Here is a 57,671-nt window from a genome sequence, read left to right as displayed (position 1 = left end):
GCTATTTTGGCACTTGCACACTTCAAAGAAGAAGCTGCGGTCCCAGATTTAGTAGCACTTCTTGAAAAGGATGTACGACCTGTCATTCGAGGAACAGCCGCATGGGCTTTAGGTAAGATAGGCGGGGAGCAGGCTCAATCCGCATTACTTAAGGCAGAAATAAAAGAACAAGACGAGGAAGTACTCGTTGAAATTAATAAAGGTTTACAATTTTTTAGTTAAGGAAGTGTACCGTTATGCCATTGCATATCGTTTTATATCAACCAGAAATTCCAGCAAATACAGGAAATATTGCACGCACATGTGCTGGCACAAATACCTCACTACATTTAATTCGTCCTCTTGGCTTTTCCACAGACGATAAAATGCTAAAACGGGCCGGCTTAGATTATTGGCATAGTGTCAATGTCGTGTATCACGATTCGCTAGAGGATTTTTTAGAGGCATCCAAAAATGGCGACGTTTATTTAATTGAGACCTATAGCGAAGAACCATTTACGACACATGATTTTAGTGATAAAGATCGAGATATTTACTTTATGTTTGGCAAAGAAACGACTGGTCTGCCAAAGGATTTTGCTTATGAGCGTCGAGATATGTGCTTACGAATTCCACAGAGTGAACATGTTCGTTCACTCAATTTATCGAATACAGCAGCAATTGTTATTTATGAGGCATTACGTCAACAAGGATATCCAGGTTTACATTAAAAAAGAAGTTCTCTCATACCGGAGAACTTCTTTTGTTTTTTCGTTTGGGGTAAAAGGATTTTGCAAAAGAAGGGAAGCACCGTCAAGGGTGGATACAACCCTCACCCCGACGCCTTTAAAATTTCAATAAAACAACGATACCTGATGGATCCTCAGTTTGGAAACCACCATCTATATCAATAACAGGAGCACCAATGGAACGGAGATTTTCTTTCATTGTTGCTGCTTGCTCTTCATTATCTAGACGCAGTGAAAATGTTTGTAAGCCAACCTGATTTTTACCAAGCTTTGGAGCGTTTTCAGAGTGCCAAGTATTTAAACCGATATGATGGTGATAGCGGCCAGTTGAGATGAATAAAGCTTGTGCTCCATAGCGAGTGACAATTTCAAATCCTAATCCTTTTGTATAAAATTCTTCTGCGGCAGCTAAATTAGATACTGATAAATGAATATGCCCCATAACCGTATCAGCTGGTAGGCCATCCCATCTACCATCGCCTTCCTCTAATATAGAATGGATTTTAAGAGGTTCAGTCACCATATGCACTTGGTCGAAATGCCAAGTCCATTCATTTTCAGGGCGATCTGCATAAACCTCAATACCATTATTATCAGGATCATTTAAATAAAGTGCTTCACTTACATCATGGTCAGATGCTCCGAAGTACACACCTTTGTTATGGAAATGAGTAATAATATTTGCTAAATCACGACGAGTAGGCAATAAAATGGCAAAGTGATAAAGGCCGGTTGTTAAGCTCGTTTTTTCTTCTACTGTTTCAGGTTGGACGATTGTTAGTAAGGCTGTTTTGCCATCAGCAGTTAGTGTTGCTCTATGAGATTCCTGCTGTAAAACTTTAAAGCCAATGATCTCCTGATAATAAGTTAATGAACGTTGTAAATCGCTCACTTTAATTTCAACATTTGTGACATATGTGTTAGGTTTTTCATGAAAATGCATAGTAAATTACCTCCGAATTTAAGTTATCATTAATTATCAACTTACTTTATGTAAGTAAGTGTATTTTATAAAGTGCATATTGTCAAGTAATTATATTGTTCCAAAAAATAAGAGAAGTAACCGAAGTAGCTCATCGGACGCCCTCAGGAAAAAAGAGCAAACTTTATTTAAGAGGGCAACTTATTTTATGCAACAATTAAAAAATCACTAAGCATATATTCATGCTTAGTGATTTTCTTGAGGTATTATTTGTCTGCTCTGTAGTCGCCTTCATAGCCAGCAGTGAAAATTGCAGTTAAGAACGCAACAGTTACACCAATAATTAATAGTAAACCCATGGAATAACCCTCCTCAGTTTATAAAGACATCTCTTTTTAGTATAGACTATCTACTATAAAAATGAAACGACATAGCGGAATAAAATATGTCAGAAATGGTTCAGAAATAACTATTTCGGGAAAACTATAAGAGAGGTGATAATAATGGAAAAAAAGGTTCCAAATATTGAAAACGGTACAATGGCTAGAAATTTTAAAGATTTACAGGATTTAGGAAAGCAAATGGAGCATTTACGTGATGGTCTAGAGCTTGTAGAAGACAATCGAATTCCAGATCCTATTCAAGTAGATGATTATAAAGAGGAAGCGAAGGATCAATAAGATATTACCCCGAAAATTTTCCTTATATTTCTTAAAACCAATTTTTTGTATAATGGAACTAGGAAAAGAAAGGGGTTGTTATTCTTGAATTTACAATCAACAAAAACATTAGCAAACGGTGTGGAAATGCCTCGCTTTGGCTTAGGTGTTTATAAAATGACAGAGCGCGATGAGACTTTGCAGGCTATTGATAAAGCTCTTAAATTTGGCTACCGAGCTATTGATACTGCTTCTCTTTATGGTAACGAGGTCGAGGTGGGCGAAGCTATTCGTCATTCAGGCGTTAAACGTGAGGATATTTTTGTGACGACAAAGGTTTGGAATAATGACCAAGGCTATGATGAAACATTACGAGCTTTTGAAGTTTCATTGAAAAAGTTAAATATGGATTATTTAGATTTATATTTAACGCATTGGGCAGTTTCAGAAACATTTGAAGAAACGTATCGAGCAATTGAACGTTTATATGATGAAAAATTAATTCGTGCAACAGGTGTCTCAAATCACCATGAGCATCATCTACAAAAGCTATTAGCTAAAGCAAATATAGCACCAATGGTCAATCAAGTAGAGGTGCATCCATATTTACAGCAAGACGCATTACGAGCATTTTGTAGGGAGCATGGAATCGCTGTTACCGCATGGTCTCCATTAGGCCGTGGTGGAGTACTTGATAATCCAACGATTATGGAAATTGGTCGTGAAATAGGGAAGACGGCTGCTCAAGTAGTGCTGCGTTGGCATTTACAAAATGATACACTTATTATTCCTAAGTCTGTAACACCTAGTCGTATTGAGGAAAACGCCCAGATTTTTGATTTTGAATTAACACTAGCTCAAATGGATAAAATAGCGACGTTAAATCGTAATGAACGATTTGGGCAAGACCCGGATAACTTTAAATTTAATTTTTAGTGCAATAGAAATCCCGCTCTCTAATTTGAGAAGCGGGATTTTGTAGTGTTGAAAAACAAAATAATCAGGTAAATCTTTGTGGACATTCTGGCGAGTGATTTCCGTTCCAGGCTACTCGCTTTCCTGCGGGCGAGCGTCGAGCCGCTTCCTTCGCTCCGCTTCGTGCAGGGTCTCGTCTGTCTCGCTTTCCCGCGGGAGTCGAGTAGCCTTCCACTTCAATCAATGGTAGCGTAGACTTTTATAAATTAAATGCATGTCAAAAGTGAACACTATGATTACTCACCATAATTGAGGAAAATAGTCCTAAACAGTGACGCGATTGTATAGATGTTGTTACTATTGCGATGTTTTAGCAATTTATCGCTGGCGCTACGTTAACATTGCGCTTTCACACTATAATATCTGGTGCTGCCGCGTTGCTTTTGCACAGAAAATAATTGTTGCTAAAACTTCAGTTTTTCACTATAGATTAGAGCTATATGCAGAAGATACACACAAAGTGAAATGGTTGATTGGAGTGGAGGTTGGGCGACTCCTCGGGGATCAGCGTCACAGATGAGACCCTGGAGCGAGCAAAGCGAGTGAAGCGGCTCATCGGACGCCCCCAGGAAAGCGCCCAGCTGGAACGGAAATCAACCTCTCGTTTTGCCGAGGACCATACTTTATTTAATTTGGTCTTAATTTCTTTGACACGATAGTTTTTCGATAACAGGAAATCCCGCTCTCTACCTAGAGAAGCGGGATTTTAAAATTATTTAGATTCTTTTACAAAAGGAATGTAGTTAGAAAGCATTTTTGCCATATGCGCACGTGTCGCGTTGTTACCAGGCATAAATTTGCCATTTACACCGCTAACAATCTTTAAGTCTTTCATCAGTGCAATAGCATTTTGAGTTTCAGCGTTATATTGAGAAATATCACTAAAATCAGCTTTCAAACCAGCTTTTGCATCGTGTTGTAGGTCGTATGCACGAGCAAACATTAAGGCAAGTTGAGCACGAGTTACATTTGTATTAGGATTGAATTTACCATTCACACCTTGTACAATTCCTGCTTCAGCAAGTGCTGTAATTTCTTTTTGTGTTGCAGGATTTACATTCGCAAGATCAGAGAATGTTGCTTGACCTTTTGCTTCAAGCTTTAAGGCACGTGCGATAAATGATGCAGCTTGTGCACGGGTTAAGTTTGCGTTTGGTGAATATGTTGTTGCAGAAGTACCTTTTGTTAAATTACGGTAATAAAGATCACGAACAAAACCTTCTGTTTCTGAGCCTTTTGCGATATCTTTAAATGGAATTGTTGCGATAATACGTCCTTCTACTTTTGAATCAACTTTTTTCAGTGTATCTAAGTGTTCGATAAACATTTCATAGTCAATCGTACCAGGTTCACTTACACGGCCATCCTCATAAACTTTCTTCAGTGTATCGTAGCCGTCGCCACCTTTAGCAGTAAATGTATTTGTTGCTGCTTTATAATAGGCTGCTTTATCTAGCTCTTTACCATTTAATTTAATAGATTTTACACGTTTACCAGCTGGTGCTTTACCGTCAAATTCTACTTGTAAACCAGAAAAGTGTAAGAAGCCACCGAATTCTTGTGGGAATTCTTTCACACTATGTTCAGCAATTTCGTAGATTTCAGCACCTTTTAATTTTACGATGCCAAGAGCATTACCGAATGGCATAACTGTCATAACTTCGCCTACAGTGATATCTCCTGCATCAATGCTTGCGCGGATACCACCACCATTTTGGAATGCAAATTGAACTTCTGGGTCAATTTTCTTTGCGCCAGCAAGCATACCATCAGTAATTAAGTTACCAAGGTTTGTTTCTCCAGCACGTACACCCCAAAGACCACGACCACCATTTAGAGGTGACACAGCCGTATTACCTGTTGATTGATTTAATATTTTAGAAATTTTTTCTTTATATGGAGCTAAAAGTGCTGTAGCTTCAGGATCTGCTGCTACAGGCTTTTCTTTATCATTTAAAGCATGTAACTGACCGAAGTAGTCAACAACGGCACCGTTATCGTCGAACGTTAAATCTAATTCACCTAAATTTTCGCTATATTGGCCTGTTTGAACGATAATTGTAGGGTTCTTAAATGGTGTTTCAGCTTTCACAGGCTTGTCTAATTTTGTATGTGTATGACCACCTACGATTACATCAATGCCTTCTACAGCTTTCGCTAGTAATTGGTCATTATCCCAATCAGCAGAGTCATCGAAGCCTATATGAGTAACTGCGATAATCTTGTTAACACCTTGCTTTTCAAGTTCAGTTACTGCTTTTTTTGCGGAGTCGATATAGTTTGCAAATTGAACGTTAGCAACGCTTGAAATCGTAGGTGTTTCTTCTGTTGTTAAGCTGAAAATACCTACTTTTTCTCCAGCGATTTCTTTAATGATACCGTCGTAAATTTTACCATTTTCAAAGTCTTTTGTGACTGTTTTAAATTGTAAGCCATTGAATAAAGAATCTTTCGAAAAATCTAGGTTTGTCCCTAGTAATGGGAACTCTGCGCCCTTAACGAATTTAGCAAGTGCAGCATGACCTTCTGGGCTTGATCCTAAATCGAACTCATGGTTACCAAAAGTCATGGCATCATAACCCATTAAGTTCATTAACTTCATATCAGTTTCCCCAGCGAATTCGTTAAAGTATAAAGTACCAGAGAAAACATCACCAGCATCTAAAAGAAGTGAGTTTGCATTTGCAGCACGAAGTTCTTTTACTTTTGTTGCACGCTTTGGAGCATCCTCAACGTGTGCATGCGTGTCATTTGAGTGTAGAATTGTTAATTTGAAATCATCTTTCTTAGCTGTTGGTGTTGCTTCCGCTGCATGTGCGGCAAAACCAGGTGTAGCTAGTAAACTAGCAGCTAGAGTTGTTGCTGCAATACTTTTAACCCATTTCATCAATAAATTCCTCCTCATAGTAAGTCAGGTGACTAGACAATTTAATCTAATTCTATCATGAAAGAATTCCACCGTCATTACCAATAATGGAAATGTATAATAAATTTCTGTAAAAAATAGATGAAAGAAATGTTAAATAGTATATTTATACTTTTTTAAAAGAGTAAATGGGTTGAAGTAATCGCTCATCACCATAACGTGCTGTTTTCAACAAGTATTATCCGACAACTTTTATGAGTTAAAGTAATGGATGATTACCGGTTTACCTCTATTTAGGACTATGGGTGATGATGAGCGTATACAAAAACTGCACCTCGAATTGTTAGCGCATGTGCAACAATTCGAAGTGCAGTACGATAATTACTGCTGATCCTTTACAACGATCGCCTTATTTAAAAATGGATGCTCGAATTCTAATTGAATTGCATGGAGCTCATAATCGCCACTTGCCGTTTCTCTTGCTCCATACATTGTATCTCCAATAATCGGATGACCGATATGTGCTAAATGTACGCGAATTTGATGTGTTCTTCCTGTTTCAAGAATTAGATGGACAACACAAGAGCTTTTATAACGTGCTACAACTTCATAATGTGTAACGGCATGCTGTCCTGTTTTTGAAACGACACGTCTTGTTGCGTGATGTCGGTCTTTTCCGATTCCTTCAGAAATCGTACCAGATGTAGAGCGCAAATTCCCTTGCACTTCTGCCGCGTATGTTCGAATAATGGTTTTTTCCTCAATCATACGGTCAAAAATTGATTTTGCTAAAGGATGCTTGGCTACAAGTAACAAACCTTGTGTCCCTTTATCTAAACGATGGACATGCTCCGCATAAATGCCACCTTGCTCTTTAATATGAGCCATGACATGATTCATACAAGTGTGGGTATCACGTGCATCATTTGGATGTGTCGACATGCCTTTTGGCTTAGAAACGATCAAACAATGGTCATCCTCATAGACGACATCAATTGCACAAACTGGCGTTGGTTGATAGCTGGATGTCGGAATAGGGAATGTAAATTTTATGATTGTGCCTACCGGTAGTGGGTCATTCCACTGAATAGGCTCTCCGTCCATTGTTGTGATAGCCTTCGCCATTCGTAATTCATGGACTAGCTTTTTACCGAGTCGCCAATGATTGCGTAATAGCTCCTCGACTGTCAAATTATTCGTAGTTATTTCATAGTGAAACATAAATCTTCCTCCGTAGAAAAGACCGTATTCCAAATGTAGAACACGGTCTCATAATTATTTTGCTGTTTTCGCAGCCTTCATTACATAAAAGCTTGCCCCTGCAATTAAAATAAATGCAGTTAGCGCTAAAAATGGGATTGTGATAAAACCTAACCAGTTAATATATTGACCGGTACATGAAACAAGACCACAAGATGGTGCAGTATCAGCTAAAAAACTTAGCTTTTGAATACCATAATGGTAAAGTGATATACTGCCACCCATAATGGCAAAAACAGCCGTTGTTACAGCAATACGTGCATTTTTTTGAATAAAGGCAATCGTTGTCATAATGACAATTGGATACATGAAAATTCGTTGGAACCAACACATTTTACAAGGTTCATAATGACGAATTTCAGAAAAGTATAAGGAACCCAGTGTTGCAACGACAGAGACAATCCAAATAAATAATAAGCCATTTTCCACTTTTTTAGACATATTAATTCTCTCCTTAGTATAACCATGTACTTGTTCGATTATAGTTGTTCTAGTTTTATATGTAAATCAACTTACGTAAAATAAGGGGCCATCACCAAAATATGTGGTTGATATCCGTTCTGTAACATAGCGTCAGCAACAAATGTTTTATGTGCGAAAGCGTAGTGAAACGTAGCGTCAGCAACAAGATGTGGGCACAAAGGCGTTATCACTGGTCATGATGGTTTTAGCCTTCGTTCCCCTATATACTCCTTCACTACAATCTCTTATTTACATAGTAAACCTTTTAACAAAAGTCATCCACAACTTTTGGTGATGAACCAAAATAAGGTATACTTTATGAAAAATTTCAGACTAAAGTATGAACGGCTAAGGCAGACGTTCCAGACTTTGAAATGTTATCATTAAAATTAGTAATGCCAAAGAAGAGGTGTATTTTGTGAGGGACAATGATCATTCCAATATTGGTATTTTAAAAGAGATTGCAGAGTTATTAAACGAAGAAACTGAAATTGTGTCGATGTTAAAGGGAGCACTTGTAAAATTTTTAAATGGCACAAATTTTGAAACGGGCTGGATTTTTTTTATCGATGAAAAAGGGCGCTCAGAGCTTATTGTCCATGTCAATTTACCAGAGGCACTGGAGTATAAAGGTTGCCATTATTTAGAAAAGGGAGGCTGTTGGTGTGTTTCTCGCTATCGTAATGAGGAATTAAAGAAAGCTTCTAATATTATTGAATGTCAACGTATTGAAAGTGCAATTGCTGCAAATGTTGGCGATCACGAAGGCATTACACATCATGCAACTGTGCCGCTTCAATCTGGACAAGAGCGTTTTGGTGTCTTAAATGTTGCATCGAAGGATACCGTGCGTTTCTCAGAGGAAGAGCTAGCATTACTTGAATCGGTTGCATTTCAAATGGGGTCGGCCATCAAGCGTATTTTACTGACAAAGCAGGAGCAGGAAATGGCACTTGTGAAGGAGCGCAATCGTCTAGCTCGAGACTTACATGATTCTGTCAATCAACTACTTTTTTCGGTTACATTAACGGCGAGAGCTGGTATTGAAATGACAAATGATAGTGATGTGAAGGAAACGTTTAAGGAGATTCAGCATTTAACACAGGATGCTTTAACAGAAATGCGTGCTCTTATTTGGCAGCTTCGTCCAAAAGGATTAGAGAATGGTTTGCTTGAAGCGATAAAAGTGTATGCTGAAATGCTTGGCTTGAAGCTTCATGTAACGGTTTCAGGTGTACTGCAATTCCCATCACGTATCGAAGAAACATTATTTCGGGTAGCCCAAGAAGCACTAAATAATGTTCGTCGTCATGCCGGTGTTCTGGAGGCTGCATTATATATTACTGTTACTTCTACAGATATTTTACTTGTTATTCGTGATGAGGGACGAGGCTTCGTCATCGATCATAACACGAAGCTACTGTCGATAGGCTTGCAATCCATAAAGGATCGTGCAAAATCAGTTGGTGGCAAAGCTGATTGGGTTAGTGAAATTGGCAAAGGAACAGAGCTGTTAATCCGCTTGCCATATTAGGAGGGAAGAGTATGATACGTGTTTTAATCGCAGATGACCATCATGTAGTGCGTCGTGGATTATTATTTTTCTTAAAAACTCAGAAAGATATTGAAGTTGTAGGAGAAGCGAAAAATGGTCTTGAGGCAGTAGCTTTAGCGGAAAGTATACAGCCAGATATTATACTTATGGACTTGGTCATGCCTGAGATGGATGGGATTCAAGCGACGAAGCGCATTAAAGCTAAGTTTCCACAAATAGAAATTCTAATGCTAACAAGCTTTTCAGACCGTGATCATGTAGTGCCAGCAATGGAGGCAGGAGCTGCAGGCTATCAGTTGAAAGATATTGAACCTGATGAGTTGGTATTGTCCATTCGTCGTATTATGCGAGGCGAAAATACATTACACCCAGAAGCAACAACAACTCTTGAAATGGACCGTCAAGAATCAAAAAATGCACCGCATGTTTTAAACCCACTAACACCTCGTGAACAGGATGTACTTGCAGAGCTTACAAAAGGGAAAAGTAATCGAGAGATTGCGTCCTCTTTATTCGTTACAGAAAAAACAGTGAAAACTCATATTTCTAATATTTTCACGAAGCTACAGGTGCAGGATCGTACGCAGGCGGCTCTTTATGCTGTGAAGCACGGACTGACAGAGGGTAGTGGTGTATAAAATGAAAAAAAGTAAAACGGCGAACTCCTACAAATTGTAGTAGCTCGTCGTTTTTATTGTATGAATCCTGTATTTATTTTTGAAGAAAAAAATTGTTAGAAATATCAATTAATGTAGAGCTTGGCGAAATTGATAGGTCATCTTTTAGCTTCTGTTCATAAGATAGGAATACTTTGTATGCCTGCTCGTGAAACCCCGCATTTATTAAAATGTGTAAATAGTGCTCAAGTTTTTGTTCATTATATGGATCAAACTCTAATAGTCTATTTAAAAAATTTAATGCTTTATCAATATCCGTTAGTAACGTTGCTTGAAAACCTTTTTCTAATAAATCTATGTATGATTTCGTCAGCTTATCTTTATAGGCAGTAGCCCACTCATAATCATCATAAATGAGTAGTCCATTTTTATAAATTGAGAGACATTGATTAATCAATGAAATTGGTGGGAAATCTAACTTCGTGAAATCCTCATAATATCTATGAAAGTCATATAAATCACAAAGGATGTTCGGTTTCTCGAAGATATAGTATTTGTTTGAAAAGATAATACAGTTTGTATAACCTATATTATTTAAGGTTTTTCTTAAATAAGAAAGAGCAGTATGAAGATTCGATTTTGCTCGTACATAGTCTAAATCCGGCCATAGAATTTCAATTAAATAATCCCGATGAATAGGAATGTTTGGATGTAAGATGAAATATACAAATAACTCCTTTGTTTTCTCGGTTTTGAAGGCAATTAAGCTGTTGTTGCTATATGCGGCAAATTGATTAAAGCATTGTACGTTTAACATAGTTTTCGAAGCTTTTTTAAGCATTTGCTGAATGGAATATTCATGCTCAATACGAGAAATAGTTTTTTCTAAGCGTGCATGACTAATTGGTTTAAGTACATAGTCAAGACCTCCGATTTCATACGCTTGTAAAGCAAATTCTTTATAAGAAGTTATAAAAATAACACTAACATGTGGACGATCAGTTTTGATAATATCAGCCAATTCAAGCCCAGTTAGTTCATTCAGCCTTGCCTCTAAAAAAATGACGTCAAATTCTATTATTGGAAGCTCATTTAAGAATACTTCTACACTTGTAAAGGTTTGAATTACCTGTATTTGCTGAAATGCTTGTAGTTTATTTTGAAAATAGTGTAATGCTAAGGGTTCATTGTCTATTAAAACGGCTCGAATCACATCAAAATCTCCTTTTTACAATTAAATTGAAAACCATTAAACTCTAGTTTGTTGTCTTTGAAAATGCTTTTCGAATAGGGTGGGCACTAAAAAGTAAATTCCACATAAAATTAAAATTTGGCACCAAAGTTTATCTCTTTGTATTCCTTTTTCCATAAGTTAGTGTCGGGTCTCCTCATTTTATCTGTTTAGCTATTCCCGATGATGGTTCGTTTTTACTTAGAAATTTGGACTTCTACAAATAGTTACTATAAAGTTTTCTACTTCAGAGTTTTCAGCGTCCTTATTTAGGATAGAAATTTTATATGTTGTGTTAAGAGCATTGAAATAATTAAGCGTTTATTGTTAAAAACAACGGAGTTATAGTAGAGATTATATGTTCCTTAGTCGTTTTTTTCTTAAAATGTAAAAATAGTATAATGAATGCAATAATTTATTAGGCGTTATTATAGTACATTTGACTTAAATAAAACTCAAAAAGTACTTAAAAAAAACTTAAAGTAGATAGGTAATTAGTAAGTTAATTTGCATATAAAAAATAGAGTTTAGAGTAAAGGAGTACAAATATGAAGTTAGAGCGACTTTTAACGATGACAATGATTTTAATAAATCGTAAAAAGGTGACAGCCCAGGAACTGGCCGATTTATTTAATGTGTCCGTTCGTACTATTTATCGGGATATTGAAACATTGAGCTGTGCCGGGGTTCCTGTTATAAGCCAGCAGGGGGTTCATGGTGGGATTAGTTTGATTGATGGCTATCGTGTTGATAAGCAGGTGTTGACGAAGGAGGAGCTTACGTCACTTTCTATTGCCATTAAAAGTGCATTAACGACATATGAGGATTCACATGCTGAAGCAGTTCTTGAAAAATTAACAGGTGTTGTGGATGAGGAAGTAAAACAATCGATTGATCAACTATTTATTGACCTTAGTCCTTGGGGGCCAAATGCTATTTTCAAGGAACAAATTACTTTATTAAAGAAGGCAATTGAACGCGAGCATTGTGTAAGCTTTACATATTCTACTACACATGGTCATATAACAAGGCGATTATTAGAGCCACATACTTTAGTACAAAAGGGAAAAGTTTGGTATGTTTATGGCTATTGCAAATTGAGAGAAGAATTTCGCTTATTTAAAATTTCAAGAATGAAGGATATACAAGAAGAGATAACAACTTTTCAACGCAGGGAAGTCAACTTATCTGAACTCCCATGGGATAAAGAGTGGCATAACCCTCAAAATGTAGTAAACCTTATGCTATCTTTCGATTGTGCAATAACGACATTAGTAGAAGAGTCATTTGGTGCTGAGCATGTAGATAATGAGAATTCAACTATTAACATTTCATTACCTGAGGATGAATGGCTATACGGCTTTCTTCTTAGCTTTGGCCATCGCTTAAAAGTTTTAGAACCACCTCATATTCGTGAGATTGTATTAAATCGAGCCCAGGAAATTGTGGAGTTGTATAAAGAAATTTAACTCTTTTCAATTGATGACATACAGTTGTCAGGTTTCCTTTGTTATAGTCGTAACAAATAGGATGAAGGGTGGATTTAATCATGCAAAGTTATTGTCAAAGTTGTGGAATGCCATTAATGGATGAGGCATTACTTGGTACAGAAAAAGAAGGACAAAAAAGTCAGGATTATTGCACATATTGTTATGAAGTAGGAGAGTTCAAACAGCCAAATTTAACAGTTGGAGAAATGATCGAAATTTGTGTACCACATTTAAAGGAAGACGGTATGGCGGAAGAGGAAGCACGCCAAATGTTGACATCTTTTTTACCAGGCCTAAAGAGATGGAGAAAGCATGATATACAAGAACCAGTTATGATGAATAAAGAGTCATTTCAAATTGTAGGAATTTCAGCGCGAACAAGCAATGCAAATGAAATTACCGCTCAAGCAAAGATTCCGCAATTATGGTCGAATTTTTATCAGCAAAATGTTGTAGGACAAATAGCTAATGCAGTAAATCAAGTAACGTATGGCTTGTATTCTGATTATGAAACGGATGTTAACGGAGAGTATGCCATTACACTTGGAGTGGAAGTATTAGCTACCGACGATATTCCTCAAGGTATGGTTGTAAAAACAGTGCCAGCTGCTAAATACTTAGTTTTTACTTCTGACAAAGGTCCATTTGAAGAAGTTGTTGTAAAAGCTTGGCAGGATGTTTGGGCTTGGCTTGCAAGTTCAGGTGTAGAGCGAACATACACAGGTGACTTTGAAATGTACGATGAACGATGTGCGAATCCACAAGAAGCACAGGTCGATATTTATATTGCAATTAAATAATTTAACTTCTTGAGCAAGTTTGTATGTAACGTAAGTCTAGTGTTTTAGTAGCAAAGCGAAGCGTCAGTAAAATGCTCCCGCCTCTATAGGTGGTGTGATGATTGCGTTTTTAGGCCACTTTTCAGGGAGTGTCAAATATTTGTACCTGTCGCTACGCTTTCGGTACAAAAGACATCTGTAGGCCTCAGCACAAAGCCGATTTCGGACGCAATCGAGTCATAATTGATACAAATAGCCCCTTATCTATGATGGATAGGGGGCTTGTTTGGGTCAACTTAGACGTTATGGTGAGAATCCCTTATTTGTTTAAGTTAGTGGATTCTAGAAATGTGTTTTGTATAATAAAGGAAAAATAATTTGATAACCGTTAAGTTAGTTGTCGTAAAGGGAATTAAGCCGAATGATGGTGACGAGTTGGTTATTACTGTAAGGAGGGGAGAGTTTTATGGCTAAGAAAAAAGTAGGAGACATTTTAAGTGTTTCATCGTTAGTACCTGTGATAATAAATGTTGTTTTTTTCTATATGAAAAGAGGGCCAGATTTTGATATTTATTTCGGTATCGCCCTGTTTAGTATTTTATCAATCATCGGTATTATATTTGCAGTAGTCTCTTTGGTGTTGTCGAAAAAACATATTTTCGGTTGGATCGGTCTAATCACAAACGTATTAGTTTTAGTTTTTGCTTTTTTATTACAGTTAGCAATGGGAATTGGTGAACCATAAACCTTATTAGTCTTGAAGTTCAAATTTAAACATTAAAAAACAAGTCTCTTACCGATAATTGGTAGGAGACTTGTCGTCATTTACTGGAGCAATTACTGAGATTTCTATCTTCTTTCAGCGCTTGTCCAAACGCAATTATGCCGAGGCATAATAGATTTTTTTTAGTTACTCATCGTTGTCATTTGATAAATCACGTTCAGGTAATTTCAGAACTTCTAAGTATAAAATATGGTGACCATCTAATTCTTTTGCGATAAATTCATAGCCTTGTTCTTTAATACTGTCTCCTTCGACTGCGTCAAAGCGCATTGTCATGAACCAACCACCGATTGTATCAATATCATCATCTTCTATGTCAGTACCTAGCATATCATTAACGTTTTCTACTAGCATCTTCGCATCTAAAATAAAGTGATCTTCTGCAATTTCTTGAACCTCTGGAATCTCATCTTCATCGAATTCATCTTGAATGTCACCGACAATTTCCTCAATAATATCCTCAATCGTAACTAGACCAGATGTTCCACCATATTCATCCATTAAAATGGCCATATGAATGCGTTCACGCTGTATTTTGAGCAACAGATCGTTAATTTGCGTTGTTTCCATTACGCGAATAATTGGCTGCATATAGTCAATCACTGGCTTATCACCATTTGCAGGATCTTTAATGTAAGCCGTTAATAAGTGCTTCATATTGACTAAGCCTATAATATGGTCTTTGTCACCATCGATAATTGGGTAACGGGTATATTGCTCAACGCCCATTAAATCAAAAACCTCTTTAATCGTTAGTTCTTTTTCAATACCAACGATTTCAGTACGGGGGACCATGATTTCTTTTGCAAGACGATCAGAGAACTCGAAAATACTATTCACATATTCATATTCTGAAGTATTAATTTCTCCACCTTTTAAACTCTCTGATAAAATCATTCGTAACTCTTCTTCAGTATGGGCTACTTCTGATTCTGACATCATTTTCAAGCCGAAAAGGCCTGTTAAGCCACGTGCTGATCCGTTTAACAGCTTAATGATTGGATACGTAATGTTGTGGAATAAAATTAATGGGCCAGAAAGGTTTAATGTTACAAATTCTGCTTTTTGGATGGCAAGTGTTTTTGGCGCCAATTCCCCCATAACAACATGCATAAACGTTACTATTGAGAATGCAAGTATAAATGAAAGGACAGTAGTAAAGTTTTCACTCAAATTTAGAAATTCAAACACTGGATTCAAGATAATCTTAAATGTAGGTTCACCGAGCCAACCTAGACCTAAAGCAGTGATCGTAATACCTAATTGACATGCAGATAAGTATTCATCTAAATCTGAAATTACACGTTTTGCATTTTTTGCTTTTTTATTCCCTTCGGCAAGCAATTGATCAATACGTGTAGATCTTACTTTAACGATTGCAAATTCGGTTGCAACGAAAAATCCTGTCATTATTATTAGTAGGGCAAATGCCGCCAACCTTATGGTTATTTCCATTATGTCTCCGTCCAAATAATTCCTTTGTCCCCGCCCGAATGAGGGAGGTAAACAAAGTGTACACCTCCTATGATATTAAAAAATTGTTGAATGATTTAATCATAAAATATTTATAGGCAAAACACAAATATTGACAACAATTTTTTTATCTTCTTTCAGCGGGTGGCTAAACATCTGATTGCTGCACAAAGTTAGCACTGCGCTTTCGCACAAAAACTATTTGTAGGCAAAAGCATTAAGAGACATTTCGGATGCATTGAGTATCTGCGACAGCCATAATTAATTTGATTTTTACACCCGTAAATCGTAAAAATTAAATAATTTCAAACACCAAAAGATTGAAAATAGAAATTTGTTATGCTAACTTTAAATATAGCAAAGAAGATAGTTTGTTTAGAGAATGAAGCATTTAATCTCATATAAAACGACACGTCAAAAATCTCAAGAGAGCTATACTTGTGGATTTTTTTAAATGAATTATTTTTAATAGCAACAAAAAGGAGCCATCTCATTCATATGGGGTGGCTCTTTTGTTATGTTGAAATATAAAATGAACGGTGTCATCGTATCGCTCTTCAGCAAAATAAGGGAGTTGATTTCTGTTTCGACTTGGCGCTTCCTAGAGGGCATCGGGGCAACATTTATGTGCGAAAGCGAAGCGGCAGCACATTTGGTCTTTGTAACGAAGGCTAACTTCAATATATTTTTTTAACAAAAAAGGAGCCAATTTCATTCAATGAGATGGCTCCTTCTGCTTTAATTATTTATTGTTGTTGAAACGTAATTTTAAGCACGCTTTTTCTACATCGTGAAGCGTTTCTTTAAATGGTATTTCACCTGAGTAAAGTGCAATTGTAACAGGTGCTTTTTCTGTTATACCTTGCTGTGTAAAAATATAATTTTTGTCTTTATACGTTAAATATATATTTTTTACAGGCCTTTTTCCGAAAGTATTCGTAGATGAATTGAAAAATCCTTTTAGTTGACTGCAGTATTCATTGTAAAAATCACTTTTAAAGCCAGAAAGAGCCTCAAATTTTTTACTATCAATAGCTTTAGCCTCACTCGCTAACTCGAAGATTTTAGCGGAAAATTCGGGAAAAACTTCTTTTACTTTTGCACGAATTAATGCTTTTGAATTATAACTGTTTAAGTCATCAGAAAGAGTGACTTTACTCATTGAAATAGCCTCCTGCATAAAAAACCTTTAATTCTTAATACCATAAATGTATAAGAAAAATAAGGGGATTTCAATATACTTAACCATTTTTAAGATAATAGCAGTGTATAAATTAGTAAAAAATAGGTGTTTTTATGCAATTTAGGGCAGGAAAATACTACTTGTATCTTCATACAGCAATTTTCTATAGCCAAAGCAAAGCGACAGCTACAATTACGCCAAATTGATCAGTCATAAACATGGTACAACATAAGTTCATGAATCATTTTTTTTACATCTTCTTCGTTTGGAGGGATCATTCCATGCCATTGTATAACGCCATCTTTTAAGTACTCCGCTGTGTAACGTTCACGTTTATAGAAGAACGAAATAGACCAGCCTGGAAGCTGAGAATTTTCAAATAAAGGCTTAAAGCTAAAATGCTGAATCATAACCAAACCCCATTTCTTATTTATGTAGTTAATATTATTCAAGGATAGTGGCTATTTTGCAACTGTAATGAGCTCGATAAAAGATATTTTGCTTACGTACACACGTTTTTCACTGATTCCCACTACGGGCTACTCGACTCCCGTGGGAAAGCAAGTGCTCGTTGCGGGAATCAGTATTAAAGGTGGATAAAAATAGTTAAGCTAATAGAGGGTATTTCTTTCGTAGAAAATCATTGCTCTGCTATAATTAGTGCAGCAGGCGACAAAATACGCCAATAGTGAATACAATTGAAATGAGAGGATACGAATGGATAATTTTATAGTGACATTACTATTTATGGCAATTATAGGTGCTGCAATCGGTGGTGTAACGAATCACCTAGCTATTAAAATGCTTTTCCGACCACATAAAGCTATATATATTAAAAATTGGCGAGTGCCCTTTACACCAGGTCTTATTCCGAAGCGACGTGACGAATTAGCAAAGCAACTGGGGTTAACGGTTGTCAATTATTTGTTAACACCTGAAACTTTTAGAAAGAAATTTTTCTCAAAGGATATTCAAAATAAGGTAGAACAGTTTGTACAAGCAAAGGTAGAAGAAACGATTTTTACTAATGATAAAACAATTCAGGATTGGCTATCATTAGCTGGGTTTTCCAATATGTCAGCAACAATTGAACAAAAGGTAGAAGCAATTATTGAGGGACAATTTGAAGCGGTTAAGAATACACTATCAACGAAATCAATTCGTACGCTATTATCAGCAGATATTCAAAAAACTATTGATGCAAAGATACCAGTAGCGGTTGATCATATTTTAGAAAAGGGTGAGGATTATTTTTTATCACCTGAGGGCGAACTGACAATTAAGGCGATGATTGATGACTTTTTATCGTCAAAAGGATCATTTGGTGGAATGATTAATATGTTTTTAGGTGATTCTTCTTCGCTCGTAGCAAAGGTTCAACGTGAACTCGTGAAACTTTTACAGGCACCAGGAACAACAACATTACTAACGAAAATTTTTACGCAGGAATTGGAAAAATTAAAAGATCGCCCAGCAATGGATTTCTTAAAGGATATTCGTTTTGAACAAATATTAACGAAATTGCAAACTTACGTAAAAGAACAATTAGCAGTTGAAGAGCGCTTGAATTATCCTATTGCGCATTACTGGCCAGAAGGTAATTCATGGATGAAGGAAACAGTAATCCCACAAGCAATTGAAAAAGCTTTTGTAAAAGCTGAAGATAAATTAGAAGATGTGTTGAAACGCTTAAATTTACAAGAAGTAGTACGTGAGCAGGTTGATTCTTTCCCTGTATCAAAATTAGAGGAGCTTGTACTAGGTATTTCTAAGCGTGAGTTTAAAATGATTACAGTACTTGGTGCAGTTCTTGGTGGATTGATTGGGATTGTGCAAGGGTTAATTGTTTACTTTATTTGAAAAGGAGAATTATGTTTATGATTAATATTTACAATGAAATTAATGCGTTAGAGGCAACTTTACGTAAAACACCTGAATTTGAAGCGTTAAAAGAAGCAGTGGCAGCTGTTAAGGAAGATCAAGAGGCATTAAATTTATTCAAAAATTTCCGTAAGGTTCAAATTGACCTACAGCAAAAGCAGTTAACTGGCCAAGATATTTTGGAAGATGAACTTGTATACGCGCAAAAAGCAGCACAGCTTGCACAGCAAAATGCAAAAATTTCTACAATGCTTGAGGCGGAAATGAAGCTAAGTAAAATCATTGAAGAAGTAAACCGCATTTTAATAAAACCTATTCAAGCATTGTATGAGGAATTATAACAGCGAAGAAAAACAACTAAGCAGCGGAAAAGCCTGATTTAGCGGCGATGTTGAGTATCAAAGCAGCGGAACAGCATGATTTAGCGGCGATGTTGAGTATCAAAGCAGCGGAACAACATGATTTAGCGGCGATGTTCAACATCCAAGCAGCAGAGCAACAGGTTTTAGCGTCACAAACGAGTGTCTTGGACAAAACAGATGCTATCAATCTGATCAAATAGCTTTCTTAGGCATAAAAATACTAATAGTTGCACATATAACAAGTAAGAAGAAAAACGTGTTTCCGCAAGCCGGAGCACGTTTTCAATTTATGGCTCAATATCTATTGGAGGTTATATTTATTATGCATGTAATCATTGAATGGACCTATAAAGCAAAAAAAGGTGCTGAAACTGTTTTACGTTCAGAAGAAATGCCAGCAGCTCAAGCCTTACTACTTGCAGAGGACATGGAGCGGACTGGGAGAGTAAAATCACTGCATTGTGTCGATCGACAGGATACAAACTGGTCTTTAAAGGAACTCAAGGCATATTTAAAGGAAATTGACACTGAGCCACACAATATTACAGTCTATTTTGATGGGGGCTTTGATCGTGCAACGAATCAATCGGGGCTAGGCTGCGTGATTTATTATGAGCAAAACGGCAAGCCATATCGATTACGACAAAATTCTTTTTCGTCAGAGCTTAAATCCAATAATGAGGCAGAATATGCAGCGCTTTATTTGGGGGTAGTCGAGCTTGAGCTATTGAATGTTCATCATTTGCCCGTTTGTTTCACTGGTGATTCTCAAGTTGTTATTAATCAATTGAGCGGAGAATGGCCGGCGCTTGAAAAGAATTTATCTAGCTGGGCAGATAAAATTGATGCAAAGCTAGAGGAGCTAAGTATCCAGCCAGAGTACAAGCTTATATCACGCAAAGAAAACTCTGAAGCTGATCGCCTGGCAACTCAAGCATTAAACGGTATCGATATTACGGGCTTAAGGGAAATGGTTAAGGAATGAGTATTAGACACTCTGAATGAGAAAGAGACTGGACATAATCCCTCTCCAAACTAAAAAGCCGGTGACATTTTACGATCAGTAAAATGTCACCGGCTTTAAATTTTTTCATAAAAAATAAGGACCACTTCTGATGAAATTAAGTCACCACAACAAAATTATACAGAAAGAAGGGTCCTTATGTTTAAAGATTATAACATGAAATAATTAGTTTTGTCTTTAGAAGCCAAGTACAAAAAGGAACAGAAATCAACCCTACGTTATTGGCAATAGGCTAATTATTCAAATTTGTTATTGCTAATTATAATAGATATTGACTAAAAAAACGGTTATTATCATAAATTCTCCATTTTTAATGAAACTTTTACCATTCTTAAACTACTACTACTATGAACCTAATAATAAGGAGAGATTTTATGAACATGAAAAAATTTGCACCCGCAGCAATGACAGCATTATTATTTGGAAGTGTAGTAATACCGGTCGCTTCAGCAAAAGAAAATCCGACAGAGACAGAACAACACCTACCACAAATTCAAATTGATCCTGTTCACATTTTCACTACTACCTATGGAACAATTGAAAAATCCAATGCTAGTGGAAAAATTACATATTTCACAGTAAAAGATGCTGATCAAACAAATATTTTAGAAATAACAAAAGATACACTTGTTTTCGATAATACAGGTAAAAAAGTGGAGCTTAAAGAAGGGGATAAAATAGTAGCTTATACATTTGCGAATAAGCCACAAAAATTAATTTATCCACCACAATTCGATCCCGATGTTGTTATTGTTGAAACTAAGGAAGCTGGATTTGTTGAAGTTGATTACTTCTTTGAAAACCTAACAAATACTTATAATATGTTAAAATTAAACATTGGTGAAAACACAGATCTTTTAAATACGAAGGGCGAGAAAGTTACAGCTAAAGATTTAGTAGAGAAGAACTTAGTTGTTTTTTATACAGCTTCAACAAAAAGTATCCCCGCTCAAACTACCCCTTCGAAAGTAATTGTTCTTGATGACGAACCAGGAAATACATCAGAAAATACTGTAGATGCAGAAATAGCAGAAATAATCGCGACAGATTATTATGAAGTTGATGGAACAAAGATGGTTCCGTTACGTTTGATTGCCGAAAAGCTTGGTTATACAGTGGAGTCAACAGGTAAAGGTGCAATTGTATCTAAAGGTAATTTATCCTACACAATTACTCGTGGAGAAAAAATGTTTGGTTATAATAAAGCATTACGCTCACTTAATGTAGCCCCTGCTTTGTTAGGAAGTAATAAAACATATGTACCAGTTGAATTTGTAGAGGAATACTTAAAATAATTTTAAAATCTCTGTAAAGGTAGATTACCTTTATAGGGATTTTTTTTGAAATTCCTTTTTCCAAATATATTCATTTGAGGAAACTCGAAAGAACAAATAGCGTCTTTATTAACGGAGAGAATGACTTTACTTCAGGAATTTGAATAGAAGAGAGGATTTAATTTGGAAAGAAAAACTAGAAGCTCTAAAAAAGCGAAACCTAAAAATAAAGTTATAAAAATTACCCTATTAGTAATTGTAATTTTACTATTAACTGTCACTAGTTATGGAGCTTATGCCTTTGTTAAATTTAAAAATGCTTATGATAGTTCAAAGGTCGATTTAAATAGAGCAGGAAATAAATCAGAGCTTAGGGAAGAGGATGTATCATTTAAAAAAGATCCAATCGCAATTCTATTATTAGGTGTTGAAAATTATTCTAGTAAGGAGAAGGACGGTCGAGCAGATACTCAAATGGTCATTACTTTGGATCCGGATACATCTGAAATAAACTTAATTACAGTACCTCGGGATGCAAGAGTTAAAATAGAAAATGCCGGGGAATATACAGGGATACATAAAATCAATGCCGCTTATAATTATGGATCAATTACAGGCTATGGGGCAATTAAGTTACAATTAGAGACAGTTGAAAAATTCCTGAATATACCGATCGAGAACTTTATAGCAGTAAACTTTGATGGCTTTAGAGATATTGTCGATGCTTTAGGTGGAGTAACAATAGATGTAAAAGAGGATTTCTGGGAAGATAATATTTACGATAGAAAACAAAGGATAGAATTTCATAAAGGAGAGGCACATTTAAATGGGGAAGAGGCACTTGCATTTGTAAGAATGAGATACAGACCTGTTAATGCTTCATATTCACGCGAAGAGAGACAAAGACAATTTTTGACGGCAACAATTAATCAAGCAAAATCTACGAATACCATATTTAAAATTGGTAAAATTGCCGATATTTTAGGGAAAAACGTAGAAACAGATTTAGACCTTAATGAAATCTATGCACTCCAAAAGCGATATATGAATTCCAAAAACATATCTACGAAAACGTTAGAAATAAAAGGAGAAGATCAGTATATCGGTAAAACTTCGTATTTTATACCCGATATGGAAAGCTTGGAGGAAGTAAGCGTGGAATTAAGAAAAATTCTTAAACTAAAAGAAAAAAAATTCAAAACAAATGCGGCTATAGAAAATTAAAAGATAAAAATCCATTTTGATAAATTTTGTCAAAATGGATTTTTTGATCATTAGACGGAATGTTCTGTTATTAATTGTGGCTTTGCTTATCGTTATGAAAATTTGTTAAACTATTGGTGCTGTAATTTTTGAGAGAAAAGAGCGAAGAAAATGAAATTTATTCACATAGATCAAAAATATCCTGAGGATTGGATTCGCGTATTAAATCATATTGCGAATTTATTTTTTGAGGATTCCAAGTTAACAGTAGAGTCTGAAGGAACCGATATGGCAGTATCATTCGAACATAATGTTGGGAATGATTTCTCAATTTCTACAAAAGCTGTTCTAGAAGTAGACGGTAAGCGTTATACGAATGATTACCGTATTCAATATGAAACGGAGGCTGAAGGACGTGAGCTAAATATTCGTATGAAGCGTGCTTTATCTCACGTATTTTTAGATGTGCTAGAGCAACATACGGGAATGCATCAGCAATGGGGAATTTTAACAGGTGTGCGTCCAACTAAGCTTTACCATAAATTCCGACAAGCTGGGAAGAGTGAGGATGAAATAGCAAATATTCTTATTCGTGATTTCCGTCTGTCAGAAGAAAAGGTAGCACTACTTAAAGAAATAGTGGCTCGTCAGTTAGTGACGATTCCTGATATAGATGAAATCGGTAAAGAAATAAGTATTTATATCGGTATTCCTTTCTGCCCGACTAAATGTGCCTATTGCACGTTCCCAGCCTATGCGATTGGCAGCAATCGAAAACAAGGGCGTGTTGCTACATTTTTAGATGGGCTGCATATTGAACTACGTGAAATGGGGAAATGGCTGAAAGAAAATAATATGAAAATCACATCCATTTATTGGGGTGGTGGTACACCGACATCTATCGAGGCACATGAAATGGATGCACTCTATCAGACAATGCATGAATCCTTCCCACACCCTGAGACAATCCGTGAAGTAACTGTCGAAGCGGGTAGACCTGATACGATTACGCCTGAAAAACTAGACGTGTTAAAAAAATGGGGCATTGACCGAATAAGTGTTAATCCACAATCGTATACAGATGAAACACTTAAAGCAATTGGGCGTCATCATACGGTACAGGAAACAATTGATAAGTTTTGGTTAGCACGTGAATCAGGCATGAATAACATTAATATGGATTTAATTATTGGTTTACCGAATGAAGGAATTGATGAGTTCCAGCATTCATTAGATGAATCTGCAAAAATGCAGCCAGAATCGCTAACGGTACACACATTATCATTTAAGCGTGCATCGGAAATGACGCGTAATAAGGATAAGTACAAGGTAGCAGACCGTGATACTGTTGCAAAAATGATGCACATGGCACAAGTATGGACGAAGGAAAATGATTATGTACCATACTATTTATATCGTCAAAAAAACATTTTAGGTAATTTAGAAAATGTCGGCTACAGTAAAGCTGGTGAAGAAAGTATCTATAATATTGTCATAATGGAAGAAGTACAGACAATTTTAGGGATTGGCTGTGGTGCATCCTCTAAATTTGTACATCCTGAAACAGGGAAGATTACGCAGTTCCATAATCCAAAAGATCCTGCTGCTTACATCATGACATTTGAAGAGGCAATCGGTAAAAAAATTGAGTTTTTAGATGAGTTATATAAGGCATAAAAAATGATGGCAATCTGATGTAGTGTTCAGATTGCCTCTTTTATTCCGATAAATCGCGATAATGGTCCGATAAACCAGTAAAAGATTCCGATAAAACCACAAAATGTTCCGATAAAATTAAAAAACATTCCGATAAAATCTCGTTATAATTTTCTTAAATCACACGCCATTTTTAATATAACAGCATCTTCAAAATATTGAGGATCGTAGCCTGTTAGCTCTCTAATTTTATTTAGTCTATAGGTGAGCGTATGACGATGAATATTTAACTGTTGGGAACAGAGTTTAAGCTGTAAATTACAATTAAAAAAAGCTTGTAATGTTTCAAGTTGCTTTGCATTCATGCTTTTGAGAACACGTTGATGGAATGCTCGAACCTTCTCCGAATCTTGATTTTTAAAAAGAGAGAATAACTCTATATCTTCAAAATAAGTGATTTCTTTATTAATCAGGGCAAACTTTAGTGCCGTTTTAGCACCATGGTGGCTATGAGGTAACTGAGATAAATGTTGGACGGTTGGACCAACTCCAATCTGTAAGGAATGAAGTTTTTGTTGCTTTTTCCGCAATGCCCTCATTATTTGCTGCTGTGTATTGTCCTCACAACTTGTTAACAGAATATAGTATTCATGTAGTTGACTATATCCTGAAAGTATAGGCTGCTTATAAAATAGATCTTCTAGGAAGAAAGGGATGCTATTCTCTGTGTATAAGGGTTCATCTAAGCTTACTAGTAGGATTTGAAAAGGTGCTACTAGTGGAAATGGCAGCTTATGGATCCGTTCCTGTAATGCCGCATCTAGCATGCTACCATGAACTAGTGCTTCAAATATGTAGTCATTATTTTTTCTATGCCATTCACTTTTTGATTCGATAATGGCTTGATGTGCCATGATTTCTGTTGTTAATTGGACAAGGTTGGCGATTTCTAGTATGTCCTCAGAATCCCCTGTAATCCCAATAACACCAATGACATCATCCTGATACATGATAGGCATATTAATGCCAGGCCTAGTGTTTGGATACTGGTCTATATTTTCCTCATTAATAATAAGCGTCTCCTTGTTTTTGGCAACATAGAGTGCGCCTTCATGAATATTCTCAACTCTCATTTTATCGCCAGAAGCTAAAATGACACCGGTTGGACTAATGACATTAATGTTGCGACGTAATCGTAACATTGTTTGATATACGATATCTTCTGCTAATTTTTTCGTTAATATGTTTATACACCTCGCATAAAAAACATCTGTTATATTACAGTTAATTTATACATTCATTATAATGTTTTCTGAATTTATTGTCATTATAATAAATGTAAGCGCTTAACTTAATTGTGTTATAGAAAGAATTATGGAGGTATAAAATGAAAGTCGTTATTAGTCCAGATTCCTATAAGGGCACTTTATCGGCCATCGAGGTGGCTAATGCAATGCAGGCAGGAATCATGGATGTTAATCAATCGATTGAAACAATTATTCTTCCCGTTGCAGACGGTGGAGAAGGTACACTAGTATCACTTATCGCCTCAACAGATGGTCGATATATTTCACAATATGTACTTGACCCATTGGGGAGAGAGATTGAAGCAAAATATGGTGTTCTCGGTGATAATGAAACATGTGTAATTGAAATGGCTCAAGCATCCGGTATTATGCTGTTACGGGAGAAAGAAAAAAATCCTGAGCTTGCATCAACGTATGGAACGGGACAGCTTATAAAGGCTGCTCTTGATGCAGGATTTAGGAAGTTTATTATCGGAATTGGCGGCAGTGCTACAAATGATGCTGGTGTAGGTATGTTAAAGGCACTTGGACTTCAATTTAAAAAAGAAGACGGCACTTTAATTTCCGAGGGGGTGTCATCACTATTAGATTTAGCTTTAATTGATGCTAGTCAGCTAGACGCTCGATTGAATGAAACGCAATTTATTATTGCATGTGATGTAGACAATCCACTAATTGGAGATTGTGGGGCAACAGCTATTTTTGGACCTCAAAAAGGTGTGAAGGAGCATCAAATAGCTTATTTTGATAGCTGCCTAAAGCGGTTTGCAGATATTATTGAAAAACAATTTAGCATTCGACTACATGACTTCAAAGGGGCGGGTGCGGCAGGGGGAATGGGAGGTGCATTAGTAGCCTTTTTAAACGGTAGTTTTCATGCGGGCATTGATATTGTAATTGATGCAGTGCAGCTAAAAAAACATTTAGAAGGTGCTGGTTTTGTTATTACAGGTGAAGGTAAATCGGATTGTCAAACATTGCATGGAAAGGCGCCTTTAGGGGTAGCGAAGGTAGCAAAATTAGCAAATGCACAGGCTATTTTGTTGTCAGGGGCTATTGATGAAATTGATAAACCTGCGCTACTAAACTACTTTAATGTTGTTGAGTCATTAGTAGATGAGAAGATTAGTGTTCAGCAGGCAATGCAAAAGCCTTATGAATTTATTCGTCTAAAAACAAAAAGGATATTTGAGTATTACGTACAAATGGGGGATGAGTAAATGTTGTTCATCATTATTTTAATAGGGGTATTGTTTGTTGTATTTGGAACAGCAAAGTTAAAGCTTCATCCATTTTTGGCCTTATTAATAAGCGCATTCTTTGTTGGAATTGTTTCGGGAATGCCTTTATTAACAGTGATTGAAAGCATTAACACCGGCTTTGGTGGGTTGATGACAAGCATCGGTTTAGTTATTATAGCAGGTACAATAATTGGTTTAATATTAGAAAAATCAGGGGCAGCTTATCGAATGGCAGAAGTGGTATTACGAGTTGTTGGTCCAAAGCGTCCTCAATTAGCAATGTCATTAATCGGTTATATCGTCTCTATCCCAGTCTTTTGTGATTCAGGCTTTATTATTTTATCGAGCTTACAGAAATCTTTAGCTAAGCGTGCTAATGTAACAATTGCTTCGATGGCTGTAGCTTTAGCGACAGGGCTTTTCGCTACACATGTATTAGTACCGCCAACACCAGGGCCAATTGCTGCAGCTGGAAATATCGGTGCATCAGATTATTTAGGAACAGTTATTGTTATCGGGTTGATAGTAGCGATTCCAGCAACATTTGTAGGGTATTTATGGTCGGTGAAAGTAGCGACAAAAATTCGCGTACCAGAAGATGAAGTAGAAGCATTAGATTATGAGGAAGTCATAAAATCTTTTGGTAAAATGCCATCAACGTTTAAAGCATTTTTACCTATTGTACTACCTATCGTATTAATTGGTATTGGTTCGATTGCTGCATTAGTTGGTGATCCAGAATCGACATTAAATGTGATTTTCAGATTTCTAGGATCTCCAACAGTTGCTTTATTTTTAGGTGTCTTAGCAGCATTTTTGTTATTACCAGAAATTAGTGAAAATACGTTAACTGGTTGGATTGGTGAAAGTTTAAAAGAAGCAGCTCCTATTTTATTAATTACTGGAGCAGGCGGTTCATTTGGTACAGTAATAAAAAATGCTGGTGTTGGGGAAATGCTGCAAGAAATGGATTTAGGCATGTTTGCTTCAGGAAGCCTATTCCTCATTGTGCCATTTATCGTAGCAGCAGCATTGAAAACAGCTCAGGGGTCTTCAACGACAGCACTTGTTATTACATCTACACTTGTAGCACCAATGTTAGCCACACTTGGAATTGGAGGAGCGATACCGTTAGCATTAGTAGTCATGGCGATAGGTGCTGGGGCAATGACAGTTAGCCATGTCAATGATAGTTTCTTCTGGGTGATTACACAGTATAGCGGAATGGAAGTGACACAAGCATACAAAGCGCAAACAGTTGCAACCTTACTACAAGGGCTAGTCACTATTGTCGTAACAATGATCTTATGGTGGATTTTAGTTTAACTTCTTTCAGCAATTATTTTATGTAACGAAAGCAAAAGCGACAGATATAGAAATCTCCCATCTCTTTAGGTGGTGAGATGAATCAGATTTTAAATTAATTTTCAGCGGGTATCTCAATGTGCAAGTACAAAACCGAATCTGAACGCAATTGTGCCGAGGCATAATTGATTAGACATAGAGAGCAGCCCATGGGTAGCTCTCTTTTTTGTATAATAGAAAAATAGAAAGGAAGTAAGTAGATGAAAAAATTAATAGTAATGCTCTTTTGTATTTTTTTATTAGCAGGCTGTACGGAAACATTAAATACGAAAAAAGTAGCCGTCACTGCAGGACATGAAATGCGTGTACATTTTATTGATGTAGGACAAGGAGATTCGATTTTTCTTGAATCCCCAAACGGCAAGACAATGCTTGTTGATGGAGGGGTTAAAGGTGCTGGTCAAAAGGTTGTCTCATATTTGAAGGAGCTTGGTGTGAACAAGCTTGATATAGTGGTCGCAACCCATCCTGATGCAGACCATATTGGTGGTTTAATTCCTGTGTTGAACTCGATAGATATAGGACAATTTTATGATTCAGGGAAGGTACATACATCTCAAACTTTTGAAGAGATGCTGACACTAATTGATACAAAGAATATTCCTTATAATGTTCCAAAAACAGGGGATAGTATAGCGTTTGATGATGATATTAATGTGAAGGTGTTAAATGCCAATGAGCATGCAACAGATAATAATGATGCTTCCATTGTCTTAAAAGTTACTTATGGCAATGTATCATTTTTATTAACAGCCGACGCAGGAATAGCGTTAGAAAAAGAGATGATGCAGAACGATGTGAAAGCAACGATTTTAAAGGCAGGTCATCATGGCTCTAATACGAGTAGCTCTGCGGAGTTCATTCAGAAAGTACATCCTGAGGTGACAATTTTAAGCTATGGAGAGGGCAATAAGTATGGTCATCCGCATGCTGAAGTAGTTGAGCGTTTACAAGTACTTGGCAGTAAAATTTACGCAACTGCAGAAGCAGGGACTGTTATCGTCTCAACAGATGGGGTAAACTATGACGTGAATTCAAAAGAATGGTCTGGATCAATTGCCTCAGCACCACAAAAAACTAGTTCAAGTGTCTCAGCGCCAAAAACGACTAGTGCAAGTGTTGAGATTGTTAGTAAGGACTTAATCGAAGAAATTGTAGGCATTAAAAATAATGGTAATGAAGCAGTGTCTTTAAAAGATTGGCAGCTTATATCGATTGAAGGGAATCAAGTTTTTAACTTCCCGAATGTAACATTGCAGCCAGGGAAGACGATTTATGTCACAAGTGGCTCGAATGCACGAGACGGTCAAAATTATTTGAAATGGACAAAGAAACAGATTTGGCTGAACGATGGGGATGCTGCTCAATTACGTAATGCGAAAGGGGAACTTGTTAGTGAGCTCGACTAAATACACCTTAGACCGTATTGAAGATGGATATGCAGTTTTTTTGAAGTACCCAGAGGAAGAGGAACAGCTAATCATTTTACAGTCTGCCATGAATAAAACAGTACAGGTTGGCGATCGCGTGCTTATTGAAGAAATGGATGGCATCTATCAAATTGAAATTTTAAAAGAAGAAACTGAGCAGAAAAAGGTAGAAATACAAAGCTTAATGGATAGATTGCGTAAGAAAAAACAATAGTTCAAGAGTGAAGAAGTATCACTTGAAGATGGAGATGAAATTTGTTAAAGCGTATGCCATATGATCGCTCGACTTGTTGGGGATTAGCAATAAAGGAACGAAGGCTAAAAGCATCCCGTCCTGTGATAACAGCTTAGTGACCAACATCGTGCGGCTGTCGCTTCGTTGGCACTACGCTTTCGCACCTCTCTTTATGGAGATGAGCCAATTTTTACAGGCCAACTCGAGCACGAGAATGCCTAAAACGCTATGCTAAATATTTTGAATATATGCTAAAATAATTATACTAATAGGAAGCTAGGAGCTGACACAATGTCAATTAACACAATTATTTTTGATTTAGATGATACGCTATTATGGGATAAAAAATCCGTTAAAACAGCATTTGAGAAAACATGTGAATATGCAGCAACAATACATAATGTAGATGCGGCTGAGTTAGAGGAATCTGTGCGTAAAGAAGCACGTGCACTTTACGAAGGCTACGAAACATATGATTATACGGTGTTAATCGGCATTAACCCATTTGAAGGACTTTGGGGAACATTTGATGATCCAACAGATTCCTTCCAAAAAATGAAAAATATCGTACCGGGCTATCGTACAGAAGCGTGGACAAAAGGCTTAGCAGCTCTTGGCATTGAGGATGCACAACTAGGGGCGGAGCTAGGGGAGCGCTTTGTCGCAGAGCGAAAAGTGTCACCATTCTTATATGAAGATACTTTTCATGTGCTAGACATGCTGAAAGGAAAGTATCAACTCATTTTACTGACAAATGGGGCACCAAGTTTACAAAATTTAAAACTGGAAATTACACCAGAAATCGCGCCATATTTTGACCATATTATTATCTCTGGGGACTTTGGCAAAGGGAAACCAGATGCGTCTATTTTCGAGTATGTAATGGAGAAAGCAGATATTACAGCAGACGATGCGATCATGGTAGGAGATAATTTGAATACGGATATTTTAGGTTCATCTCGTGTTGGTATGAGAAATGTTTGGATCAATCGTGAAAACAATACACCAAATGGTGTTGTCACTCCAACATATGAGGTTGATTCGTTAACTGCATTATTAGAACTTGTCAATAAGCTATAAGCAAAAATGTACTGATTTATCAAAGGATCAGTACATTTTTTAGTCTCTTGTGATACTAATTTAACCTCGGGGCTTACCTGCTTTTTTACGATAATAAATTTACATAATAGAGTAGAGCGTAAATAAGCCATATATAATCGTAGCGTGTATGGAATGCATCAGTAAATAGATAGCAAATAAAATACCTGCAAACAGTGGAGGCTAGGCGACTCCTTGGGGCTCATCGGACGCCCCAGGAAGCTTTGCTCTGTGCGAAAGCGAAGCGACAGCAACAAATGTTTTCTGTAGCGACAGCAACAAATGTTTTTCTGTAGCGAAAGCGAAGCGACAGCAACAAATGTTTTCTGTAGCGAAAGCGAAGCGTCAGCTACAAATGTTTTATCTGTGCGAAAGCGGAGCGGCAGCAACAAAGCGCCCAGTCGGAACGGAAATCAACCCTACGTTAAGATGATAATCTTCAAAAATAAAAAAGCAGAGAGTATTTGTACTCCCTGCTTATAAATCAATATATTATAGGTTAATCGCTTTTACTTCATCAATATTTTCAAGCTTCGCAACGAATGTTAAATCTTCTTCCGTTACAGCATTGTCGATTGTTAACATCATGACTGCTGTACCACCAACTTGTGCACGACCAACTTGCATTGTTGCGATGTTCACATCTTTTTCTGCTAGCTTTGTTGCTACGCGGCCGATTGCACCTGGTTTGTCAGTATTTTTAATGTAAAGAAGGTGACCTTGTGGAATAACGTCAACAACATAGTCTTCAACTTTAACAATACGTGCACCTAAACCATTTAATAATGTACCAGCAACTGTGTGTGTTTCGTTTACTGTTTTGATTTCAATCGTAATTAAGCTAGTGAAGCCTTTAGCAGTTGTAGTTTTATGCTCATTAATTTTCATACCGATGCGTTCAGATAAGTAGCGAGCATTTACGTCATTCACATGATTACCGTGGTTTTTAGCTAATAAGCCTTTTAAAGCGTTTGACGTTAATGGACGAACATCATAATTTGCTACGTCACCAGCATAAGATAAGTTGATTTCTTTTACAGGCTCAGTTGTAAGTTGAGATAAGAATGAGCCTAGTTTTTCAGCTAATTCAAAGAAAGGCTCGACTTGTGCTAGTAACTCTTTTGGAATAGATGGCATGTTTACTGGGTTAGTTACAGTACCTGTTTTATAAAATTTAATGATGTCGTTTGAAACGTCTACAGCTACAGACTCTTGTGCTTCAATTGTAGATGCACCTAAGTGAGGTGTTGCGATTACTTGTGGTAAAGTAAGTAGTTTGTGATCTGTTGCTGGCTCAGATACGAATACGTCTAGAGCAGCACCCGCTACTTTACCTTCTACGATTGCATCGTATAAATCATCCTCATTGATAATACCGCCACGTGCACAGTTAATGATACGCACACCATCTTTCATCATAGCGAATTTTTCTTTGTTAATAAGGTTGCGTGTTTCAGGAAGAAGCGGTGTGTGTACTGTAATGAAATCTGCAGTTGCACAAATTTCTTCAACTGTTGACTTTGTTACCCCTAACTCTTTAGCGCGTTCATCTGTTAGGAATGGATCGTATGCCATAACGTTCATGCGTTGACCTTTTGCACGATAAGCAACTTCAACACCGATACGACCGAAGCCTACAACACCTAGCGTTTTATTTTTAAGCTCCACCCCAACATAAGATTTACGATCCCATTTACCATTTTTAAGTGTATTGAATGCTTGTGGGATGTGACGAGCAAGTGAAGTCATCATTGCAATAGTGTGCTCAGCAGCAGAGTTAGTGTTACCGTCTGGTGCATTCACGACGATAATGCCGTGTTCAGTTGCCGCAGTTAGATCGATGTTGTCTACACCCACTCCAGCACGTCCGATAAGTTTTAAGTTTTTAGCCGCTTCAATTACTTCACGTGTTACCGTTGTTTGAGAACGTACTAGTAAAACATCTACATCCGCAATTTTTGCGATTAATTCTTCTGGTGCAAGGCCAGTATCAACAATGATATTTAAGTCTAAATCTTGTTCTTGTCGTAGTGGGAAAATACCATCTTCACTTAGTGGGTCAGCGATAAATACGTTAATTGTTTTTGTTGCAGTAGTCATTTGTAATTAGCTCCTTTTAATTAAAAATTTTTTAGAGTTCTTTATATACGAAACAGTCTGAATTTTGTAAAACTAAATATTTTACAGCATGCAAACAATCTCCTTTCTAAAAAACAATAAAAAAGCCTTCCGCGCCTTACAAACACAAAGATTGTGTTGTAAGGGGCGAAAGGCTGAATAAACATTGGTTCGCGGTACCACCCTTAATCACTGCTTGAAAGATTTCTAGCAGTCTTAGCAATATGCGTAACGTGCATGTGACGGATAAGCTTACTTTGGAGATGTTCGGCTTATCTATTCAGGAGTGGAACTATTATCGTAGAAATCGCTGATTTACACCAACCATCAGCTCTCTTTGGATTCTCTTGCGACTAGCATGTCTCCGTCGTTATATTTTCGTGTGATTAAATTTGTTAACATCATAATCCTTATTGTTCACCTTTGTCAACAATATTTCTAAAAAATATTAAAAATCTTGACTTTGAAAGTCTGGAAAGGGACTAGAGGCGAACGTTATATTGTTTTTATTTAATCATCGTTCGTCTTTTTAGAAAGGACAATGAAAGCGCTGCCGATAGATGCTAAGTCTGATTACATGGGCGTTCAACAAATATTTGAGGTCGAAAATTATACGGAAATATATTGGTGTTAAATGGATTATGTGAATAATAACTTTCTTTGTTTAGTGGAAGAAAGCGAACGTTTTTTCTTGTCACATTTTTGTCAAATTTATAATGTGTAGAAGGTAAACGGTCCTTTAGAGAAGAATGTAAGTAATGAAAGATTGATTTTTAGGGGGTATTGACTGATGTATGATGTAGCAATTGTCGGTGCGGGACTGGCAGGATTAGTAGCTGCCTGTGAGTTAGCAGATGCAAAGAAAAAAATTGTTTTAGTAGATCAAGAACCTGAAAATTCAATGGGAGGACAGGCATTCTGGTCCTTTGGCGGTATATTTTTAGTAAATTCACCCGAGCAAAGAAGGCTTGGTATTAAGGATAGTAAAGAGCTTGCGTGGCAAGATTGGCAAGGAACGGCTGGCTTTGATCGCTTGGAGGATGAAGATTCGTGGGCGTATAAATGGGCCAAAGCTTATGTTGAATTTGCAGCTGGTGAAAAATATAGTTGGTTAAAGTCTATAGGTATTAAGTTTTTCCCTGTCGTCGGTTGGGCAGAACGTGGTGGATCATTAGCAGGCGGCCACGGAAATTCGGTTCCTAGATTTCATATTGTTTGGGGAACTGGGCCAGGCATTGTAAAGCCTTTTGCTGAAAAAGTGAAAAAGGCCGTAAAAGATGGATATATAGATTTTAAACCAAGACATCGTGTTGATGAGTTTATTCAACAAGATGGAAGGATTACAGGGATTAGTGGAACAGTGTTGGCTGAAAGCTATGCAATTCGCGGTGAAAAAAGCTCTAGGCTAGGTATTGGTGAATTTTCTTATGAAGCGGGAGCGGTTATTGTGGCGAGCGGTGGGATAGGGGCAAATTTTGATTTAATCAGAAAAAATTGGCCTGCTCGACTAGGTACACCACCGAAAAATATGATCAGTGGTGTACCTGCTTATGTAGATGGCAGAATGTTAGAAATTACTGAGCATGCGGGGGGACGTATCGTTAATCGAGACCGCATGTGGCATTATACAGAAGGCTTGAAAAATTGGGACCCTATTTGGCCAAATCACGGCATTCGAATTTTACCCGGCCCTTCTTCATTATGGTTTGATGCAGAAGGCAATCGATTTGGAGCACCAAATTTTCCGGGTTTTGATACGTTAAGCACATTAGAGGCAATTCAAAAAACAGGTTATGATTACTCATGGTTTATTTTAACTGAAAAAATTATTGAAAAAGAATTTGCATTATCAGGCTCTGAACAAAATCCTGATTTAACAAATAAACGTATTAGTGATGTTCTGAAACGTGTTTTGCCAGGAGCACCAGGTCCAATTCAGGCATTTAAAAATCATGGTGAAGATTTTGTGATTGCCAACGATTTAAAGGATTTAGTTGCAGGGATGAACAAGCTGGCTGGTAATGATCTTCTTGATTTTATCAAAATAAAAGAGCAAATTTTAGCAAGGGATCGTGAAATGGACAATAAATTTACAAAAGACTTACAGGTTAATGCTATTCATGGCGCAAGAAACTATGTTGGTGATAAATTTGTGCGCGTTGCGAAGCCTCATAAAATATTAGATCCCCGAAATTGGCCCCTTATTGCGGTACGTTTAAATATTTTAACGCGGAAAACATTAGGAGGCTTACAGACAAATTTGAATGGTGCAGTGTTAGGAATAAATAATCAGCCTGTCCCGGGTTTATTTGCAGCTGGGGAAGTTAGTGGTTTTGGCGGTGGCGGTGTACATGGTTACCGTGCTTTAGAAGGGACATTTGTTGGTGGTTGTTTATTTAGTGGCCTACAGGTAGGGCGTTACTTAGCTAAAGGGGTGCTCGGGTAAGACAAGAAAGTGATTAGGTGCCATGTGAAATCGCTCGGGTACTAAAAATATCTGCTTAGGTAAATGCACGAAAAATATGAAAGAGCATCACCACAAATGGATGATGCTCTTTTTTCTTATAAAGAGGAATTTTGCACTTCAGCGATTTTAATTATTTGTTCCTCAATTTGCTCTTTTGTCCAACCATTCTCTTCAACGAAAAAGTTGCGTTTTGCACGGCGACATTCGTCTGAACAGCTACGCATATAGAAGGCTTCATGCTTTTCCTCGCACAGCATTAATTTATGGCATTCGGGATTTGCGCAGTTTGTATAACGTTCTGTCGGTTCACCAGTGAAGAAATCCTTGCCGACAATAACATGCTCAACCTGATTAATCGGTACACTACGACGTCGATCAAAGACAAACATTTGCCCATCCCATAATTGACCTTTTACCTCAGAATCTTTAGCATACGTGGCAATTCCACCATGTAACTGACCTACACTTTCTCCATAGCCTTCACGTTTTAACCAACCAGAGAATTTTTCACAGCGAATACCACCCGTGCAGTAAGTTAAAATTTTCTTATTAGCAAAATCCTCTTTATGAGCCTCCATCCAAGCTGGTAAATCACGGAAGTTTTCAATATCTGGACGCACTGCACCACGGAAATGTCCGAGGTCATATTCATAATCATTACGTGCATCTATAACTACTGTATTATCTTCCTGCATACGCTCCATAAATTCCTTTGGTGATAAATAATCCCCTGTTATTTCTAAAGGATTAATATCATCTTTTAAACCAAGGTGTACAATCTCTCGACGAGGGCGCACATGCATCTTTTTAAAGGTATGCCCTTCAGCTTCATCAATTTTCCACATTATATCGCTAAAACGAGGATCTGCCTTCATATGATTCATATATGCTTCAGTTTGCTCGACTGTACCTGAAACCGTCCCGTTAATACCCTCATATCCAACTAAAATACGGCCAAGAAGCCCGATTTCTTGACAAACTGCTAAATGTTCCTCTGCGAATGCTACAGGGTCTTCAATAGCTATATATTTATAATAAAGTAATACACGATAGTCTTTCTGTGTCACAATTATTAACCACCTTTAAATCAATATTCGTCCGTGAACTACCCACCACTTAAAACCTAACAGTTTTTGAAGTGGGGGCTTCTCGACTCATCGTTGCTTTTAGTAGCCAACGAAAACTGACCGAGCTATCCCTCTTGTTCCAAAAGTTCTTTTGTTATACTAACGCTAATAGGCGCAATTCTTCTTGTTTCATGTTGATGGCGGCATTTCAGTCTCTGTCTGCTACAAACCTACAATCACAAGAGAAAGGGACTCCATTACTTGACCACACACCTTATTTTCTAATAAAAGTATTCATGGATTTTGATATTTCGGGGATAAAACAACCTTTCATCTATCTAAAGCTGATTATATCATGTCATGTCAAAAAAAAGAGACTTCTTTCGCCTACACCTAACCGAAATCATCTCCCGCTTTCACTAGTACTGTCCCCCCCCCACGTTTAGAAGTGGAAGACTTCTTTCAGAGGGAAGTTAAATATAGCATATAAAGTGCTATTTTGCGTGGGAGAGAAGGAGTTTTCTAAAAAAACACGAATAATAGATAGTGAATGACTATTCATATTTGGGGGTATTGGGATGGAATTTTCAACAATTACACTAGAAAAATTAGATCGCCGTGCAACATTAACATTAAATCGACCACATGCCATGAACGCCATGGACGATGTGATGATGCGTGAACTAGCAGAATGCTTCGAAGCACTGCAACAAGAACAAGAAATACAAATTCTTGTTATTCGTGGGGAAGGGAAGGTCTTTTCCGCAGGTGGCGATATTAAAGCGATGCTAGATTCAAATAAGCCACTTGATATTCATAATGCAATGGTTTATTTAACACGTATTGTCAAGGCATATTATCAGCTACCGATGATCGTCATTGCAGCAGTTCATGGGGCGTCAGCTGGATTAGGCTTTAGTCTAGCGTTAGGAGCAGACATAGTTGTGGCATGTGAAAATAGTAAGCTCGCTATGAATTTCATAGGTATAGGGCTCATCCCAGATGGTGGCGGTCATTTCTTTATGAAGGAACGAGTGGGTACTGTTAAAGCTAAGCAAATGATTTGGGAAGGCAAAGTATTAACTGCATCGGAAGCGCATGATGAAGGGTTAATTGACTATGTTGCACCAGATGGGACTGTTTTTGCGATTACTGACCAACTAGTCGGAAAAATGCTTGCTTCTCCAATTGCATCGATGATTACGACTAAAAAAATTCTTCATGCTCAAAATTTATCGCAATTAGAGAGTGTTTTATCAATGGAAGCAGCGGGGCAAGCAGCGATGCGTAAAACGGCTGATCATTTAGAGGGAATCCAGGCGTTTGTAGAGAAAAGAGCACCTGCCTTTGTAGGAAAATAAATTTAACTACTTCTTTCAGTGGGCGTCCAAACACCCGCTAAAAGGAAGTGAAAAGGCGCGTAGTAAGCTTTTCTACGCGCCTTTTAATAGCCATTTTTAGACATGAAATAAAATTAATTTACCTGAGGAGTTCACAAGGCGATGAGTTTTGTTGGCAACACCTTTTTCTTCGATTTGTTGTAGACCGTTGATTTTTGCAGCCTCATCGTTTTCGAATGTCCATGTTTCATCAAATAATGTTTCCCCAGTTTTTTCAAAAGCTGTAAAACGATAATTCTCCATACAAACCCCACCCTTTTACTTAATATATATCTATTATACATAGAAGATTTATAAACTTCACGGTAAAACTAGCGAAAATTTCGATAAATTATGAAAGTTATGGGAAATTTGAGGCAATACTATAAATGAACATTCTTTGAATACATTTCTCAACTAGCGTGAAGTATGATAAAATAGAACAAATATTCGGTTTCGACGTAATTCACGAATATCTCATGATAAAAATGAGGTAAATAGCAATTGGTAAATTGTTGGAGTTTTGATACTAATGTGGTTCATCACCAAAGGTTGTGAATGACTTCAGGAAGCTTTGCACTGTACGTAAGCGAAGCGTGAGCACAAGGCGCTCAGTCGGAACGGCAATCGACCACACGTTTTTGTGATGATCCTCTAATGTACTGAAGTATTTACTGCATTGCGAGTGATGAAAGAATGACGACAAGATATAGATTATTTATTACTTGAGGTGATTGGATGTCAGCAATTCGTTTTTTTCATATGGCGGATTTACATTTAGATAGTCCGTTTAAGGGCTTATTTGGTTTACCAGAGCAAAACTTCAAAAAGATTCGAACGAGTACATTTGAAGCTTTTGATAAAATTATTCAAAAAGCTATTCAGGAGAAACCTGATTTTTTACTGATCGTCGGTGATATATATGATGGCGAAAATCGTAGCTTGCAGGCACAAAGAAGATTTCAAGAGGCAATGGAAAGACTCTTTCAGCATAATATCCCGGTCATTTTAAGCTATGGTAATCACGATCACTTAAATGGTGCATGGACCCGCTTTGCTTTACCGAGCAACGTTTATGAATTACCAGCTGAAACAAGTGTTGTGCAATTAAAAATACGTGGTCAGCAAGTTAATATTTATGGCTTCAGCTATAGTGACCGTCATATAACGAAATCAATGATTGATAGTTATCCTATTGCACAGGACGAACATGCGATTCATATTGGTATGCTTCATGGTAGTGAAGCTAGTGATACCTCACATGCTGTTTATGCACCGTTCACAAAAGATCAACTTCTTGAAAAAAACTATCATTATTGGGCTTTAGGGCATATTCATAAACGACAACTTTTACATCAAAATCCACCGATTGTTTATCCAGGCAATATTCAAAGCCGACATCGGAAAGAGCAGGGGATAAAAGGTTTCTATGACGTAACCTTGTCACAAACCTCTACTGATTTGGAATTTGTACCTACATCTGCTGTTGTTTATAACACGGTAGAGATTGATTGTACGAATGTGTTTCATGCAAATGAACTCCTTAAAAAATGTGAAGAAGCACTGATGTTTAATCGTCAAGAATATGGGGCATCTGTTGTTGAACTACATTTGAAAAATATAGATGAACAATCACAATCTTTATTTGAGCATGCTACAGTTGATGCATGGCTAGAAACAATTCGAGAAGCTGAGGATGGGATTGAACCGATGTGCTGGGTACAAAAGCTTGTGTTACATCAATCATCCGTATTGTATGAGCATACTGCTGCGACTGAATCGGTGATGAATCTAATGGAGCAATGGGACATTTCTGAATGGAAGGATATTTTAAAGGAATTATACCAACATGCGGGTGGTGCAAGACTGATCGAGCCTTTAACAGAACAGGACATTAAAAATTTAATGCACAACGCGCAAGAATTATTAGCAGAAGAAATTCAAAGGGTGTGAATAACATGCTAACGATACAAAAAATCCAAATATATGGCTTTGGTAAGCATGAAAACATCACCATTACTTTACACGAAGGCGTTACCATTTTTTATGGTATGAATGAGGCGGGTAAAACGACCATTCAACAGTTTATTTTACAAATGCTTTTCGGATTTCCGACGAGACAGCAGACACAGCGCAAATATGAGCCGAAAGTATCGACGAAATTCGGTGGTCAGCTAACAATTGGGCATCCAACGTATGGGCAATGCACGATAGAACGCATTAAAGGAAAGGCGGCTGGGGACGTTACAGTTTATCTAGAAGACGGAACAATTGGACATGAGGAACTTTTAGCAAAACTATTATATGGTTATTCAAAGGCCTCCTTTGAGTCTATATTCTCCTTTTCATTACATGAACTACAAGGCATTGAAAAAATGTCAGAAGAAGAGCTCACGCATTTGTTGCTTGCCTCTGGGACAACAGGGATTCAACAGCTATCGTTTTTAGAAAAGAAGATGGACAAAGAGGCTGGTGAGCTTTTTAAAAAAACAGGCAAAGTGCCACTCATTAATCAAAAATTGGAGCATGTGAAAAAGCTAGAACGCACAATTAAACAAGAACAAAGTAATATTCAGACCTTTGAGGATAAATTATTACAATTACAACAGCTCGATCAAAGGCTAGAAGAGTTATATAGTCAGCAAAAAACACAGCAGCAAAATTGGCAGCGGCTTACAATTCTCCAGCAGGCTATGCCGCTTTTAAAACAGCAAAAAGCTTTCGAGCAGACGCGAAAAAACTATGAACATGTTCAGTTTCCGCCGGAAGGGATCCGACGTTATGAGCAATTAAAGGATCGGCTTTTGCATGAAACATTACAATTGCAGCAGCTAAACGAGCAGTATCAGGAACTACAAAATAAGCTTCAATTAACGGTTGACGAGCAGGCTATTACTGATATGTCTAGACTTTTAAATAGGGAAGCAACATGGAATCAGTTAGTTGTTAAGGAACAGAACTTAATGGATGAGCTGTATTTAATTGAGCAAGAAATAGAAGCACAGTTTCGTTTGTTAGGTGTTCAGGAAAAAACGGCGCAGGATATTTTGCTCGAGGAAACAGTGTCATTACAGCAAGAAGAACAGTTTCAACAACAGTTAAGCCTATTAGAAGAAGCAGAAGAAGAGCTGAAATTTCATTTGCGTTCGTTGGAGCAACTACATGCAGAATTAGATACAATTGCGCAACTAAAACAACAGCTTCAGCAGGAGTCATTATCAACAGAGGAAGAACATATTTTAGCACAGTGGCCTCAACGTAAGCGAAAGCTTGAACAATTGCGCTTTGGAAGGTCGCAACGCTCAAAACAACAACAACCAAGTATTGTTATATTTATTGTGTTAGCTATAAGTATGCTTTCGTTTATTTATGGTGTTATGGAAAAAAAAATGGCTGTCGTCGTTGTAGGAGCGGTTATGTCGCTGTTCATTATTTTATATTTGAAATTTGCTAGACAAGCACATGAAGCGCCGAGTAAACAACAATATCAGCAATTACGTGAGTTAGAGCAGGAGGAAAATGTTGCTCAAGCCATCCTGCTGAAAAAACAAAAACTTGAAGATCGCTTGTTACATGTGAATGAGCAACAGCAAGAAAAAGAACGTCAATATGTGAAACTTGAATATAAAATTCAACGGGCTGAGCAGGTGAGTGAAGAGGCCACCCAGTCGCTTCAACATTTTTTAAGGAGCTATCGGATAGAGGGGAATATACCGAAAACATTATTACCAGAGCTGTTTATGCGCATTCGCGGTGCTCAAGAGTTAGCAGCAAAAAAGAGGAGTACATTTACTGTTCTACAAACGGTACAAGCGGAGAAAATCGAGTTCCTAGAACAAGTGCAGCGAGTCTTACAAGCAGATTATAGTGAGCAAGAAATCTTTATGCATTTACGTAATACATTCCTTACTTTACAGCAGGAGCAACAGGTATCCCAACAAGCAAAAGAGCAGCTGACTAGCCTTCAGACCAAAATTCAAGGTGTTCAATCACATATAGCCAGCTATGAGTCTGAAATTACTCAGTTATATAATGCTGCAAATGTTCAAACAGAGAAGGCATATTATGAAACGCATGAACAATTTGAGCAACAACAAAAAATAACAACAGAACTTCAAGCCATTCAGAGTCAGCTAGCCTCGCTGAATGTAGACAACGAACAGTCATTAATAGACGATAAACAGCTTAAAGAAAAACTACTTGCTTTAGAAGAAGAGCGTGGCGCAATGCGGGCAGCTATAGATCAATGCCTAGAACAACGCGCGACACTACAAATCCAAAAGGACAATCTTCTAAATGACGAGAAATATGGTCAATTACTTCAACAGTTTGAAGAGGAGAAATCAGTGCTGCAACAGCTTATCGGGCAATGGGCTACAAAAAAGGCATTGGCTACTGCGATTCATGAAACATTGTTCCGCCTAAGAGAAGAAAAACTACCCTATGTTTTGACAGAGGTTAATGCACTATTTAATTTGTTAACAGGTGGACGTTACGACAAGCTTTTAATTAATGATGAAGGCTATTTTGTGACACAGGATGTTTCTGGAGTACGTTATCAAATGGCAGAATTATCACAGGCTACGAAGGAGCAAGCGTATATTTCGTTGCGCATGGCACTAGCAAAAACACTGACAACTTCTGCTCCATTTCCATTTATTATGGACGATCCTTTTGTCCATTTTGATCGAAACCGTACAGACAAAATGGTACAATTAATGAAAGAAGTAGGATATGAACGTCAAATTTTATATTTTACTTGCCATGACGGGATGCTTGAGCATTGGCAGAAAGACCAAATAGTCAATGTTGGAGCACTAGCAAATGAAAGGGGAGTGGCGTCAACATGAAGGGTATTACGACGCTCCAGGTTGGAGAATCAGTTGATCAATTTTTATTAATTAAACAGGCGACAAAAGGAGTTACGACAGTTGGAAAGCCATTTATGTCACTGTTATTACAAGATAAAAGTGGAGATATTGAGGCAAAGCTATGGGATACAAATGATGATCATGAAAAAATGTATCACGCTGAGGCAATTGTCCGTGTAGGTGGGGAAATTCATGACTACCGTGGCAAAAACCAATTGCGTATAAAATCAATCCGTGTAGCAAAACCGGAGGAGGGAATTGCTATTAATGATTTAGTTCCTTCCTCAGCAACTCCAAAAGAAGAATTATATGAAGAATTGACGCAATTTTTCTTTGATATTAAAAATCCAAGTATTTCTCGTATTACACGAGCAGCTATTAAAAAACATCAGGATGCTATTTTAGTATATCCAGCTGCAACGAAAAATCATCATGATTATGCATCTGGTCTATTGGATCATATGGTGTCCATGTTAAGACTAGGAAAAGCAATTGCTGATTTATATCCTACATTAAATCGAGATTTGTTATATGCAGGAATTATTCTGCATGATATCGGTAAGGTTGTTGAGCTATCAGGCCCAGTTGCCACAATGTATACTGTTGAAGGGAATTTACTTGGTCATATTACGATTATGGTCAATGAAATTGCCAAGATTGCTAGTGAACTAGAGATCGAGGGCGAGGAAGTTATGCTATTGCAACATATGGTGCTATCTCACCACGGTAAAGAAGAATGGGGCAGCCCGAAAAAACCGATGATTCAAGAAGCGGAAATTTTACATTATATAGATAATATTGATGCAAAGATGAACATGCTAGCACGAGCATTAGGCAAAACAGCACCGGGAGAATTTACTGAACGATTATTTCCGCTGGATAATCGATCGTTTTATAAGCCGTCTATTAAATAAATGTAGATTTCTAGTTTCATAGTTGATTGGATTCGAGGCTGAGGATAGGTCATAGATGAGCTCCTTAGTAATGGAACGAAGGCTAAACCCTCTAACACCTTTGTAAAAAAGGAAAGAGAATTCATTTTAAGTAAACTTTATTCAAAATGAGTATGTGTTTTCAAGCTACTTTTTGTATATAAAAAGGGTTACGCCTGTATAAGCGTAACCCTTTTTCATATAGTAAAATAACAGATTACTTTTTGTCAGTATCTTTTTTACTTTCTTTTTCAGCGTTTTCTTGCGCTTTTTTAACAGCTTCTTCTTGCGCTTTAGCTTGCTCTTCACTTGTTGTTGTAAGAGCCTTGATAGCAGGTTCTAATTCTTTATTAGAAGTTTTTACATCAGCATCTTTTGCCATTTTTGCAAGGATATCTTTAAGAACTTGTTGATCTTGACCTGTGTTCACTAATTTAGCTAGCATTTGTGAACGGATATTTGCTTCTTCATCTTTAAATGAGCCAACACCTTTTACATCACGCTTGTCCGTAATTTCAATAACGTGGTAACCGAAACTTGTTTTAACCGGTTCACTTAAAGTTTTTAACGGAAGGGCATAAGCAGCATCATTAAATTCATCTACCATTGTACCAACAGAGAACCAACCAAGCTCTCCACCTTTTTCAGCAGAGCCAGTATCAGTTGAGTATTCTTTTGCTACATCTGCAAATTTTGCGCCGCCTTTAATTTTGGCAATCACTTCTTTAGCTGTTTTCTCATCTGCAACTAAAATATGACGACCATTTAACTCGGTTTTCATTTGCTCATAATGTTTCTTTACATCTTTTTCTGTAAAAGCTTTATCTTTTAAAGCCTTTTCTGAAAGAAGCTGAACACGTAAAGTCTCTTTAAAGCCTTCTTTCGTTAAGCCATATTGAACAAGAGCTTGGTCAAAGTCATCACCTAATTGTGAAGCAGTATTGTCGTATGCTTCTTTAAGTTCTTTGTCTGATACTTTATATTTATCAGATAGTAATTTTTCAGTCACCATTTGTTGAACTACATGAGCACCTGCTAAATTTTTTGCTGATTCATTAAAGTCAGCGCCTGAAATGTCACCTAATTTAGAAGTAACAACTGTTTTACTGTCCCCTCCGCTACAAGCTCCAAGCGCTAATACCGAGGCAGCTAATGTTAAAGATAAAACTGTCTTTTTCATAGTGGATATTCTCTCCTTACAATGGTTTCGTCCATTTTTTACTATAACATAAACGTTTTAAAAACAAAATGGTTCCCCCCTTGAGTATAGCCTATATTTCAAATTTTCAAGCGCATAGGATATAGAAAAGAAAGGGGGTGAAGTTATGAGCAGCGGAGGATATGGTGGCGGCGGCTACGGCTCAGGCTTTGCTTTATTAGTTGTGTTGTTTATTTTATTAATTATCGTTGGTGCAGCATTCCTATACTAATTAATAAAAATAACGAAAAGCTAAGGATGTAACGTCCTTAGCTTTTTTTACAATGTAAGGCATCCGCACCGCATTTTAGGTGACGTCAAAATATGATTGGTCAGACCGAGTTATCACATTAAGTGGATGCCTTTTTCTTAGTCGGCTTTGTGCTTGCAAAAAGCTGATTCCTGATGCAATTTTGCCGAGACATAATTTCTACTATACTGCATATAAAACTTCAATATAAAATGAGACAAGTAATATTGTAATAAGTATATTTATAGTTCGGAATACTTTTGGTTGCTTTTCTTCGGGAATTTCACGTCGCATGCACAGCGCATAAGTCATGCGGTTTATTTGAAATAAATAGAATACCGAGAATAGAACTACAATCATTAACAGCAAGTCTATTCCTCCCCTCTTTCAGTATTAATAGCATAACAAAAAACGTCAATAAAACACAAGTACAAGCAATTTAGTGAATAGTAGGTGGTACTAAAATTTCATAGCCCTTAGGCGTCTCCTCAATTTGGGAGTCTTTAGGCGAATTCAATAAATATTTCACATATAGAATATCAATGATACATAGACTACAATGGTAAGCTAAAAGTAATGTGCCGTAATGTGTATACGCAGGAAATAGCAGTGTACCTAATATAATGCTTGTATTTAAAACAATAAATGGTGTGAGTAAAGCTAAAATATAACGGTTTTTCGATAAAGGTTCACGGATACGCATGTGTAGAACAGGAATAACATAAAATTGGGTACGCACACGCAATTTTAAATGCTGACGCAAATCATACAATGCTAGAAAGTGTAAGCATTTGTGGATTGGATAGATTGCAAAAACAGCAATGACAAAGAGCCAAAACAAACGATCTGTATAATGCTCATTATTAAATAAATTAAACGTTACATAGGAAAGAGAGAATACAGTTAAAAAAGTAAGGACAGCCATGATCATAATACGCGTTGTTCCGTAATGATGTTCAAGATTTAAAATTTTCCAGCAGTGCATGATTAATCAACTCCGTAGTATGAATGGTCCTATCTAATGTAAATTGAATTATGCTAGAATGCAAGAAAAAGGAGGTATCTCAGAAAAATTTCTGAAGTACCTCTTTTAGTATCATTTATAGGCTTTAAAGGCCATTTAAACTCAAATGACGAACAACCGAGCTTAAAAGCCTACTATTATCACTTTCATCCTTTTACAGTTGGACGTTCTTCTACCTTATCAAAGGACTCTCGGAAGTGCTGGAAGGAACGCTCAAAAATGTCGATGAAGTCCTCGCCGTATATATTGCGAATAACAGCCATAACATCTAAAAATTCTGGGAAGCGACCATATAGGTCCTTTAAAGCTAATGAGCCTTCTAGCACAGAATGATACGTATTATGATAATTACTATTCATTTCAACAATAAGTTCTGTACCTGCTTCTGTTAACTCAACGTACGTATTACGCTTATCGTCATCTCGCTTTGAAAACTTAAGGAATCCACGTTCTTCTAATTTTTTAGAAAAATTAAATGCTGTGGAAACGTGCATAACCCCAAATTTTGCCACATCAGAAATTGAAGCCCCTTTTAAATGATACGAAATCCATAAAATATGATGTTCGTTAATATTTAAATCGTAGGGTTTAATCCATTGCTGCCAATCTTTCTCCACTGCTTTCCATAAGGCTTTTGATAATTGCGCAATTCTTTGACTATAAAGCATCGCTTCTTTTTGAGTGTATAATTCCTCTGACAAAGCCATCACCTACTGCTTTCTTTAACATTTTAAAAATATTATAGCAATAAAGGAAAAAAGTTTAAAGTTAGAAAAATTAAAAAATTGAAAAGTGGTTAAAAAATAACATTTTGCAGATTGAAATTAATAAAAATACAGTTTGATTATCAAGGTATAAGGACTTTAGTCGCTAACTTTTTCTTGCGTTTTTTTCTTTTTTTCTGTAAATTGTGTAACGTTTTTCTCGATTTCGCTTATTGAATTCTGTAATGCTTCTATTTCTTGTTGTAAGTTATTTTTTGATGGCTCTATTTCTTCAGTAAATGTAGTAATAGTTTGTTTTAAATCATTTATTATTAGTGGTATATTATTTTTCATTTCATTTGTAAGTGAATTAACAGATTGTTTAACTGTGCCTGCTTGCTGTTTTACATCTAAAAGCTTGTCCTTTGTGCTTGCAGCGTTTGCGCGCAAATTAGCACGTAGCTGTTGTCCTGATTGAGGAGCTGAAAAAAGTACAGCGATTGTACCGCCGACAATCCCGGCAGCCAGTCCAAATAAAAATGGTTTTGCTTTCATGTTAAATACCTCATTTCTGTAATGATCATGTGTTACCTACTATTAAACCATGAAATGCATGAATACAAAAAGAAAAAAGAAACTAAACGAGTGATTTTGACTCACAGTTTAGTTTCCTTGAAGATGAACGTCATTTTTATTAAATTGAAATAGCTGTTTGGAATTTAGAACGCTTCACTAATTTTGCAACGATAGGATATATAATTGCAAAAGCAATCACATTAAATACTACAGCAGGTAATACAACGCCTACAAACAGAACAGCGAATGTTGCACCAACATTTGCATTGAATACAAAAAGTGCGACTGTTAAAAAGACAGTTCCAGATAAAATTGTTCCTAAACCAACTAAGCCAGCAGATACTGCAAAATTGCTTGCCAATTTTTTCAGCACCATGAAGGCAGCTAAAAAGACAAAGCCTGTTACTGCTTTATCGATAATATTTGGTACAAGGCCAGCTGGAAAAGTAGTAAACAATCCTGAAAGTACTCCTGTTGCTAAAGAAAGTAAGAACGTTTCTTTAATGGTAGGGAACAATAAAATGCCGATAAACATCATTGTTAGCATGAAATCAGGCTTCATGCCATTTACCATACCTGGTGTAACCACGTAAAGGGTAGCACCAACACCAACTAAAAGGGCCATTAATACTAAATTTTTTGTATTCATTGCTAATCTCTCCTCGACTATGCTAATCTTTTTTGTCTCCTAACGTGTCCTCATGACCGTTAGCGAAACTTATTTGTGATTGTACGCTATAAATTTTAAAAATGCAATAGACAATTCTGACAATTATGTTCAATTACTGAAGGTTAGCTTTAATGCTTTCAGCAACTTCAGTTAATTGCTCTGGTGTATATTTTTGTGTTTGCCAAATTAAGCCCAAGCCTTCTTTTTCATCGTAACGCGGAATAAAATGTAAGTGATAGTGGAAAACAGTTTGTCCAGCTGCAGCACCATTATTATTAATTGTATTCAGTCCAATTGGATGAAAAGCAGCCTTAATAGCATTTGCAATTTTCGGTGCTACTGCATATAAATTACGAGCTACATCCTCAGGCATTTCGAATAGATCTTTACAGTGATGTTTTGGAATTAATAGTGTATGACCTTTTGCTACAGGCGAAATGTCAGTAAATGCATAGACATGCTCGTCTTCATAAATTTTTGTACTTGGAATAGATCCTTCAATGATTTTGCAAAATAGGCAATCGCTCATTTGAAAATTCCTCCTTATTTTATATGTAAGTACATTCTATCATACTCATAACTGTATCATTTGCTAATTTTTGATAAAATATAAACTAGAAGAGGAGTGAGGGCATGACGGTATTAGAGGTACAACATGTGACAGGTGGTTATACAAGAAAGCCTGTTATTAAAGATTTATCATTTACGATTGAAAAAGGAGAGCTTGTTGGCTTAATAGGGTTGAACGGCGCTGGTAAAAGTACAACGATTAAGCATATCATCGGAACAATGCTTCCAAAAGAAGGAGACATTCGTTTAAATGGTGTGACGTTAAAGGAAAATACAGACAAGTATCGTACAGCATTTTCTTATATTCCTGAAACACCTGTATTGTACGATGAGCTAACATTACGTGAGCATTTAGCATTAACTGCAATGGCTTACGGTCTAGATGAAGCAACACTTGCAGCTCGTTCACAAATATTATTAAAAGAATTTCGAATGGAAAAGCGACTTAATTGGTTCCCTTCGCATTTCTCAAAGGGCATGCGTCAAAAGGTTATGATTATGTGTGCCTTTTTAGTCAATCCAAGTCTTTACATTATTGATGAGCCTTTTGTAGGGCTCGATCCACTTGGTATTCAATCATTGCTTGATCAGATGGATGAAAAGAAAAAAGAGGGCGCTTCTATATTAATGTCCACGCACATTTTATCGACCGCTGAAAAGCATTGTGACCGTATTATTTTATTGCATGAAGGACGAGTGCGAGCACAAGGAACAATGGAGGATTTACGCAAGGCATTTGCAATGCCACATGCGACATTGGATGATTTATATATTGCAATGACAAAGGAGCGCGACCATGAAGAACTTGCGTGATGTTTGGTCCTCTCGCTTCATGCACTATATAGGTGAAGTGCAAAAATATATGCGGTTTATTTTTACAGGGCATTTAGCGATTGTACTAGTATTTCTTATCGGAGCAGGGGGCTATCAATATAGTGAATGGCTAAAAGTCGTACAGGCTGATTTTCCAGCAGAGGTATTAATCTCAGTCTTTGTAGGGATTTTATTGGCATTTAGTCGTCCGACTTCACTTTTGAGAGAGCCAGACCAAGTGTATTTATTACCTTTAGAATCAAAAATGTCGCAGTATTTCAAAAAGGCTTTAGCGTGGACGTTTTGGTCACAGGTGTGGATTGTGGCAATTGTTTATATCGTTAGTATCCCTTTACTAAAGACTGTTACTGAATTAACTACATTTGAAATTTGGTCAGTGTTCCTACTTATTATTATATTGAAATATTTGAGCGTTCAGGGTGAATTTAGCTTTCGGTATAGTGAACGCGGTCAAATGATCTGGGTAGACAGGCTGATTCGAGCTGTTATCTTTAGTGTGGCTGTGTACATGGGGCTTCATATGCAGCTTATTTTAGCGATTGCTGCTGCTGCAATTGGGTGTGTGTATATTGTAATATTTAGAAAAAAATGCACGGGTGAACCTGTCCCGTACGAGCATTTTGTGAAGCTTGAGCAAAATCGCATGATGAGCTTCTATCGTTTTGCTAATTATTTCACAGACGTTCCACATCTACGTGGTAGCATCCGTCGTCGAGGTTGGCTTGACTGGCTTTACAAATTTGTGCCATACAACAAGGATAATACTCAAAAGTACTTGGTGTTCCGTACATTCATCCGAACAGATGATCATTTTTATTTATGGTTCCGTTTAACCGTGATTTCAGCTGTTATTGCAGCCTTTGTAGATATCCCTGTCGTTTCATGGATTGTTGCAGGTGTATTGAGCTTTGCTACAACTATTCAATTAAAGCAGGCTTTATTATCAAGCGGTGAATTCCGCATGGACATGCTTTATCCGTTACCTGATGAAGCACGCAAAGTAGCAGTCAATCAAATTGTACGTCTTGCGATGATCTCTCAAGCAATTATAGTTGGTCTATGTAGTATTACACAGCCAATGTTTTATGTAACTTTTATGATCATACTCGTTGTGAGTGAATTAACTGCTAAGGTCTCAAAACCTTGATAACAAAAGCTCATATCTCCAATAACAGACTTGGAGATATGAGCTTTATTTTCTATTCTACTAATTGATAGTCTAGTGCTGCTGTTAATAATACCTTTGCAGCAACGAGCATACCTTTTTCATCTATATCGAATTTCGGATGATGATGTGGTGCATATTCAGTTGGTTTGGCTCCAGTAAAGAAGAAAGTACCTGGTTTTTCCTCTAAGTAGTAAGAAAAATCTTCAGCCCCCATACTTGCTTTTACTTCAATAACATCGCAAATATCCTGAGCAATCGTACGCACAAATAGTGTTTCTTTCTCATGATTTATAAGCGCAGGGTAGCCACGACGATAATCCAGTTCAATTGTACAATCATGCGCAATTTCTGTACCTTGGATAACCCGTTTAAACTCACGCTCCATCGTTTCACGAACATCTTTATTAAATGTTCGAATTGTACCATTTAAATAGGCTGTATCGGCAATAATATTGTCAGCATTAGATGCTACGAATGAACCAACTGATAAAACAGCCGATTCGATTGGATCAACTCGACGTGCCACAAGTTGTTGTAAATTCATAACAAGCTGAGAGCCAATAACAATCGCATCCTTTGTTTGGTCCGGATGAGCACCGTGACCACCTTGACCTTGAATTTTCATTTCAAAACTATCAACAGCAGCCATCGTTGGACCGACGCGGTAGCCAATCATGCCTGTTGGATGATTAGAAGATAGATGTGTACCGAAAATAGCATCAACGCCATTCAAAGCTCCAGCCTGTACCATTCCGATTGCTCCGCCTGGATCAGCCTCTTCAGCATGCTGATGAATTAGTACATATTCTCCTGCTAATTCATCGCGCATTTCCCACAATAGCTTACCGACGATTAGCAAAGTAGCTGTATGTCCATCATGCCCGCAAGCATGCATAACGCCAGCCACAGTTGATTTGTATGGAACGTCTTTTTCATCTTGTATAGGCAGTGCGTCAAAGTCTGCTCGTAAAGCAATTGTTTTGCCCGGCCTGCTTCCTTTAATCCGTGCAATTAATCCGAAGCCACTGACATTAGCTTCAACCGGTACGCCTAGATTTTTATAAAAATGAATAATATAATTAGCGGTTTCTTGCTCCTGGAAGCTCAGCTCTGGATGCATATGTAGATGACGACGAATTGCCACCATTTCATCAAAATGGGCATCAATCTTTTCAAGTAGACGTTGGTTCACGGTAAAACCTCCTTAAACAGATTATCCTAGATTTTTATTACTAACATAATAGTTTCACAAACTGGATAAACAGCGGTTGAGCACCTCTTATAAAAGATATTCTAAGTAAGAGTAAGGAATTCCCCGTTCTGAAGAATGCCTCCGGAAGTGCAGCGAATACCGCGCACACCTGGAGGATATCCACAGAAGTGCAGAGAATCGAAGTGGAATACTCGAAGAGCAGCAAACCCTGGTGAATCCCCCGGAAGAACAATGAATACCCGCGCACTCGGGATACCTGCGGAAAGCAGTGAATCCTGCATGCTTCAACTAATCCTCATTTTCTTCTTTTGGAGCAGCGCTATAGGTTGTGACATATGAAGCTGCTGAGAAAATATTTTGCTGATTCACACCTGTTGGTTCTTTACGTTCAGCATGTGCGGATGCAAAGGCTTTTGAGCTTTTCCATGCTTCAAACGAATGTGGGCCGTTCCATTGTGTCATGACAATGTATGTTTCACTATTTAATGGACGAAGTAGTCGAAATGCTACAAAGCCTGGCTCATCTTCTATAGCGCCTGCTCGATTTAAAAAGCGATGTTCAAAAACTGGTCGACCCTCATCTGTAACGGGAATATTGTTCAATACAAAAAAGCCGCGTTCTTCTAAATCATTTACTGAATCTAACACTTCGAATTTGCGTGGTGTAGCAAAGACAGATTTTCTTTCAGTTTCGTGTATAAGCACAGAGTTTCCTTCTCCGTGTATTAAAATCATTGCCTCATTTGGATATTTATTCTTTAACTGTTCTAAAAAATCACCTGTACCAGAAGTTAAATAAATATACATAAAATTGACCTCCTTATGAATTTTCTTAATATAGCGTGATTATCTCCATTTAAGTGGAAGTCTAAAGCTTTGTCAAAAAAGAAATTCCTTAGAAAGAACAATTTTATGACATTTCACTATGAAAACTATACAATAACAGAGGAAGCGTTTACTATTGAAAACGGATATCAATAATAATGAAATAAACAAGAGAATTTTACGATATGAATTTATTGAGGGGAAGGAACTATTCATGACAACTTTTAATGATACTCTTCTACGTGCTGCACGAGGAGAAAGAACTGAACATACACCAGTATGGTATATGCGACAAGCAGGACGCTCTCAACCAGAATATCGTGCGATTAAAGAAAAGTATTCTTTAGAGGAAATTACACTTCAACCTGAGCTTTGTGCATATGTAACGCGATTACCAGTAGAAAATTACAATGTTGATGCGGCAATTTTATACAAAGATATAGTAACTCCACTCCCTGGTATTGGGGTAGATGTGAAAATCAAAGCAGGCGTAGGTCCTGTAATTTCAAATCCTATTCGCTCAATCGCTGATATAGAAAAACTAGGCGAATTCAATGCGAAGGAACATACACCATACGTTTTAGAAACAATAAAAATGTTAACAGCGGAACAATTGAATGTACCTCTAATCGGCTTTGCAGGTGCGCCATTTACTCTCGCAAGCTATATGATTGAAGGTGGTCCTTCAAGAAACTATAATAAAACAAAATCATTTATGGTATCAGAGCCTCAAGCTTGGTTTGCTTTAATGGACAAATTAGCTGACATGATTATTTCTGATATTTCTGCTCAAGTAGAAGCGGGAGCAAAAGCTATTCAAATATTTGACTCTTGGGTTGGTGCTTTAAATGTAGAAGACTATCGTGTCTTCATTAAACCGATTATGACACGTATTTTTGCTGAATTGAAAAAAGAAAATGTGCCACTTATTCAGTTTGGTGTCGGTGCAAGTCATTTAGCGAAAGAGTGGAATGATTTACCGGTTGATGTTGTTGGCTTAGATTGGCGTTTACCAATTAAAGAAGCACGTGCAAACGGAATTACTAAACCTGTACAAGGCAATTTAGATCCATCGCTATTACTTGCAGATTGGTCAATTATTGAAAAACGCACGAAAGATATTATCGATCAAGGCTTAGAAATGCCAGGGCATATCTTTAACTTAGGTCATGGTGTATTCCCAGAGGTAGACCCAGAAGTGTTAAAACGTTTAACAGCTCTTATTCATGAGTATAGTGCTCAACAAATCCAAGCACGCTCTTAATATAGATGTGAACAGGATATTAACTTTCATATTTCTTTTTTATGTATGATATCTTGATTTCATCGTAGAAAGGGTGCTGTCCAACCTAATGAATTGGACAGCTTCTTTTTGTCACATTATGTACGATTAAGGATAACTATTATTTAGAGGTGAAAAGGTTAATGAAAGAAGTTAAAGGCTTATTAGTTATGGCATACGGAACACCCTATAAAGAAGAAGACATCGAACCTTACTATACACATATTCGTCACGGTCGCAAACCTTCAGAAGAGCATTTAGAAGATTTACGCAGTCGTTATGAAGCAATCGGTGGTTTATCGCCACTTGCTGCTGCTACTCAAGCGCAGGCTGAGGCTTTATGTGCACGTTTAAATGAAGTACAAGATAAGGTGGAATACAAATTATTTATCGGATTAAAGCATATCCACCCGTTCATTGAAGATGCTGTAGAAGGAATGGTAGCGGAAGGCATTAAAGAAGCGGTTTCTATCGTTTTAGCTCCTCACTTCTCAACGTTCTCTATTAAATCATATAATGGTCGTGCAACAGAAGCGGCTGGAGATCGATTAACAATTACTTCTGTAGAATCTTGGTATGATGAACCAAAGTTCATTGAGTATTGGAAAATGAAAGTAAATGAAACGTTTAATGCAATGTCAGAAGAAGAACGTGAAAAGGCATGTTTAATCGTGTCTGCGCACTCACTTCCAGAGAAAATTAAAGAGCTAGGCGATCCATATGAAGATCAATTAATTGAGACGGCTCGATTAATAAAAGAAGCGACAGGTGTAAACAATGTAGAAGTTGGCTGGCAGTCAGCAGGGCAAACACCTGAGCCATGGATTGGTCCAGATGTTCAGGACTTAACGCGTGAACTTTACGAGCAAAAGGGCTTCCAGTCATTCGTTTATACGCCAGTTGGCTTTGTAACAGAACATTTAGAAGTTTTATATGACAACGATTATGAATGTAAAGTTGTTTGTGATGGACTTGGCGCGAAATATTATCGTCCAGCAATGCCAAATACACACCCGTTATTTATTGATGCAATGGTTGATGCTATTCATAAAAAATTAAGCTAAGCGAAAAGAAAGTGATGATGTTGGTGACTCAAAAAAGACGAAAGGTAGTTGTTGTAGGCGGTGGCATTACTGGCCTCACAGCTGCGTTCTATTTGCAAAAAGAAGCAAGCGCAAAAGAATTGCCGTTAGATATCGTACTTGTCGAGTCGTCATTACGTCTTGGCGGAAAAATACAAACACTGAGAAAAGATGGCTTTATCATCGAGCGCGGTCCAGAATCTTTTTTTGATCGTGAGAATTATGTATATGCTTTGGCGAAGGATTTAGGCATTGAACAGGAAATGATTACAAGCAATACAGGTCCGACTTACGTTGCTGTCGGTAGTCAATTGTATCCAATCCCTAGCAATCTTTTGTCTGGAGCAACACCACATGTCTCGTCATTTATTACATCAGGTTTGTTTTCACTTAGCGGGAAAGTTCGTGCGGCGGGGGATTTTTTCATCCCTCGTTCTGCCCAGAACGAAGACCAACCATTAGGGCAATTTTTTAGAAGAAGATTCGGTGCTGAAATTGTAGATAATTTAGTAGAGCCATTACTTGCTGGAACATTTGCTGGTGATATTGAGCAGTTAAGTATGCGTTCTACATTCCCACAGCTCTATGGATTAGAGCAAAAATATCGTAGCCTACTGATTGGTATGAAAAAGTCTGGTTCGAATTTTTTAAGTAATAAACTCAATACGAAAGATAAGGGGATTTTTCAAACATTTAATAATGGTCTTGAGACACTTATCGAAAAACTTGAAGAATCACTACTTTCCGGGATAGTTATGAAGGGTGTTAAAGTTGAGGAAATTGAACATGGTAAGGATGGTACAGTCCAAGTTTTGCTAAACAATTTTACACAATTAAAAGCAGATGCTGTTATTATTGCTACACCATTTAATGTGGCAAGAAAAATGTTCAGTAAACACCAGTTATTAAATGAATTGAGTACGATGAAGGCAGCAACTATTGCTACTGTGACAATGGCATTTAAAAAAGATCAGTTAGGTGATCTAGATGCGTTATCATTTTTTGTCTCCCGAAATAGTGATTTTTCAATAACTTCTTGTACATGGATTAACCGCAAGTGGCCTGGTACAACCCCGGATGATTATGTACTATTACGCAGTTATATTGGCCGAGTGGGCGATGAGGCAATTGTTGCGTTATCTGATACAGAAATTGAAAAGACTGTATTGCAGGATTTAATGAAAACAATTGGTGTAGATGGAGAGCCGTTAATGACTGTAGTTTCCCGCTGGAAAAATGCCATGCCACAATATACGGTAGGACATGAGGCGAAGGTTGAGCGTTCAAAACAAGAGTTACGTGAACATTTTCCCGCTGTAAGGCTCTCAGGGAGCTCCTTCGAAGGAATATCAATACCTGAGTGCGTTGAGCAAGGTAAAAATGTTGCTGAAGAAATGTTGAAGGAAATGTTTGCAGATTTGTAAGAAATAAATGGTTATCAGTAAGTAGTACAAACTTGAAGATCAATGTTTGTACTACTTTTTTTATTTTGAAGTTGGATGGGGCAAAGTACAAATTGCACAAGTGAGATATCTCAAATTAAAAGCTGGGAAAGTAAGTTTCTACTTTCCCAGTAAAGATCTTAATGCTATGAAATTCGGTGACATGACCATACAATACCGCCAGAGTTAGCTCCTCCAAGAGTAAGCCCTATTGTTAAACCGTTAGCATTGTAGAATAAATCAATGGTATCACCTGCATTTAAATCGACTTCTCCAGCCAATGTTACTGTCCCATTTCCAAGGACAGCACGTAAAGTCAATACGGCAATAATATTTACATTTAATAAAGGGAATAGCCCGCTTATTAAATTTGTTGTAGCGTTTTGGCGAATAGCAAATGATGGATTTATGCCAGCCCCCAAACTTATGCTAATTGCTGCAGCAGTAGAGTAGTTGATTGTAGCTTCAAAAGCATATCTTCCAGTTGTTGGAACAGTGAAAATTCCGGTCGTTGGATTAAATGCTGGTGTTGTGAAATATGGAGCAGCAACACTCCAGTTAGTGATTGTAGTAGAAGCACTTACTGATATACCATTATTGAATGCTGAGAAACCTTCTGTAAATGCTGGTCCAGTAATGCCAGTAACGCCAGTAATACCAGTAACGCCAGTAGCGCCGGTAATACCAGTAGCGCCGGTAATGCCAGTAGCACCAGTAATGCCAGTAGCGCCGGTAATGCCAGTAGCGCCAGTAATGCCAGTAGCGCCAGTAATGCCAGTAGCGCCGGTAATGCCAGTAGCGCCAGTAATACCAGTAGCGCCGGTAATGCCAGTAGCACCAGTAATGCCAGTAGCGCCAGTAATGCCAGTAGCGCCAGTAATGCCAGTAGCGCCGGTAATGCCAGTAGCGCCGGTAATGCCAGTAGCGCCAGTAATGCCA

54 protein-coding genes and 1 pseudogene (1 of these 55 running past the window's edge) are annotated in these 57,671 nt (G+C 37.3%); 33 read left to right on the top strand and 22 right to left on the bottom strand.

All coding sequences use genetic code 11. The features are described from left to right. Both queG and trmL read left to right on the top strand, forming a co-directional pair. Positions 1-222, top strand: partial view of a tRNA epoxyqueuosine(34) reductase QueG gene (gene queG / locus PVA17_RS08790; RefSeq protein WP_274067476.1) — the end only. Its footprint begins 909 nt before the window's first position; the window shows 222 of its 1,131 coding nt (coding positions 910-1,131); its start codon lies beyond the left edge, outside the window; it ends in the stop codon at positions 220-222. 14 nt (positions 223-236) lie between these two features. Continuing rightward, positions 237-710: a tRNA (uridine(34)/cytosine(34)/5-carboxymethylaminomethyluridine(34)-2'-O)-methyltransferase TrmL gene (gene trmL, locus PVA17_RS08785; RefSeq protein WP_053485736.1), complete on the top strand. Its 474-nt coding sequence runs from the start codon at positions 237-239 to the stop codon at positions 708-710. A gap of 115 nt (positions 711-825) precedes the next feature. Here the strand turns inward: trmL and PVA17_RS08780 are convergent, their stop codons facing one another. After that, the gene (locus PVA17_RS08780; RefSeq protein WP_274067475.1) at positions 826-1,671 is read right to left on the bottom strand and encodes a VOC family protein; all 846 of its coding nucleotides are present in this window, start codon (positions 1,669-1,671) and stop codon (positions 826-828) included. Positions 1,672-2,153: 482 nt separating this feature from the next. On the opposite strand from PVA17_RS08780, the gene PVA17_RS08775 reads away from it, so the two are divergent. Continuing rightward, complete coding sequence (locus tag PVA17_RS08775; protein WP_274067474.1) at positions 2,154-2,330, top strand: hypothetical protein; 177 nt, start codon at positions 2,154-2,156, stop codon at positions 2,328-2,330. Between the two features lie 84 nt (positions 2,331-2,414). Further along, positions 2,415-3,245, top strand: coding sequence for an aldo/keto reductase (locus tag PVA17_RS08770; RefSeq protein WP_274067473.1), 831 nt, complete (start codon positions 2,415-2,417; stop codon positions 3,243-3,245). Positions 3,246-3,996: 751 nt separating this feature from the next. Here PVA17_RS08770 and PVA17_RS08765 read toward each other — a convergent pair. The 3 genes from PVA17_RS08765 to PVA17_RS08755 all read right to left on the bottom strand — a co-directional run bounded on the left by PVA17_RS08765 (position 3,997) and on the right by PVA17_RS08755 (position 7,851). After that, complete coding sequence (locus PVA17_RS08765) at positions 3,997-6,171, bottom strand: 5'-nucleotidase C-terminal domain-containing protein (protein WP_274067472.1); 2,175 nt, start codon at positions 6,169-6,171, stop codon at positions 3,997-3,999. 360 nt (positions 6,172-6,531) lie between these two features. Then, entirely contained in the window at positions 6,532-7,371 is an 840-nt protein-coding gene (locus PVA17_RS08760) for an RluA family pseudouridine synthase (RefSeq protein WP_274067471.1), read from the bottom strand. Positions 7,372-7,425: 54 nt separating this feature from the next. Beyond that, positions 7,426-7,851 carry a disulfide oxidoreductase gene (locus PVA17_RS08755; protein WP_132364075.1) on the bottom strand — a complete coding sequence of 142 codons (426 nt, stop codon included), beginning with the start codon at positions 7,849-7,851 and terminating at the stop codon, positions 7,426-7,428. Between the two features lie 439 nt (positions 7,852-8,290). Here PVA17_RS08755 and PVA17_RS08750 point away from each other — a divergent pair, with 439 nt between their 5' ends. Beyond that, positions 8,291-9,406, top strand: a complete 1,116-nt coding sequence (locus tag PVA17_RS08750; RefSeq protein ID WP_132364073.1) for a GAF domain-containing sensor histidine kinase — start codon at positions 8,291-8,293, stop codon at positions 9,404-9,406. A gap of 11 nt (positions 9,407-9,417) precedes the next feature. Further along, positions 9,418-10,065, top strand: coding sequence for a response regulator (locus PVA17_RS08745; protein WP_132364071.1), 648 nt, complete (start codon positions 9,418-9,420; stop codon positions 10,063-10,065). Between the two features lie 73 nt (positions 10,066-10,138). On the opposite strand, the gene PVA17_RS08740 is transcribed toward PVA17_RS08745, so the two are convergent. Beyond that, entirely contained in the window at positions 10,139-11,257 is a 1,119-nt protein-coding gene (locus PVA17_RS08740) for a response regulator (protein ID WP_132364069.1), read from the bottom strand. A 566-nt stretch (positions 11,258-11,823) separates the two neighbouring features. Here PVA17_RS08740 and PVA17_RS08735 point away from each other — a divergent pair. The 3 genes from PVA17_RS08735 (at position 11,824) to PVA17_RS08725 (ending at position 14,289) form a co-directional block, all read left to right on the top strand. Then, positions 11,824-12,744, top strand: a complete 921-nt coding sequence (locus PVA17_RS08735) for a helix-turn-helix transcriptional regulator (RefSeq protein WP_274067470.1) — start codon at positions 11,824-11,826, stop codon at positions 12,742-12,744. Between the two features lie 80 nt (positions 12,745-12,824). Continuing rightward, positions 12,825-13,565, top strand: a complete 741-nt coding sequence (locus PVA17_RS08730; protein WP_274067469.1) for an effector binding domain-containing protein — start codon at positions 12,825-12,827, stop codon at positions 13,563-13,565. A gap of 445 nt (positions 13,566-14,010) precedes the next feature. Further along, positions 14,011-14,289, top strand: coding sequence for a hypothetical protein (locus tag PVA17_RS08725; RefSeq protein ID WP_274067468.1), 279 nt, complete (start codon positions 14,011-14,013; stop codon positions 14,287-14,289). A gap of 165 nt (positions 14,290-14,454) precedes the next feature. On the opposite strand, the gene PVA17_RS08720 is transcribed toward PVA17_RS08725, so the two are convergent. After that, on the bottom strand, positions 14,455-15,783 hold the full coding sequence (locus PVA17_RS08720) for a hemolysin family protein (RefSeq protein ID WP_132364063.1): 1,329 nt from the start codon (positions 15,781-15,783) through the stop codon (positions 14,455-14,457). A gap of 535 nt (positions 15,784-16,318) precedes the next feature. On the opposite strand from PVA17_RS08720, the gene PVA17_RS08715 reads away from it, so the two are divergent. Continuing rightward, positions 16,319-16,495 carry a hypothetical protein gene (locus PVA17_RS08715; RefSeq protein ID WP_274067467.1) on the top strand — a complete coding sequence of 59 codons (177 nt, stop codon included), beginning with the start codon at positions 16,319-16,321 and terminating at the stop codon, positions 16,493-16,495. 48 nt (positions 16,496-16,543) lie between these two features. On the opposite strand, the gene PVA17_RS08710 is transcribed toward PVA17_RS08715, so the two are convergent. Together PVA17_RS08710 and PVA17_RS08705 are read right to left on the bottom strand one after the other, a co-directional pair. After that, on the bottom strand, positions 16,544-16,963 hold the full coding sequence (locus PVA17_RS08710; protein ID WP_132364061.1) for a hypothetical protein: 420 nt from the start codon (positions 16,961-16,963) through the stop codon (positions 16,544-16,546). A 227-nt stretch (positions 16,964-17,190) separates the two neighbouring features. Beyond that, entirely contained in the window at positions 17,191-17,394 is a 204-nt protein-coding gene (locus tag PVA17_RS08705) for a YheE family protein (RefSeq protein WP_132364059.1), read from the bottom strand. A 307-nt stretch (positions 17,395-17,701) separates the two neighbouring features. Between PVA17_RS08705 and PVA17_RS08700 the strand changes: the two genes are divergently transcribed. From PVA17_RS08700 to PVA17_RS08670, 7 genes are all read left to right on the top strand, one after another. Continuing rightward, the gene (locus PVA17_RS08700; protein WP_132364057.1) at positions 17,702-18,844 is read left to right on the top strand and encodes a DUF445 domain-containing protein; all 1,143 of its coding nucleotides are present in this window, start codon (positions 17,702-17,704) and stop codon (positions 18,842-18,844) included. A gap of 17 nt (positions 18,845-18,861) precedes the next feature. Beyond that, the gene (locus tag PVA17_RS08695) at positions 18,862-19,206 is read left to right on the top strand and encodes a YlbF family regulator (protein WP_132364055.1); all 345 of its coding nucleotides are present in this window, start codon (positions 18,862-18,864) and stop codon (positions 19,204-19,206) included. A gap of 47 nt (positions 19,207-19,253) precedes the next feature. Continuing rightward, entirely contained in the window at positions 19,254-19,427 is a 174-nt protein-coding gene (locus PVA17_RS08690; RefSeq protein ID WP_274067466.1) for a hypothetical protein, read from the top strand. Between the two features lie 122 nt (positions 19,428-19,549). Beyond that, on the top strand, positions 19,550-20,212 hold the full coding sequence (locus PVA17_RS08685) for a ribonuclease H family protein (protein ID WP_274067465.1): 663 nt from the start codon (positions 19,550-19,552) through the stop codon (positions 20,210-20,212). Between the two features lie 413 nt (positions 20,213-20,625). Then, on the top strand, positions 20,626-21,546 hold the full coding sequence (locus tag PVA17_RS08680; protein ID WP_274067464.1) for a copper amine oxidase N-terminal domain-containing protein: 921 nt from the start codon (positions 20,626-20,628) through the stop codon (positions 21,544-21,546). A 162-nt stretch (positions 21,547-21,708) separates the two neighbouring features. After that, positions 21,709-22,749 (top strand): LCP family protein, encoded by a 1,041-nt coding sequence (locus PVA17_RS08675; RefSeq protein WP_274067463.1) that lies wholly within the window; start codon positions 21,709-21,711, stop codon positions 22,747-22,749. Between the two features lie 150 nt (positions 22,750-22,899). Next, positions 22,900-24,405, top strand: coding sequence for a coproporphyrinogen III oxidase (locus tag PVA17_RS08670; RefSeq protein ID WP_132364043.1), 1,506 nt, complete (start codon positions 22,900-22,902; stop codon positions 24,403-24,405). 143 nt (positions 24,406-24,548) lie between these two features. Here the strand turns inward: PVA17_RS08670 and PVA17_RS08665 are convergent, their stop codons facing one another. After that, a complete protein-coding gene (locus PVA17_RS08665; RefSeq protein ID WP_274067492.1) occupies positions 24,549-25,628 on the bottom strand; it encodes a CdaR family transcriptional regulator in 1,080 nt (359 codons plus the stop codon). Positions 25,629-25,771: 143 nt separating this feature from the next. Between PVA17_RS08665 and PVA17_RS08660 the strand changes: the two genes are divergently transcribed. From PVA17_RS08660 to PVA17_RS08640, 5 genes are all read left to right on the top strand, one after another. Continuing rightward, entirely contained in the window at positions 25,772-26,911 is a 1,140-nt protein-coding gene (locus PVA17_RS08660; RefSeq protein ID WP_274067462.1) for a glycerate kinase, read from the top strand. Beyond that, complete coding sequence (locus PVA17_RS08655; protein WP_274067461.1) at positions 26,912-28,258, top strand: GntP family permease; 1,347 nt, start codon at positions 26,912-26,914, stop codon at positions 28,256-28,258. 239 nt (positions 28,259-28,497) lie between these two features. Continuing rightward, positions 28,498-29,706, top strand: coding sequence for an MBL fold metallo-hydrolase (locus PVA17_RS08650; protein WP_274067460.1), 1,209 nt, complete (start codon positions 28,498-28,500; stop codon positions 29,704-29,706). Further along, positions 29,693-29,941: a DUF3006 domain-containing protein gene (locus PVA17_RS08645; protein WP_132364033.1), complete on the top strand. Its 249-nt coding sequence runs from the start codon at positions 29,693-29,695 to the stop codon at positions 29,939-29,941. The genes PVA17_RS08650 and PVA17_RS08645 overlap by 14 nt, the downstream gene beginning before the upstream one ends. A 312-nt stretch (positions 29,942-30,253) precedes the next feature. Next, entirely contained in the window at positions 30,254-31,042 is a 789-nt protein-coding gene (locus PVA17_RS08640) for an HAD family hydrolase (RefSeq protein ID WP_274067459.1), read from the top strand. Positions 31,043-31,552: 510 nt separating this feature from the next. Here the strand turns inward: PVA17_RS08640 and serA are convergent. After that, positions 31,553-33,160, bottom strand: a complete 1,608-nt coding sequence (gene serA / locus PVA17_RS08635) for a phosphoglycerate dehydrogenase (protein WP_132364031.1) — start codon at positions 33,158-33,160, stop codon at positions 31,553-31,555. Between the two features lie 805 nt (positions 33,161-33,965). Here serA and PVA17_RS08630 point away from each other — a divergent pair. Then, entirely contained in the window at positions 33,966-35,624 is a 1,659-nt protein-coding gene (locus PVA17_RS08630) for an FAD-binding dehydrogenase (RefSeq protein ID WP_274067491.1), read from the top strand. A 116-nt stretch (positions 35,625-35,740) separates the two neighbouring features. Here PVA17_RS08630 and trhO read toward each other — a convergent pair whose 3' ends face one another. Further along, positions 35,741-36,712, bottom strand: coding sequence for an oxygen-dependent tRNA uridine(34) hydroxylase TrhO (trhO, locus tag PVA17_RS08625; RefSeq protein WP_274067458.1), 972 nt, complete (start codon positions 36,710-36,712; stop codon positions 35,741-35,743). A gap of 578 nt (positions 36,713-37,290) precedes the next feature. On the opposite strand from trhO, the gene PVA17_RS08620 reads away from it, so the two are divergent. After that, positions 37,291-38,073, top strand: a complete 783-nt coding sequence (locus tag PVA17_RS08620) for an enoyl-CoA hydratase (RefSeq protein ID WP_274067457.1) — start codon at positions 37,291-37,293, stop codon at positions 38,071-38,073. Between the two features lie 96 nt (positions 38,074-38,169). Here the strand turns inward: PVA17_RS08620 and PVA17_RS08615 are convergent, their stop codons facing one another. After that, positions 38,170-38,355: a YhzD family protein gene (locus PVA17_RS08615; protein ID WP_132364027.1), complete on the bottom strand. Its 186-nt coding sequence runs from the start codon at positions 38,353-38,355 to the stop codon at positions 38,170-38,172. A gap of 474 nt (positions 38,356-38,829) precedes the next feature. On the opposite strand from PVA17_RS08615, the gene PVA17_RS08610 reads away from it, so the two are divergent. The 3 genes from PVA17_RS08610 to yhaM are packed head-to-tail and all read left to right on the top strand — an operon-like array spanning position 38,830 to position 43,876. Continuing rightward, positions 38,830-40,044 (top strand): metallophosphoesterase family protein, encoded by a 1,215-nt coding sequence (locus tag PVA17_RS08610; RefSeq protein ID WP_132364026.1) that lies wholly within the window; start codon positions 38,830-38,832, stop codon positions 40,042-40,044. A gap of 5 nt (positions 40,045-40,049) precedes the next feature. After that, complete coding sequence (locus PVA17_RS08605) at positions 40,050-42,941, top strand: ATP-binding protein (protein WP_274067456.1); 2,892 nt, start codon at positions 40,050-40,052, stop codon at positions 42,939-42,941. Continuing rightward, on the top strand, positions 42,938-43,876 hold the full coding sequence (gene yhaM, locus PVA17_RS08600) for a 3'-5' exoribonuclease YhaM (protein WP_132364024.1): 939 nt from the start codon (positions 42,938-42,940) through the stop codon (positions 43,874-43,876). Before PVA17_RS08605 ends, yhaM begins: the two co-directional genes overlap by 4 nt. A 235-nt stretch (positions 43,877-44,111) precedes the next feature. Here yhaM and PVA17_RS08595 read toward each other — a convergent pair whose 3' ends face one another. Continuing rightward, on the bottom strand, positions 44,112-45,074 hold the full coding sequence (locus tag PVA17_RS08595) for a peptidylprolyl isomerase (protein ID WP_132364023.1): 963 nt from the start codon (positions 45,072-45,074) through the stop codon (positions 44,112-44,114). 145 nt (positions 45,075-45,219) lie between these two features. On the opposite strand from PVA17_RS08595, the gene PVA17_RS08590 reads away from it, so the two are divergent. Beyond that, the gene (locus PVA17_RS08590) at positions 45,220-45,324 is read left to right on the top strand and encodes a YjcZ family sporulation protein (protein ID WP_082337661.1); all 105 of its coding nucleotides are present in this window, start codon (positions 45,220-45,222) and stop codon (positions 45,322-45,324) included. A 201-nt stretch (positions 45,325-45,525) separates the two neighbouring features. On the opposite strand, the gene PVA17_RS08585 is transcribed toward PVA17_RS08590, so the two are convergent. The 6 genes from PVA17_RS08585 to PVA17_RS08560 all read right to left on the bottom strand — a co-directional run bounded on the left by PVA17_RS08585 (position 45,526) and on the right by PVA17_RS08560 (position 48,845). Next, entirely contained in the window at positions 45,526-45,711 is a 186-nt protein-coding gene (locus tag PVA17_RS08585) for a hypothetical protein (protein ID WP_049668928.1), read from the bottom strand. Positions 45,712-45,781: 70 nt separating this feature from the next. Further along, positions 45,782-46,327, bottom strand: coding sequence for a DUF3267 domain-containing protein (locus PVA17_RS08580; protein WP_132364022.1), 546 nt, complete (start codon positions 46,325-46,327; stop codon positions 45,782-45,784). Between the two features lie 185 nt (positions 46,328-46,512). After that, positions 46,513-47,073: an HTH-type transcriptional regulator Hpr gene (locus PVA17_RS08575; protein ID WP_132364123.1), complete on the bottom strand. Its 561-nt coding sequence runs from the start codon at positions 47,071-47,073 to the stop codon at positions 46,513-46,515. A 156-nt stretch (positions 47,074-47,229) separates the two neighbouring features. Continuing rightward, positions 47,230-47,625 (bottom strand): YtxH domain-containing protein, encoded by a 396-nt coding sequence (locus PVA17_RS08570; protein ID WP_274067455.1) that lies wholly within the window; start codon positions 47,623-47,625, stop codon positions 47,230-47,232. Positions 47,626-47,764: 139 nt separating this feature from the next. Continuing rightward, on the bottom strand, positions 47,765-48,295 hold the full coding sequence (locus PVA17_RS08565; protein ID WP_274067454.1) for a tryptophan transporter: 531 nt from the start codon (positions 48,293-48,295) through the stop codon (positions 47,765-47,767). Between the two features lie 133 nt (positions 48,296-48,428). Beyond that, on the bottom strand, positions 48,429-48,845 hold the full coding sequence (locus PVA17_RS08560) for an HIT family protein (protein ID WP_132364016.1): 417 nt from the start codon (positions 48,843-48,845) through the stop codon (positions 48,429-48,431). A gap of 104 nt (positions 48,846-48,949) precedes the next feature. Here PVA17_RS08560 and PVA17_RS08555 point away from each other — a divergent pair, with 104 nt between their 5' ends. After that, positions 48,950-49,699 carry an ABC transporter ATP-binding protein gene (locus PVA17_RS08555; RefSeq protein ID WP_274067453.1) on the top strand — a complete coding sequence of 250 codons (750 nt, stop codon included), beginning with the start codon at positions 48,950-48,952 and terminating at the stop codon, positions 49,697-49,699. After that, positions 49,683-50,867 carry an ABC transporter permease gene (locus tag PVA17_RS08550; RefSeq protein WP_132364014.1) on the top strand — a complete coding sequence of 395 codons (1,185 nt, stop codon included), beginning with the start codon at positions 49,683-49,685 and terminating at the stop codon, positions 50,865-50,867. Before PVA17_RS08555 ends, PVA17_RS08550 begins: the two co-directional genes overlap by 17 nt. Before the next feature lie 52 nt (positions 50,868-50,919). Here PVA17_RS08550 and PVA17_RS08545 read toward each other — a convergent pair whose 3' ends face one another. Together PVA17_RS08545 and PVA17_RS08540 are read right to left on the bottom strand one after the other, a co-directional pair. Beyond that, positions 50,920-52,080 (bottom strand): amidohydrolase, encoded by a 1,161-nt coding sequence (locus tag PVA17_RS08545; RefSeq protein WP_274067452.1) that lies wholly within the window; start codon positions 52,078-52,080, stop codon positions 50,920-50,922. 309 nt (positions 52,081-52,389) lie between these two features. Next, a complete protein-coding gene (locus tag PVA17_RS08540) occupies positions 52,390-52,908 on the bottom strand; it encodes an antibiotic biosynthesis monooxygenase family protein (protein WP_132364010.1) in 519 nt (172 codons plus the stop codon). A 232-nt stretch (positions 52,909-53,140) separates the two neighbouring features. Between PVA17_RS08540 and hemE the strand changes: the two genes are divergently transcribed. From hemE to hemY, 3 genes are all read left to right on the top strand, one after another. Further along, positions 53,141-54,190 (top strand): uroporphyrinogen decarboxylase, encoded by a 1,050-nt coding sequence (gene hemE, locus PVA17_RS08535; protein ID WP_132364008.1) that lies wholly within the window; start codon positions 53,141-53,143, stop codon positions 54,188-54,190. A 161-nt stretch (positions 54,191-54,351) separates the two neighbouring features. Beyond that, complete coding sequence (gene hemH, locus PVA17_RS08530; protein WP_132364006.1) at positions 54,352-55,272, top strand: ferrochelatase; 921 nt, start codon at positions 54,352-54,354, stop codon at positions 55,270-55,272. A gap of 14 nt (positions 55,273-55,286) precedes the next feature. Next, the gene (hemY, locus tag PVA17_RS08525) at positions 55,287-56,714 is read left to right on the top strand and encodes a protoporphyrinogen oxidase (protein ID WP_274067490.1); all 1,428 of its coding nucleotides are present in this window, start codon (positions 55,287-55,289) and stop codon (positions 56,712-56,714) included. A gap of 164 nt (positions 56,715-56,878) precedes the next feature. On the opposite strand, the pseudogene PVA17_RS08520 reads toward hemY, so the two are convergent. Next, positions 56,879-57,671, bottom strand: a pseudogene (locus PVA17_RS08520) (collagen-like protein); the annotation flags it as partial.

Origin of the sequence: Lysinibacillus sp. CNPSo 3705 (assembly GCF_028674935.1) — a bacterium.
GTDB lineage: Bacteria > Bacillota > Bacilli > Bacillales_A > Planococcaceae > Lysinibacillus.
Note: the sequence above shows the minus strand (reverse complement) of the source record. Positions and strands in the feature narration are given on the sequence as shown.

Bases quoted from the DNA above. Each gene is read 5' to 3' on its own strand.
- trmL (WP_053485736.1), top strand. From the start codon at position 237: ATGCCATTGCATATCGTTTTATATCAACCAGAAATTCCAGCAAATACA.
- PVA17_RS08780 (WP_274067475.1), bottom strand. From the start codon at position 1,671: ATGCATTTTCATGAAAAACCTAACACATATGTCACAAATGTTGAAATT.
- PVA17_RS08775 (WP_274067474.1), top strand. From the start codon at position 2,154: ATGGAAAAAAAGGTTCCAAATATTGAAAACGGTACAATGGCTAGAAAT.
- PVA17_RS08765 (WP_274067472.1), bottom strand. From the start codon at position 6,171: ATGAAATGGGTTAAAAGTATTGCAGCAACAACTCTAGCTGCTAGTTTA.
- PVA17_RS08760 (WP_274067471.1), bottom strand. From the start codon at position 7,371: ATGTTTCACTATGAAATAACTACGAATAATTTGACAGTCGAGGAGCTA.
- PVA17_RS08755 (WP_132364075.1), bottom strand. From the start codon at position 7,851: ATGTCTAAAAAAGTGGAAAATGGCTTATTATTTATTTGGATTGTCTCT.
- PVA17_RS08745 (WP_132364071.1), top strand. From the start codon at position 9,418: ATGATACGTGTTTTAATCGCAGATGACCATCATGTAGTGCGTCGTGGA.
- PVA17_RS08735 (WP_274067470.1), top strand. From the start codon at position 11,824: ATGAAGTTAGAGCGACTTTTAACGATGACAATGATTTTAATAAATCGT.
- PVA17_RS08730 (WP_274067469.1), top strand. From the start codon at position 12,825: ATGCAAAGTTATTGTCAAAGTTGTGGAATGCCATTAATGGATGAGGCA.
- PVA17_RS08725 (WP_274067468.1), top strand. From the start codon at position 14,011: ATGGCTAAGAAAAAAGTAGGAGACATTTTAAGTGTTTCATCGTTAGTA.
- PVA17_RS08720 (WP_132364063.1), bottom strand. From the start codon at position 15,783: ATGGAAATAACCATAAGGTTGGCGGCATTTGCCCTACTAATAATAATG.
- PVA17_RS08715 (WP_274067467.1), top strand. From the start codon at position 16,319: ATGTTGAAATATAAAATGAACGGTGTCATCGTATCGCTCTTCAGCAAA.
- PVA17_RS08710 (WP_132364061.1), bottom strand. From the start codon at position 16,963: ATGAGTAAAGTCACTCTTTCTGATGACTTAAACAGTTATAATTCAAAA.
- PVA17_RS08705 (WP_132364059.1), bottom strand. From the start codon at position 17,394: ATGATTCAGCATTTTAGCTTTAAGCCTTTATTTGAAAATTCTCAGCTT.
- PVA17_RS08700 (WP_132364057.1), top strand. From the start codon at position 17,702: ATGGATAATTTTATAGTGACATTACTATTTATGGCAATTATAGGTGCT.
- PVA17_RS08695 (WP_132364055.1), top strand. From the start codon at position 18,862: ATGATTAATATTTACAATGAAATTAATGCGTTAGAGGCAACTTTACGT.
- PVA17_RS08690 (WP_274067466.1), top strand. From the start codon at position 19,254: ATGTTGAGTATCAAAGCAGCGGAACAGCATGATTTAGCGGCGATGTTG.
- PVA17_RS08685 (WP_274067465.1), top strand. From the start codon at position 19,550: ATGCATGTAATCATTGAATGGACCTATAAAGCAAAAAAAGGTGCTGAA.
- PVA17_RS08680 (WP_274067464.1), top strand. From the start codon at position 20,626: ATGAACATGAAAAAATTTGCACCCGCAGCAATGACAGCATTATTATTT.
- PVA17_RS08670 (WP_132364043.1), top strand. From the start codon at position 22,900: ATGAAATTTATTCACATAGATCAAAAATATCCTGAGGATTGGATTCGC.
- PVA17_RS08660 (WP_274067462.1), top strand. From the start codon at position 25,772: ATGAAAGTCGTTATTAGTCCAGATTCCTATAAGGGCACTTTATCGGCC.
- PVA17_RS08655 (WP_274067461.1), top strand. From the start codon at position 26,912: ATGTTGTTCATCATTATTTTAATAGGGGTATTGTTTGTTGTATTTGGA.
- PVA17_RS08650 (WP_274067460.1), top strand. From the start codon at position 28,498: ATGAAAAAATTAATAGTAATGCTCTTTTGTATTTTTTTATTAGCAGGC.
- PVA17_RS08640 (WP_274067459.1), top strand. From the start codon at position 30,254: ATGTCAATTAACACAATTATTTTTGATTTAGATGATACGCTATTATGG.
- serA (WP_132364031.1), bottom strand. From the start codon at position 33,160: ATGACTACTGCAACAAAAACAATTAACGTATTTATCGCTGACCCACTA.
- PVA17_RS08620 (WP_274067457.1), top strand. From the start codon at position 37,291: ATGGAATTTTCAACAATTACACTAGAAAAATTAGATCGCCGTGCAACA.
- PVA17_RS08615 (WP_132364027.1), bottom strand. From the start codon at position 38,355: ATGGAGAATTATCGTTTTACAGCTTTTGAAAAAACTGGGGAAACATTA.
- PVA17_RS08610 (WP_132364026.1), top strand. From the start codon at position 38,830: ATGTCAGCAATTCGTTTTTTTCATATGGCGGATTTACATTTAGATAGT.
- PVA17_RS08605 (WP_274067456.1), top strand. From the start codon at position 40,050: ATGCTAACGATACAAAAAATCCAAATATATGGCTTTGGTAAGCATGAA.
- yhaM (WP_132364024.1), top strand. From the start codon at position 42,938: ATGAAGGGTATTACGACGCTCCAGGTTGGAGAATCAGTTGATCAATTT.
- PVA17_RS08595 (WP_132364023.1), bottom strand. From the start codon at position 45,074: ATGAAAAAGACAGTTTTATCTTTAACATTAGCTGCCTCGGTATTAGCG.
- PVA17_RS08590 (WP_082337661.1), top strand. From the start codon at position 45,220: ATGAGCAGCGGAGGATATGGTGGCGGCGGCTACGGCTCAGGCTTTGCT.
- PVA17_RS08580 (WP_132364022.1), bottom strand. From the start codon at position 46,327: ATGCACTGCTGGAAAATTTTAAATCTTGAACATCATTACGGAACAACG.
- PVA17_RS08575 (WP_132364123.1), bottom strand. From the start codon at position 47,073: ATGGCTTTGTCAGAGGAATTATACACTCAAAAAGAAGCGATGCTTTAT.
- PVA17_RS08570 (WP_274067455.1), bottom strand. From the start codon at position 47,625: ATGAAAGCAAAACCATTTTTATTTGGACTGGCTGCCGGGATTGTCGGC.
- PVA17_RS08565 (WP_274067454.1), bottom strand. From the start codon at position 48,295: ATGAATACAAAAAATTTAGTATTAATGGCCCTTTTAGTTGGTGTTGGT.
- PVA17_RS08560 (WP_132364016.1), bottom strand. From the start codon at position 48,845: ATGAGCGATTGCCTATTTTGCAAAATCATTGAAGGATCTATTCCAAGT.
- PVA17_RS08555 (WP_274067453.1), top strand. From the start codon at position 48,950: ATGACGGTATTAGAGGTACAACATGTGACAGGTGGTTATACAAGAAAG.
- PVA17_RS08550 (WP_132364014.1), top strand. From the start codon at position 49,683: ATGAAGAACTTGCGTGATGTTTGGTCCTCTCGCTTCATGCACTATATA.
- PVA17_RS08540 (WP_132364010.1), bottom strand. From the start codon at position 52,908: ATGTATATTTATTTAACTTCTGGTACAGGTGATTTTTTAGAACAGTTA.
- hemE (WP_132364008.1), top strand. From the start codon at position 53,141: ATGACAACTTTTAATGATACTCTTCTACGTGCTGCACGAGGAGAAAGA.
- hemH (WP_132364006.1), top strand. From the start codon at position 54,352: ATGAAAGAAGTTAAAGGCTTATTAGTTATGGCATACGGAACACCCTAT.
- hemY (WP_274067490.1), top strand. From the start codon at position 55,287: ATGATGTTGGTGACTCAAAAAAGACGAAAGGTAGTTGTTGTAGGCGGT.